The sequence below is a fragment of the Blautia sp. 210820-DFI.6.14 genome (assembly GCF_020558815.1).
Classification (GTDB): Bacteria; Bacillota; Clostridia; order Lachnospirales; family Lachnospiraceae; genus Blautia_A; species Blautia_A obeum.
The window spans coordinates 57,672-100,759 of the sequence record NZ_JAJCKS010000011.1 but is presented as its reverse complement, the minus strand read 5'-3'; the positions used below and the strand labels follow the sequence as shown (position 1 = coordinate 100,759).

Below are 43,088 nucleotides of genomic sequence, written 5' to 3'. Positions count from 1 at the left end.
AGAATTTTCGAGAATCGTATGTGTTTCACTGTTTAGTTATCAAGGTTCTTTGTTTGTCTGTCTCTCAGACAGCTCGTTTACTTTATCACATTCACCAGCGCCTGTCAAGTACTTTTTTTAAGTTTTTTTCGAGGTGTTTTGATGTTTGTGTGTCGCTCTCAAGCGACTTGTTTACTCTATCACATGTTCGTTTCTTTGTCAATAATTATTTTTGTTTTTTTCAAGACTTTTCAAATTGTTTGTTCAGAAGAAACAATTCCTTGTGACAGTTTAGTTAGAATACCACTATCCAACCGAGCTGTCAACACTTTTTGAAACTTTTTTCATTTTTTCAATTTCGTACACTCTGCGTCCTGCAGCCTCCCAAAACAGCAACTGTCACATTCAGTCCCCAAATTGCAATAAATACTTTTGCTCTGATCCGCGCTTTTTCTTCATATGTACCTCCTTTAACACAATCTTTAAATTCCTATCATTTCCCGATACTCTCTCGGCGTAACTCCATAGCGTTTTTTAAATTGACGATTAAAATTTGACAGATTCATAAATCCTGCATCCTGTGAGATTGTCAATATTTTATCATCAGTCTGGCGCAATGCCTCTGCGGCCTCCGCAAGTCTCCGGTCATTTACATAAGAAGTAAAGCTGTCTCCCGTCATCTTTTTGAACCAACGCATGAAGTGGCTGCTGCTCCAGCCACAAAATTTTGCCATGTCTGCTACTGAAAGATTCTCACTGCTTTTAACACTGATTTCCTGCAGTACTTCTTTCAACTGCTCCCTATCCGGAGAAGACACGATTTCTCTGGACGGATACATTCTTATAAGAAGAAATATGATCTGCAATACTGCAGCTTTCACTCCTAGCTCATAAGCATTTTCTTTTGTTTCACACAATTCTTCCATCTGAATAAGACATCTTTTTAATGAATCATAATGCGCTTCCTCTGGCTTTATCTGTACCGGAGGAAACAACTTACCTGCTGCAAGCGGGACGAGAAATTCTCCTGCACAGAGATCTGCTGCTCCTTCTCCCAGAAAATCCATTTCAAAGATAATATTTTCGTATTCCATAGAATATCCTTTTATCCTATGAATTGCATGAAGGGTTCCAGGTGTTACTACAAAAATATCCCCCGGTTCTCCCTCAAAGCTTTTTGTTTCGATCTGGATCAGCCCTTTTCCCTTTTTTATATAAATCAATTCCATCTCCTTATGCCAGTGCAAAGGAACCGCCGGAAAATCCAATGGAATCGTACATGGATAAATATTAAACGGAAACAACCGGCTGCCATGCTGTTTTGTTTCCTGATATTTTGTACCACTTTCTTTTTCTTTCATCTATTTCCGCCTCTATGATAGGATAGTATCATTTCTTGCTCGCTTTTGACAAGAAACGACGGACTATCTGTGATATAACTAAAGCAACTTAAGTTAACGAAACTACAACCATTTTATATATGAAAGGAGCAACTCCCATGAGTGAATCTATGAAAACAACACTAAATGAACTTTGCCAAAAGGATATTGCAACTGCTTCCGACGCAGAACTTTATACAGCCCTTCTGAAACTTGTGCAGGAACAGAGTCAGAAACAGATAAAACCAGTAACTGGCAGAAAACTGTATTATATTTCTGCTGAATTCCTGATTGGAAAATTGCTTTCCAACAACCTGATCAACTTTGGTCTGTATGATGAAGTTCGTGAAACACTTGCCAGTATCGGAAAATCTCTTGCAGATATCGAAGAGCAGGAACCGGAACCAAGTCTTGGAAATGGTGGTCTTGGACGACTTGCCGCATGCTTCCTTGACAGTCTTGCAACTTTGGATCTTCCTGGTGATGGTGTCGGTCTTCGTTATCACTGCGGACTTTTTCATCAGAATTTCAAAAACAACATCCAGAACGAAGCTCCTGATTTCTGGCTGACTGACCAGTGTGCTGCCAAAGCTACCGATACAGTATTTCCGGTTTCGCTTGCAGGAAACACCTATTCTGCAAGACTCTACAAACTTCCTGTTACCGGCTATGAAGGCAGAACCAATATGCTGAATCTGTTTGATCTGGATTCTGTAGATGAATCTGTGATCGGTGACGGAATTTCTTTTGACAAAAAAGATATTGCCAGAAACCTTACATTATTCCTCTATCCAGACGACTCCGATGAAGACGGCCGACTGCTTCGTATCTATCAGCAGTATTTCATGGTTTCTGCCGGTGCTCAGCTTATTCTCAACGAATGTGCTGCACGTGGATGTAACTATCATGACCTTGCCGACTATGCAGCTATCCAAATCAATGATACACACCCAAGTATGGTAATCCCGGAGCTGATCCGCCTCCTTGAGGAACACGGAATCAGCTTTGATGAGGCAGTTCAGATCGTAACAGATACTTGTGCATATACCAATCATACGATTCTTGCAGAAGCTCTGGAAAAATGGCCACGTCATTATCTCGATACCGTTGTTCCTCAGCTTATGCCAATTATTGAAAAGCTGGATGACATTGCAAAAACACGTACAACTGATTCTTCACTTGCTATCATTGATCAGAATCAGGTCGTTCATATGGCACATATGGATATTCATTTTTCTCACTCCACAAACGGTGTTGCCACACTGCATACGCAGATTCTGAAAGAAAGTGAACTGGCAGGATTCTATCAGCTGTATCCGAACAAATTTAATAATAAAACAAACGGTATCACCTTCCGCCGTTGGCTTCTGAAATGTAATCCGGCCCTGACCTCTGAAATTGAATCTCTGATCGGATCCGGTTTCAAAAAAGATGCTTCTGAACTGAAAAAGCTTCTGAATTATACAGACGATGCAGAAGTTCTGAAAAAACTCAGTTGTATTAAAAAAGCCAACAAAGAAGCACTTGCTTCCTGGTTAGAAGACAAACAGGGAATCAAATTGAACACCAATGCAATGTTTTCCATTCAGTCCAAACGACTTCATGAATACAAACGTCAGCAGCTGAACCTGCTTTTCCTGATTCATGAATACCTGGAGATCAAAGCAGGACATACTCCGGCAACTCCATTAGTAAGTATCTTTGGTGCAAAAGCAGCTCCGGCCTACATCATCGCCAAAGATATCATTCACTCTCTTCTTACCCTGTCACAGGTTATCAGTGAGGACCCTGAAGTTTCCAGATATCTGCAGCTTGCATTTGTAGAAAATTACAATGTTTCTGCAGCAGAAAAAATGATTCCGGCATGTGATCTTTCTGAACAGATCAGCCTTGCATCCAAAGAAGCATCCGGAACCGGAAACATGAAATTCATGCTGAACGGTGCACTGACTCTTGGAACCATGGACGGTGCAAATGTAGAAATTGCCGAAGCTGTCGGAAATGACAATATTTACATCTTTGGTCAGAGCAGCAAGCAGGTCATTCACCGCTATGCAGCCGGTGACTACTGTGCAAAAGACTGGTATGAAGCTGACCCAAACCTTCGTCGTGCCATTGATTTCCTTACCAGTGAGGAAATGCTGAAATATGGAGATGAAGAACATCTGAAACGACTGCAGAACGAACTTATAAATAAAGACTGGTTCCAGACTCTTCCGGATTTCAATGCATACGTTGTCCGCAAAGAACAGGCAATGAGTGATTATGCTGTAAATCCGGAAGCATGGAACCGCAGAACTCTGATCAATATTGCAGAAGCCGGATTCTTCTCCTCAGACAGAACCATCAAAGAGTACGATGACGACATCTGGCATCTCGGAAAATAATCATTCTCCTGGATTAGAGCGGCGAATCTGCTCAGTCAGCTCTTCGCCGCCCTGTTCATACCATTCCTGCACAAAGGTGTCAAAGTAAGTAATTGGTTTTACACCCATGATAATCTGAATGAAAGTGTCTTTTTCAAGCTGCTGAAGAGACTTCGGTATTTCACCGTCTGCATCATCCAGATATCTTTTGGCTGTTGACCGGTAATTTCCTTCTATCAACCTTCCAACTGCTACAAGTCTGGATTCATATGCAGCCCAGTCTTCTGGTGTTTCTGATCTTCCCTGAATAAATTTTTCTGCTGCATCGTAATAAGATTTTTCAATTGCACTTAGATCTTCTTCTTTTCGCATACCGCTCATTACACTCTGGATATCTTTTGTGATCTGAAATGTCGCCTCGTTATAATCGACATTGATAACCAGCGGCCTGGCTGTCGGTTCTACGTTAAGAGCAAAATAATCATTTACCTCATCCGCATCCTTGGCTTCATATCTGCTATAATCAAACAATACACTGATTATCTTCATTACAATTTCCGGATGTTCATATCCTTTGCGTACAACAACATATTTATTATCCTGAAAAGTATCATATACATTCTGCCAGTCTGTCGGCTGTAGATAAAATGGCTGCCAGTTTGCCTCTTTGTCTGTCTCATAAACATCCATCAGTGGATTGTTCGGTGTCCACCACAGGCCAAAAAAAGCTCCACATTTTCCATCTATCACCAGATCTCTGAGGTTATTCTGCGCACGCAATGCAAAGTTCTTATCCAACACGCCACGTTCATAGAGTTCATGAAGATAACTCAGTGCATTTTTTGTTTCTTCTGTTACAGAACCATACACGATCTTACCATTTTGATTTACCCACCTTTGTGGACTGGCTCCAAATTTATCAAAAACAGAATCTACTGAATAATTAGAGCTGGTAGTTCCCACCAGATCTGTATCACAGGCGAGTCCGATCGGGTCTTCTCCATCCTCCGTGCCCATTTTATTCTGGACAAATTTTTCTACTATGTCAAATGCATCTTCCAGTGTTTTCGGATCTTCAAGGCCAAGCTTATCCATCCAGTCCTTACGCAGCCACATCAGACGTGGACCATGATCTGTAACGGTCTCCGGAATTGCCATCAGTTTTCCATTAAATCGCACAGAATCCAGAAGACCGCTTCCATAACTCTCAAACATCTCTTTGATTCTCTCTGAAGTGCAATTCTCATATACTTCGCTCAGATCTTCCACAAGATCATTATCAACCAGTTCTTTGAGTGTTTCTCTGTCCGAAACCACCAGTACATCCGGCAGCGTCTGGTCTTTTACAAGAATGTTCACAAATTCATCATATCGATCTTCCCGTTCCATGTAGACACTTTTATTCTGAATATTCAGTATTTTTCTGAGATAACGAGTGTAAGCATTGTCGTCATAGGTATTTCCATCCGGAAGATTTGAATTATTCGCACCACTCATTTGTCCTAAAGTATACGTTACAAGTTCAGGATAAGCGCCATAAGGAGTCTGTGCAGCTGTTTCCCAGGTACCGGTACGGACTGTCTCTGTAGATTCCGTATTTTCTTTTGCTGCCGATGATCTTTTCTGATTCAGCTCCTGTAAATCATTGCTGCATCCGCAGACAGCTATAGCTATGATTCCTATCAGAACAACAGGCAGTTTTTTCCATTTACTCTTCATTCTCTCTGCCCTCCTTCGGAAATTTCATAATAACAGTCGTGCCTTCATCCGGTGAACTGAAAATATGAATTCCGTAATTCTCTCCATAAAGAAGCCGGATACGGTCATTTACATTCTTAAGGCCATATCCTTTTGCCTGATAAGTTACCAGTGTTTCTGCTTTTTCCTGCTCCATACCAAGTCCATTGTCACGGACAGTGATCTCTACATCATCCCCCTTGCCTTTAAATGACAGGAAAATTTTTTTATCACCATCCTCTTTTTCATCAAGACCGTGTTCGATCGCATTTTCGACAACCGGCTGAAGAAGAAGCTTCGGCATTTTTTCATTTTTTATTGTCGGATCAATATCCCAGTCTACCGAAAAATTATGATCATGCATCGTAAGCTGGATTTCCAGATATGCTTCCATATTCTGAATACAATTTTCTACCGTAACCACATCTTCACCTTTGCTTAATGCGGTTCTGTAAAAAGTAGAAAGTGCCAGGGTAACCTTACTGATCTCCATCTGGTTACTTCGAATCGCCATCCAGTTCATCATCGACAGTGTGTTATATAAGAAATGTGGATTGATCTGGGCCTGAAGGGCTTTCAGTTCATATTCTTTCAACGCGATCTTATTGACATATACTTCGTCGATCAGGCGGTTAATCTCATCCATCATATTACGGAAACTGTTAACAAGAATTCCTACTTCATCTCCCGAATCACTGTTGACTGTAACTTCACGGCTTCCATGATTTACCCTGTCCATATTTTTCGTCAGTTCTTCAATTTTTCTTGTAAAAATTCTTGAAAATGCCATAGCCAGAAACAGAATGATCAGACCACAGGCCGCAATCAGTGGAATCTCTTCCAGCAGCAGTCTTCGTACAGAACCTGATATCGCATCCTGACTCTTATAAAGATAAAATACCCAGTCATTTTCTTCACTCTTAGTCTTTGTATATGCACAGGACTGGCTGATTTTCTGAATCATGGAATCCATTTTTCCAGATTTATCAAATTCCAGATTTGTCAGACCAGTTTTGTTATAAAGAACTGTACCGTTTTTGTCTGCAACAATTCCACCATTTTCCTGCGTGAGAATATTGGTCAGTGGCTGGAAGATTTTATTATAATCCAGAGAAATGCACAGAACTGCATCCAGTTTCTGATCATTATAGATCATACGTACTGCTGCAACTTCTTTACGATCCTGATCAACTTTCCACTGAATACGCACATCATCTTTCAGCCCTTCACTCCACCACTCTTCTTTCATCTTATCAAGCGGAACAAGTGTATACTCATGCTCCACCTGGATACTGTCCGCAAAAAGCTGAATTCTGTTGATCGCATCATGATATGATTTTGGTACAGACAAAAGTGGATCCGCTATTTCTGTATATTTTTCATACGCCGTATAATTATCGATATTTTTTTCCTTAATAATTTCCTCAATATCTGGTGAATAGGTCAGATAATTGAGAAGGCTGGCATAAACCGCCGTCTGGCTGTCAATGCTTTCTCTGGTCTGTTCCATGATCGACTGCATATCTTCCAGTTCGCTGCTGCGGACCATAGTACTCAGCCTGCTGTGACTGTACCAGGCAAGTACTGTCATCGGTACCAGGCTTGTAACTACAAGAAAGATCGTCAGTTTATGACGATACTTCATATTTTTGAATATCTTACGAAGTCTGTTCATCCTCTCCGGTTCCTTTCCTGTATGATTCCGGACTGCTTCCGTAATATTCCCGGAAACTTCTGCAGAAATAAGAAACATTTGCAAAACCAACACGTTCACTGACCTGTGCCACCTTCATATTGGTGCTACAGAGAAGTTCTTTTGCCTTCTCCATCCGGAACACACGTATATATCGGTTCAAATTCATGCCGGTCTCTTTTTTGAAGATAAAACTGAGGTATCCGGAAGACAGATAGACTTTTTCTGCCAGCATTTCAAGATTCAGATCTTCCTCATAATGCTGATAGATATAATTTTTGACTGCTGCCACTTCATTTCTAGAACTACTCATAGAACGGTCAAGAAATGCCTCGTATTCCTTGATATTATCTTCAGTCACTTCAACGATTTCCATGATATTTCTACAGTTATACAATCGTTCTATCTCATGCTCAAGACGCCGCTCTCCAGAAAACTGATTTTCCTGAAACAGTTCCTGAATGACATTCGAGAAAACATGTTTTTCCGGATGATAAAATTTCTCTTCCATCTGCTGTTCCAGCTGCTCAAGGATTTCCGGCAGACACTCACAACCTTCAAATTTACGGCTGACTGCCAGATAAAAACTGTCTCTGTATTTTCGTTTCATAAAATTATAAAGATGATTTGCCACCAGCTGATAATCGCAATATACGTCCTGAAAAAGGAGAAGCGACTGTCTTGCATTCAAATTCAGATAAAAGCATACTCTTCTCAACTCTTTCTGAATTTCCTCTTCCAGAGTCTCTTCAGCCGTATCAAAAAAAGCGACATCGGATTCCAGCAAGATTCCACAATGCCAGCCATTCCATTTTTCCAGATTGATCATATCTTTTGCTTTTTCCAGTATTTCTAGCTTGCCGGAGTAAAGATAATTTTGCAGAAAATACTGTTGCAGAAAATTTTTCCCTTTGATCTCACGACTTTCTTTTTTCTTTCTTTGTTCAATCACTTTCTCTGCCTTCTGAATTACTTTATGAAAATCTTCCGGATTCACCGGTTTCAGGATATACTCTGTCACACCATAGCGAATCGCTTCCTGCGCAAAAGTAAAATCACTGTATCCACTGAAAATTATGATCTGCAATGCCGGATTTTCTTCCTTGGCACGTCTTGATAATTCCAACCCGTCCATATGAGGCATTTTTATATCAGTCAAAACAAGTTGTATGTCCTCTGACCGAATAATCTGCAGAGCCTGTTTTCCGTTCGAAGCTTCAAAAACATTTCTTTCGCCTTCTTCTCTCGAAAGCAGATATTTCAGACCTTCGCGCTCTATTTTTTCATCATCTACAATAAGAACGTTTGTCATAATTCCCCCCTGTTTTGTTTCCTATAATACTTATGATTATAGCACAAAAAGTCTCTGGAAAAAATATTCTTCCAGAGACTTCCATTCTACATAACCAGAATCAGCCTTTTACGGCACCTGCAACAACGCCTTCAATAATGTACTTCTGACAAACCAGATATACAATGATGATCGGAATGATATCGATCATAATACTTGCCATCATTGGTCCCATCTGTACATGTCCGAAGCTGCCACGGAAATACTGGACTGCCATCGGAATAGTCTTATATTTTTTAATATCAAGAACCAGTGTTGGAAGAAGGTAATCGTTCCATACCCACATCAGTTCCAGGATCGCTGTTGAAATAATTGTTGGTTTTAATATCGGAATCAAAACTTTAAAGAATACCTGCAAAGGACTACAGCCATCAATCAGAGCTGCTTCCTCAATCTCAAGCGGAATACCTTTTACAAATCCTGTAAACATAAATACCGCCAGTCCTGCACCAAATCCAAGATAAATAATGCAGATATTGTATGGATTATTCAATTTTAAAGTATCTGCAGTTTTTGCCAGTGTAAACATAACCATCTGGAAAGGAACTACCATACTGAATACACAGAGATAGTAGAAGATTTTGGACAGTTTACCATTTACACGAACGATATACCATGCTGCCATTGAACAGCATAACATGATAAGAACTACAGACATTACAGAAATTACAAGACTGTACCAGAAAGATTTCAGGAAATCCATCTGCGTAACACTCGCTACAAAGTTCGCAACACCATTCCATGTTTCACTGGTTGGAAGGCTAAATACTCCAGATGTAGTGATCGCTGCTTCTTTTTTCAGTGAGTTGATTAATATTAAGACGATTGGGTACATCCAAAGGACACAGACAATTGTCAGTAAGACCGTTGCAACGGAATTTCTTTTTTTATTTTCCATTACTGCTGCACCTCCTTAGATGATGTTGCACGAAGCTGGATCAATGCAATTACAACTACCAGAACAAAGAATACAACAGCTTTTGCCTGTCCAATACCCTTCCATTGAGGTCCGCTTCTTGCATAGAATGTATCATAAATATTTAACGCCAGTAACTGAGACTGTTTTCCAGGATCACCACCGGTCAGTGAGAGGTTCTGGTCGAACATCTTGAAACCATTAGTCAGAGTCAGGAATGTACAGATTGTTACAGATGGCATAATCATCGGAATTTTAATCTTAAACAGAATCTGTCTGCTTGTTGCACCGTCGATCTGAGCTGCCTCGATCAGGTCAGGTGATACATTGTTCAGACCTGCAATGTAAATGATCATCATATATCCAATCTGCTGCCACATAAGCAGAATGAGCATACCGATAAAACCATTTTTTGCTGAAAGTGAAAGCAGTGGCTGTCCCCACTTGGAAAGCAGACCATTCAGCAATGTCTGCCAGATATAACCAAGTACAATACCACCGATCAGGTTCGGCATAAAGAATACCGTACGGAATGCATTTGTTCCTCTGTATCCTTTGGTCAGTGCCAGTGCGATAAAAAATGCAAGCACGTTGATCAGAATACTGGATACGAATGCAAATACAACTGTCAGCCAGAAAGAATGACTGAATGTACTATCAAGTAAAATCTTAGAATAATTTGAAAATCCAACAAATGTTACATCCTGCACTGTTGTAAATTTGCAGAATGAAAGATAGATGCCCCAGATAAAAGGCCACAGGAAACCGATTACAAATGCCGCAAAGGTTGGTAATACAAAAACCGGCCACCACTTTTTGATCGTTCTTCCTACCATGATTTTTCTCCTCTTCCCTACTGTTAACAGAAGCTTAAGTTCCTCTGTCTTTTAACTTATGAAAGGAGGCAAAAACCTCTGCCTCCTCCCATAAACAACATGTTATTTTCTATCCTGATTATTCAGAAAGAGCTTTTTCTGTAGCCCATCCGTCAACGAATGCGCTAACTACTGCATCCCAGTCGCCTGTGCCTGCCGCATATGCTGTAAGAGCTGTACCAAGACCATTCTTCCACTCTTCAGATGGCATTGTTGTGAAGTTCCATGAAACAGGTGTAAGACCAGCTTCTGTATACTCAGCATCCTGTTTTACAAATACGTTTGTAGGAGCAACTGCTGTTTTGAAAGGAATTGTGAATCCCATGTCTTCAGACATAGATTTTGTTCCTGCTTCAGATGTTACACACCAGTTCATGAAATCCAGAGTTGCCTGAACATCTTCTTCAGATGCATTCTTATTTACACACCAGTAGTTTTCTGTACCAGTTGCAAGACCTTCGTTCTCATCGTCAACGCCGAAGTAGATCGGGATCATAGCAAGTTCATCATCGCTGTATGTCTTAGCGAGTTCTGCATATTCCCAGGAACCATTCTGATAGAATACTGCATCACCATTTACAAATTCATTTCTGGAGTCATCAGCTGTTTTTGCTGAAAGCTCACTTCCATCACATGTAGAATCTGTAATGTACAGATCAAATACATTCTTATACTGATCAAGATATGTTCCTTTGATTGCTTCTGTATCATCGATTCCATCTGCTTTGTATTCATAGTAGATTGGAAGGTTTGCAAGATGTGTTTTGAATCTCCAGTCAGAGGATCCGTCCATACCTGCTGAGGTGAAAGCACCTTTTACACCAATTTCATCTTTACGTGCCTGAATGTCGTCTGCTACTTTTTTGAGGTCATCAAAGCTCTTGATATCATCCAGAGTATATCCTGCTTTTTCAAGTAAAGTTTTGTTTGTGATAAGTCCGTAGGATTCGATAACATATGCGATACCATCTACAGCATCTCCATCTTTCAGTTCATACGCATCAGATGTAAGTTCTTTTGTAATATCTGCATCTTTCAGATCGTAGCAGTAATCTTTCCAGTTTTTAAGGCCAACCGGTCCATTTACCTGGAACAGTGTCGGTGCATCGCTCTTTGCCATTTCTGACTGAAGAGTTGTCTCATACTGTCCGGATGCTGCTGTAACTACTGTTACATCTGTTCCTGTTTCTTCTGTGTAAGCTTTTGCCAGATTCTGCCAGGCTTCATCCTGCTCTGGTTTGAAGTTGAGGTAGTAAACCTTTCCGCCTCCGTCTGCCATAACCGGTACTGACGGGATCATTGTAGCTGCCATTAAAGCTGCCATGCTCATTGCTGTAATTTTTTTCATTTTCATAGTGATTGTCTTCTCCTTTACTTGTAAGATTTGTTCTTTCTTAAGCTGTCTTTATTATAGTTTTTGTTGATTTTTTATACCATGATAAAAAATCAAGAAATGTGTTCTTTTTTTCAGAAGAGTTTTATATTTTTTTATAAAAATATTTATAAAGGGGATCTATGAAAAATTTATTTCATTTAGAAAATGAAGAAAGTTATACTTTGGAATGTATGGAAACCGCAGAAGGGACTTGCCAGTCCCCTCTGCACACCCCTGGGCGGGATGATATATGAAGTTTTGTTTAAGACGGGAGCTTAGAAAATAAACCAGGTTATTCAGATAAGAAGATTATGGTGAGGGTGTCTGGTTCTTCGTAATTGAAATGGGAAGGTTGTGCCGAAAAGAAAAAGTCAGTCTTCTTTTTTATTATGTTTACGTTTGCGGGAGAACCTTCCAAGAAGGCTCTCATCTTTTGTGTCGGAGAGATCATCATCTGTGATCGTTGGCTCGGATACAACATATGCGCCCCTGCCGGCTGGTGGTGTATCGTTCTCCTGTCCGGTTATTGTACCTGTCGGTGCTTCTACTGATGTCTCATTTTCGTTTTCCTGTTCAACATCAAGTGACTCTTCCATCTCGGAAACTTCTCTATCCGCTTCTTCTTTACAGAAACCTTCCTGGCTAGCATTTTCCATACCTGCGGATTCTTTTTCTTCAAGGCACTCTGAAAATACATCCTCTGTCACATCATCACTCTCTGACATTGTGCCTTCCATTTCTTCTGTACGCTCTTTTGGAGCTGTAGAATCCGTTTTCTTACGGGAACTCCATGGTGCATATTCCGGTTCCGGTGCAATCGGTTCTTCCGGCTGTACGGAAGCTTCTGTATCCAGATCATCTGTCTCACCGCTATCTTCACCAGAAATAATCTCGCCATCTGCATCCACTGCTTCCACATCCTGTTTGATTTCTTTCAGACCTTTTCTCAGAAGAATCAGATAGATCATATCAATCACACCATTACAGAGGAATATCCATCCGGCAAAGATTACCGTGTATTTCACCATTGTAAATGGGTTTACTACCAGCGAAATACCAAGTGCAATGAAAATAATGCTTCCCAGAAGAAGGAACTTCCAAGAGCCTGCACCACGTTTTTTGAGTTTCAGGCTTCCCTTCAGTGACCAGATGCTGTCCACCAGAATAAATGTGCCAAGCAAAATCGGGAGAAGCTTGACAACAATCTGCGGGTTCATAAACAGGAAGATTCCAAGTACCATCAGAACACCACCAGAAAACAGATCAAAAATCGTGGAATTCAGTTTTTCCGCCACATAGATCAGGATATGATACAAACCTACCAGAATCAGCAAAATTCCAAATACAAACTTACATATTACATTCACAGTACTGACCGGCATATATACCAGACATGCACCAAGGGCTATGTATATGATTGATGTTACAATCTGCCCTTTTAAAAAGTTATTGATTTTTTCCCACATTGGCATCTGCTCCTTTCGTCCCAATGGATTTCATAGAAACAGTATACCTTTTTTCGACCAGTCCGTCTATAGGACATTCTGTGCAGGATGTCCTTATTTCATGTACAATACCGGAATGTTTTATCAGTCAGTATCCTTGCAAAGATCAGTCCCAGGGGAAGGGCTGCTATGATCAGGATTGCTGCCGCAAACCAGGAAGCAGCAACAGAAAGTGACATAATCCCAAGATTATAAAATCCTCTATACAGATACAAACCCGGAACCATAATGACAATTGAAGGAACCGTCAGGGAGATTCTCGGGTATCCTACTTTGTTTTTAATCAGGGATGCAAGGATTCCTGCAGTTAATGCACCGATGAACGCTGCTGCAGCCGGCGGAATAGCTGACAGATCCACAAGTTCCAGTCTGAGTGTATTTGCAACAGCCCCGATCATCGCTGCCGTTGCTGCCAGCCTTACCGGACTGTTAAACATAACAGAAAAGCCAAATACCCCGCAGAAACTTGCTATCAGGTGAAGTACTATCCACATTCCTACTGGCATTGACATCTTAATAAAGTCTACCGGCTGCAGGTGAAGAAGCAATGCCATGATCCAGGCAGCCATTGTTGCCACCAGAACAACGATCAGTGCATACATCAAACGTTCTGTACCCGATCTCATATCCAGCTTGGCAAGGTCAATCCCACTGGTAATAAACGGAAATCCCGGAATGATAAACAACATGGCACATATATAACCAGCCTCATGCTGTACCGAAATGCCAAACAGCATTTCGCCAATCTTCAAAAATCCTGCATAAACAAGGCAGGCCAGAGAAACCGACGATACAATGCATAAAAACAGGGTAAAATGATGTTTTGTCAGTTTGCATCGGAGAAAATTGCCAAATCCGGCACCTACAAAAGCACAGAACATTTCAATAAAGCCACCGCCGAGCAAAAAAGTAAATCCACAGCATGCAAGCGCCGCAGCGAATCCAAGTGCAATCGGGGAGTAAAGTCCATGGATTCGTTCAATATCATCCAGCAGCGTATGCAGTTCTTCTCCTGACATGTCTTTTCCATCAATTTCAAATTCCCGGATAAAATGTTCCAGACGATTCAGTTTTGATGTGTTTACTCCTGTATTAGTGAGACAAAGGGACTGGGTAAAGCCCTCCTCACCATCAAAACAGGTATACTCAATCGACATCAAACCAATATCTGCGGTACAGGTAATTCCCATAATCTCAGCCAGGGTATTCATCGAACTTCTGACTCGCCATGCACCTGTTCCACAGGACAGAAACATAATCCCCACTCGTCCGATGATTGATGCTTTTTCTGTCAGACTCGCCTGCGTGACCGGAATATCAGCACCATTTTCATCCGTATATTCGTGCCAGGCAATGTCCATGTGATTTTTTCTGATCACCGGTTGCATCATATACACATCCCAACTGCTTTATTCTTTTTCAAAATCATTTTTCCAGCACCTTCATTTCTGACAGAATCGCTTCCCTGCATCCCAGTCCGATACCATTCGCAAGTTCAATATTCTTTTCCATTTCTCTTTCAAAATGACAGAATGGCAGGAAGATTCCCAGTTTGCTGGTGTGTTTTTCAATTCCATGCTCGTCACGTTTACCATAATACATCAATGCACGTGGCAGCTCCTCCTGTAATTTCATCAGATATTCCCAGACTATTGCATATATTTTTTCTTCATTGATTTCCAGATCTACAGACTGAGGGAATTCAAAGAGTAAAAGGATTCCTGTATGTTCCGCATTCCGTATTGTCTCAATCTCTCCGTTCTGAGTATATCCATGACTTTCACGAAATCCATCTGCCATATACATACGGTAGTCTGGAATCTCATCCTGCTCTTCAAAGAGTTTATGGAACATCTTATACTTCTTTTCATAGATATGATTTTTTGATTCATCCAGAAGGTTTCCGTTTTCATCTGTAAGGAATATTGGATTCTCCACCCCTTTGTCATTAAAACGGATTGGAATCAGAAAAGAATTCCGGAGAAGATCAAATACACTGTTATTGCAGACTGCCATCATAAATGCAGAAAGATCTTTATTTTCATAAGCGTTGAATAAAGCCGCAGCAAAGACCGTTCCCGGAATGTCCGTTCCTGCACCCTCACTCTCTTCTGCTGACGGAATCGCTGCAAAAAATGTATCTTTTAAACGTTCGCAGGCACGTGGATTCTTCAGGATCTCGTCAAAAATCTGTTCCGCTTTTTCTTCTCTTGGAAATATTGTGCTCATAATAAAGCCTCCTTTGTGCCTTATTATAGGAGCATCAATATGAAATGTAAATTTCATCTCTTCTATATTAAATATAACCAAATTGATTTGTTCTAAGTTTCTTCAAGTAACTTTATGAATTTTTAATTTTCTGTAGTAACCAAATCAGGCCAGAGTCACGGGGACTCCGGCCTGAACATTAAATCTCTTATTTTTTTAACAGATTCTTCAACTCTTCAACTTTATAGCCTGTATATTGGGCTATCTTTTCCAATGATTCTCCTGCATCAAACATTAAATGGATTATTTCACATTTTCCCTCCGTAAATCCATCCTGCTTTCCGCTATTATATCCATCCTGCTTCCCACTGTTATATCCATCCTGTTTTCCACTATTGTATCCGTCCTGCTTTCCACTATTATATCCGTCCTGCTTTCCACTATTGTATCCAGCTTCATACTCTGCTTCTCGCAGTTTTCGCTCTTCCTCTTCTTTGTCATACTCGAATATACTCATCGCTATTACCTCGGATTTGTGTTTTCGGAGGAATTCGGCAAGGACCCCATTCTGGATACAGTCATCAACTGCCTGTTCTACTGCTGTATCCAGATCGGATTCCCTTGCGTATTCCCGTACTTTCGCTACATATTGTGCATATTCTCTTAAACTCTGGCACTGCTCCATCAATTCGCGGTTATGACCTTCGTTGATGTTCAGAGTAAGTACTTTCAGCTCCAGATTCGGCTCGCCGCTCAGATTTTCGTATGATTCCGACAGATAATTGATCCAGTAGTCCTCTTCTCTTTCTGTTCCATTATAAAACACAATGAAATTTGGCGCAGGGATCTTCTGCAGTGCCGAGGAATACAGGGATTTGTGATTCACAAGTTTCTGGTATTCACCAGATATGTAAAACAGATCTCGCAGTGGCATATTTGGATTGTATGTTGACTGATGTTCGTACAGGAATAATCCCATATCCACGATAAATGCCAGATCATTCTTCATACCCATATAGACTGCATTCTCCAGTGTCACAATCTCCAGTGCATCCGAATTTTCGTAGTTACTTCCATTCACTGCGTTGTAAAGCGACAATAGATTTTCTCTGTCTGAAAACAGCATACGAAATACTGTATCCTTGTACTTTCGATTTGCCCTTATCTCTTTGCCTGCATAGCTCTTCAGATCTGCATTACGATCCATTTTTACATTGTTATTTCCTTTTGCAATTAGTTTTCTCTTCACAGCAGCATTGTGTTTTCTTCTCGCCATAGGCATACCTCCTGTCTGGCAGGAGTTTAAGAATACACCGTACTGTTATTGTCATCACCTCGAACCCCTGCTTTTTATTTTAATTGGATTTAAAAGCATGGATTTCTGAAATGAATTAAGAAAATCAGACGGCAAAAATGCCCAGAACTTTGAGAAATATGCTTTTATTTATAGTATCATTTGTTCTAAGCTTCTTCAAGTAGCTTTATGAAATTTTAATTTTTTTATTAATGCAAAAGCAGACCGGAATCACGAGGACTCCGGCCTGAAAAATCATATTGCAGATTTTATTTTACTTTTACTTTGATCACATAGGATTTCTTTCCTGATTTCACTGTAATCTTGACAGTACCTTTTTTCTTTGCTGTAATGACACCTTTTTTGCTTACTGTTGCTACCTTCTTATTGGAAGAAGTGTAAGTAACTTTTTCCTGAGAAGTAAGCGGGCTGATTACCGGTCTGAGTGCCAGTTTCCGGCCTTTCTTCAGAGTTACATTCTTCTTAAGACCACTGATCTTAGTAGTTCTTACTCTTGATGTCTGAACTTTTACTTTCAGGGTTGCTTTCTTACCGCTCATAAGCGTTACTGTGATCTTAGCTGTTCCGGTCTTCTTACCTGCTTTGATCACGCCCTTACTATTAACAGTTGCAATCTTCTTATTGCTGGATCTCCAGGATCTGACAGAGTCTCCATTTGCCATAGCCACTCTGATCTTCTTGGTTGTCTGTTTTTTCTGAAGCTTGATAGAAGTTGCATTCAGTTTGATCGTTGCAGTAAGTTTCTTTCCATTATCTCTGTTTACAACTGCGCCACAAACAGAGCATGTTCCCTGCTGTTTCTCAGGTGCAAATACAGTTGCTTTGGACACTACTTTCCATGTGTACTTATGATCAGTTGTTTTTGGAAGCACTTCTGTCTTTGTTGCTCCACAAACTGTACAGGTGTAAACTTTTTCGCCAGCTTCTTTACAGGTTGCTGCTTTTGTAACTTTGCCTTCATCGAAAGTATGTGTTCCATAACCATTTTTCTTAGCATTCTCTGTGATGTCACACTTGCTCCACTGATAGGTGCATTCATGCCAGTGTGCATCTGCATCAGATGTCCACTCACTGCTCCAGATATGGTCATGTTCTTTTGAATAGTCGTCTGTATAATGGAATACGACCACATCTCCATCTTCCAGATACTGCTCATTTACAGCCAGATCCGGATGAATTCCGTTCAGAGTGTACATCCAGCCGCTGTTAGCTCCGTTGTCTTTCTGTTCAAGCTTTGTTCCGTCTGCTTTTGTGATTGCAGAAATGTAATTTCCTGCTTCATTATCCCATGTGTATTCATTGTCTGTCAGAACTTTTGAAATCACATCCAGTACTGTTGCATTTCCGTCTACTTCGTATTCTGCATCTGCAATCCATGTTTCCAGATTATCTGCATGAAGTGTATGCCATGTATTGTCTTTGTCACTGTTGTGTTTCTTGTCACCAAGCAGTGCAAAATGAACTTTGATATCCTCTGCATTTCGCTTGAGAACTGTAACAGTAAATTCCTCAGATGCAGCTCCACAGATAACTCTTACTTTCTGCTCGCCACGTTTGTCTTTATTGTATCCTTCGATCTTTGCATCAGCCGGTGCTACTTCTTTATAAGTACCATCGCTCATTGCAACATGGATTTCCATACCCGTAAGATCAAGTTCTTCTCCCAGATCATAGTCTGTCTTGTAATCACCGGTGATATAAACTTTTTCTTCGTATACTTTAACTTCATCTGTTCCGGCCAGTTTTGCTGCGTCTGCTCCAAGCGGATCATCCGTACGGTTATGCTGCGCTTTCCAGCTGCATCCTGCTACTGCCGGGCATTCGCTTGTATCCTTCTCTGTGTTGAAGTAAACTTCACCGACTGTTGTTTCATGAGTTTCACAGTTTGTATCTACATATTTGACAGCACCGATGCCTCTGTCTGCTCCACAGTCTTTGGAATAATAGTTATTCGCAATATCATCAAACTTATTCAGACTGTCATAGAATCCAATGATAGCACCAATATTCTTTGTTCCTTCAGTTGTTGCCTGAACTTTGCCAGTGAAAGAATTGCCTTTCATTTTGTATGTATTCCATGCCTGTGCAACATAAAGGTCACCTCCAAGGATACCACCGACTTTATCTGCACCTGTAACACTGCCAGCTGCCTCACACGCATTAATACTGATCTTGACTCCATTCGGTGCAGAAGAGCCTTCGTATCCTCCACCAACAATACCACCAACAAGCTCGTCGCTTCCTTCTACGTTTCCATAGAATCTACAGCTTGTTACACTGCAGCCGCCCATAGCATTGTCACGCGTTCCAAGAATACCACCAACATACTTTTTACCATAAACAGTTGCATAACTTACACAATTTTCGATTGTGCCATGCATACGTCCTGCAATAGAACCAATCATATTCTGATCTTTGTCATAACCAATTACAACGTCTTTTTCAATTGTACAATTTTTGATTGTTGTTGTGAATGCAGCAGAGCATCCTGCAAATGGGTTACTGGAAATTTCTGTTCCAATAAGACCGGATTTCAGAGTACTTGATCCACTCTTTAATGTTACATTATCAATGATGATCGCATTACCAGAAAGTCCGACACCGGACAGTGTATTTACAAGGCCATATCCTGCAATCTTTTTACCATAGATATTTAAATTGTGTACTTCTGCATTTTTTACATATCCAAGAAGCGGAAGGCCACCTTCTGGAATAGCGATTGTTTTTCCGTTTCCATCCAGATAGCCGCTGAAGGCACGAAGGTTTCTTCCATTCTGAATATTTTTACTTCCATCTTTTGTGACACCAATCGGTTGCCATCCTTCTGGTAAAGTGATATCAGCTTCCTGACGAAGATATTTACCATCGAAAGAAACACCTTTGGATACCAGATCTGCAACAGTCTTATAATCATCAGCTGTACTGATCAGATACGGTTTCTCTTGCGTACCTTCTCCTTTCAGTTTATCACCGATAAGGTCCTCTGCTGTAATGATTTTAATCTCGGCAATATTAGAAACTGCTTTGGCTGTATATCCCTGAATCGTATTTGTTACAACACAATAATAATATTTTGTGCCTTTTTCAGATGCTGTACCTAAACTCAATAAACTGCTGGTGCCTTTTTCAACCGCTGTACTGCCATCTGTACTGTCCTTATCATTTACATACCACTGATAAGTCAGCTTGCCACCATCTTCTTTCTGAGTAGAAACACTCAGAGCAGTTATAGCATCACCCACCAGATAAGAAGCATCCTTCGGCTGTTTTGTAAATGCAGGGGTGGATGCAGAATCAACTTTAACAAAAACATAAACACCATTTACATCATAGGTTTTATCTTTCGCTGTATCTGTATAAGTATCGCCTGTAGTTGCCCATGCCTTATATGTTTTCCCTTTAAATGTATAAGTTACTTCACAGGCATAGTAATTGCCAGCATCATTCGCCATGGAAATATCTGTAGATGGGACATAACTGTCTGACTCATTATCTTTAATTGAAGAATATCCTCTAATATTATATGCTCTGGAAACTCTTTTCCATTCATAACTGAATTCTCCGCCTTCTGCCGCAGATGTTGCAGTTACTTTCAATGTTTCAGCCTGATCTCCTACATTATATGTATAACCTTTATTCCAGGCAGAACCTTCCGGCATAGTGTTTCCAACTGTAGTAATCACAGCTTTTGGTGTAGGATTTTCATCAACAGTTATTCGTGCTGTTTCAGTCGTTGTTGTATTATTTTCTGATTTCTCTGTATTTGTAACTACACAGTAATAATAAACAGTTCCTGATTTCTCTGATGATGGTGTATAAGAAGCCTCTGTTGCATCCTTGATTGCTGTGCCACCTTCATTGGAATCTGTTGTATTACTATACCACTGATAGGTCATTTTTCCATTGGCACTGGCTACAACGGAAAGTGCAGTTGTCTTGTTTCCTACGATATAATCTGCTCCTTTTGGCTGAGTCATAATATAAGGAGCATCACACACCGGCTGTTTTTCCAGATTGATCGTATATACGGAAGAAACAATTCCTTCTTTACTTACCTCTACACTTACTTTCATCTTACCATCTGCATCCCATTTATATGGCAGATTATAAGCTTCAGCGCTGGTAACTTCTGTTCCGTTAATCTTGATTGTATAGCCCTTTTTGAGTTCTGTAGCTGTAATCGCAACACTCTCAGCATTTCCATTTACATACGCATGATACTCATTCACATCACGGTCGAACGCTTTGTCTGTAATACCATCAATTGTAAGATTTTTCAGCGTTGCATATGTCTCAACGTTAAAACTATAAGTTTCCTTTCTGTTAGCATAAACATCAAGATAGCCCTTGGATGCAAAATATGCATCTCCAGTTGCTATTCCGGTTGCTGAGCCTCTAGCTCCTGACCATCCGCCCCAGTTATTACTCATCATAACCGAAAGGCCAGCTTCTTTTGCATTTGCAGACATTTGGGCAACTGCATAAAGACTACTTAAATAATCCGGTGCCTGAACACTATAGCCTGTCAGTTTATTTGGATCAAAGGCTGGTGTGATTTCAATCGCATTGCCCTTCTTATAATCACTCTCAGATTTGTACAGCTGAATACTGTCAAAATCTGCGGTCTTCTCCAAAACTGTTACTTTTGTAACTGCCGGTACTACGCTCTGTTCTTCTGTGCTTGCTGTTACAACATAAAAGACTCCGGAAATATCTTTATTGAATGTGATATTATAATGATACCAGATATCTGTCGAGGAAGAAGAATATCCTCTGTAAATACTGTAATTATCTTCGGAAATCAGTTTAAAATTACTGTCATAAACACGAAGATTTTCTTTATTTGATGTGTCAAAAACAACATTGTAATGTCTGTCATAGGAAGCTTTGTATTCCTGAATCGTTACAGAGCTTCCTGCCATTGTTTTGTATGCTTTCTTTGCAAATTTGGTGTATGCATCCGTACACTTTTCATCTTTGTAAACAAATGCGGTCAGATAATCATCTGCTTTTACTTCATCAGAAAGGTTAAAGCATAAACTATCATTTCTCCAATAACCAAAATTACCGCTCTCATCACCCCATAATTTAGTGATGAATTTGCCATACTTCTCATCATCTACGCTTGCATAACCTGCAACGGCACCGCCATTATAATACTCATCATGTGCTGCGATAAGTGCCTCATCATAAGTCAGGATACCATTCTTATCAATATCCTTTACTGTGACATCTCTGTCTGCCATCAATGTGCCATCTTTGGCAGTTGCAAGATTTCCAGCCACGCTGACAGTCATATGTACAACTGCATCTGCTGCCGGAGTACCCTCTCCTGCATCGAATGCATCTGTCTCTTCTGCACTGTCTCCACCATCAGAAAATGCATCCACACCTTCTGAATTGTCTTCCTCATCCTCTTCTACATTGACATCCGCTGTGTCATCTTCTGCTTCCACTTCAACATCCGCATCTGAAGTATCGTCTGCGTCACTAACCTCTACATCTGCTGAATCTTCATCCCCTGCATCTGCTGTAGTCTCTACATCAACATCTGAGAAAATCTCGTCTGCTGCATATGCATTGGAAGGGATCATTGTCACGGTCATCATCATTGCCATGGAAATAGCTGATAATCGTTTCATTAATTCTTTTTTCTTCAACTCTGCTCCTCCTTTTTCACAAGTTGTTTTTAACAACAAAAAACAGAGCCTCATTTATAGATGAGTCTCTGTCCTATACAACGCGTTAGTTAGCTGACTTGAAACAATTATCCGCGTATAACATTTCATACAGCAAAAAAGCAGTTCCGGAATTGCACCGGATTTCCTTAAACTGGTCATCTCCCGACCAGACCACGCCTGGTTATTTTGTTGTCTTTTTATTATAGCATTTATGCATTCTCCCGTCAAACAGAATCGCTAAATATCCACAAAATATTTAGCGATTCTCCAAATTTTTTATTTTACTTTCACAGTAACCGTATAAGATTTCTTTCCTGACTTCACGGTAATCTTTGCGCTGCCTTTTTTCTTTGCTGTGATGACACCTTTATTGCTCACTGTCGCTACCTTCTTATTGGAAGTTTTGTAAGTCACTTTCTCCACAGAAGTAAGCGGGCTGATCACTGGCTTCAGTGTCAGTTTCTGTCTTCTCTTAAGTACTACGCTCTTCTTGAGACCGCTGATCTTTGTGGTTTTAACAGCTGTCTTCTGTACTGTTACATTTACAACTGCCTTCTTTCCACTGACAAGGGTAATTATGATCCTTGCTTTGCCAGTTTTCTTCGCTGTGATTTTTCCACGGGATGTTACGGTTGCAACCTTTTTATTGGATGTCGTCCAGGACTGTACCCTGTCTCCTGCTGCCAGACCACTTATCTGTACTTTAGTCGTAGACTGTTTTACCTTTAACCTGATGCTTCTGGCATTCAGTTTAATAGTCGGTGTCAGCTTACTTCCAACTGTACGGGTTTCCTGACGCCCTTTATTACTGGTCCTTCTCTGCTGCTCGGGTGCAAAAACAGTCGCTGTTGATATCGTCTGCCACGGTCCGAACACTTCCGGGATCTCTGTAGGTGTTGGTGTCGGAGTCTTTACTTTTCTCTGTATGGTAAGCAGATATTCTGTCTTACTTCCAGCCTTCGCAGTCACAACAAATTTTACCTGTGCTTCATCCACGCCATCTTCCCAGTAAACATTAAAGCGTGTTGCATTTCCACTGGTAGTAGTAGTTACTCTCTTGACTCCCTTTACCATTTCCGTCTTCACCGTTGCATCCGACTCAGCCTTCTCTACATAAACGCGAAGAAATCTCTGTGTATTCTCTGCCTTACTGTCCAGATATTCCACTATATAGCTGGTCTTTGCACTGTTAAACGCCGGAGTCATTGACAGATAATGAGATACCTCTCCATAAGTATTGCTGGTGCTGACGATCATACTGGTCAGGGATGAATTTCCATGATCTTTCGTCAGGTGGAATGTATATTCTCTGCTCTTGGTACCCTGAACTATCGCAATTTTTATTTCAGCTTTTCCGGAACTTACATCAGCCACATATGTTCCATCAATTATATCATTTCCTATTTTCATCGTGCATCCTGCAGGAGCCTTAAAGCTAAGCGTTACATTCTTTGCATTCTCTGCAACTCTGAGTGTATATTCCGTCTCGGAAGCCTGAAATCTCTTGTCCCAGTTTACACTTCCGGTATCCGGCATAGCTGTCACACTGTCCAGATAAGCACCGTTTGTTTCAAGTGCCATCAGATAGCAGGAATCATTCTTGTAATAAATTGTTCCGTCTTTATCCACACAAAGCGGGCTAATACAGTATTCCTGCTGTTTACTTACCGGACGGAACAGTTCTTCCGCTTTTCCTGATGTCTGTCCCGGGGTATCGGTCAGCATGTAGATACCTCCTGGATATGCATTGTATGTAAAATACAGATAAACCCGTCCATCTGCTTTTCCATCACCGTCAAAATCCTGATTTTCACAGGCCGTAGAAAGGATCGGAGCTGCCTGTGGATATCCTGGGATAGATACTTTATAAGCGAGGGTAAGTCCGGACGCAGATTCATTGATCACATCAAAATGATGTCCTCCATCTGCATTATACTGGCCTCCGGTTCCGCAGACACCAACATAGATTCTGTTCTTATAGACAACCGGTGTTGACGTTGCCGCGCCGCCCAGATTATAACCTGCCACTGCGCCAAATGTTCCGTCTGCATTCATCGCAACACGATACAGATAACCGCCTTTTGTCGTAAAATATACGTATCCATTGTTATAAGTGATCGTTGAACGGATATCGCCGATCACATCCGTACGCTTGTCAATCAGCTGTCCGGTATGTGTATTTACAGAGTATAAGATAGATTTGTACTCATCACCGCCTGCGCCATCATCAGAACCAAATACCAGATAGTTTTCTGATACATAAGCACCGGCCCAGTAGAAGCCGCCTTTGTGATCATATTTCCATGTACAGTATTTTGTCTCATTCCCTTTGGATGGATCTTCATCTGTAACAGAAAGGCAGAAATAAGAACCAGGAGTTGTATCCGAATTCCATGTTCCCGTATAAATATATCCGTCTTTATAAGTGATCGGTGAAAGCGTCTGTCCACCTAATTTCTCACTGATCCAGAGAGATTTCAGTGTCGTGGCACTGAGTGCCTGTATCTGACCACCACCAATCTGTGCAAAAAGCATTCCCTCTGCATAGGCAAGCGGGATCATGGCATACTGCATATTTCCGGACATCCGTTCACTTGTCTGGATAATGTCTCCTGTATTTTTGTCCATTTTGTAAATAAACTGCCCGGATGCTACATAAACATACCCACCAAGGATCAACGGTGGTGTAAGTGCTGCATCCCAGCCTTTTGCATCCAGTCTCGTTGCCCATTTCTGTGTAATTGTATTCTTGCTGGTCGGCATAGCTCTGTCTGTGATTCCGTTATTGGTCTCACTATTCTGGTAGCTGCTCCAGTCATTGTCTGTAATTTCTTCCTGTCTGGCTGTCTGCTGTTCAAGTGTTACCTTGATTTCAGATTCCTCACCTACTGTAAATTCCTGTCTTTTGGAAATATATCCATATTTTGATACATTCCATGTATACTTATCCCCATAATAAAGAGAATCATAGATGTCTGCATCCTTAGACGGCTCTACACGCTCCCCCCTGGAATCATATACACTGACCACTGCATCCGACGGTTCTGTTTTAAATGTAACTGCCACTTTCGATTTCTTATGGACCGTAACTTTATAAGTACCCGTGGAAGTATAAGACAATGTCTGATATGCCGGATCCTGATAAGTTCCATCCTCTTTCATCTGAAAAAGAATCTCTGTATCTGAATCTGTAAGTGGAATTTCCAACGCCTTACTGTCAGATACGGCCTGTCCGTTTACCGTAAGTCCATACCACTTATCATTAAAGGCACTTGCAGTAACTTTTACAGACTTCGTATCCTGTCCTACAGCAACCTCATAATCTCTTGTAATACCGGCGCTGTCAAATTCTGAGATCAGATTTTTTGCCATATCATTATCAGATGGAAGATAACAGCCAATCATGGAAAGATCAAGTCTTCTGAGAACTACAATCTTATAAGTCTGGCTGTCTGCTTCTGTACCGGCTGTTACTGTATAAACAGCGCTCTTTCCATTGTCTTTGGTAAAGATATTTGAGAAATTGTAGCGTTTTCCATCTGTATATCCGGTTGTAATGATCTCACTCTCTACGATTTTTCCATCAAGATCACACGCGGACAGCTGAATCGTTGAGCCCTGCGGTGCATCAGCCCCGATATCCGCCGTCACATAAAATCCGGTAGAATTATAGCTGGATCCGATCTCAACCGTATAAGTCTTTCCACCATAGGTTGCGTCCAGATCTTCTCTGCGGGTCATTTCAAGAGGATCTTTTACCCCGTAACCGGAATACACGCTGAGGTCTTTGAGATATTCCTTTGTTTCTCCCGCTCCGACTTCCTGCTGATCTTCAAAAGATACCTCTGCCGTATCCTCATCTGTATCTTCCGTACTCCATTCTTCCTGATCATCTGCGAAGTCTTCCACAGAAATCTCAGCTTCATCCTCATCTGTATCTGCTTCTTCTGTGATCTCTGTATTCTCATCTGCCGGTTCTTCTGTTATTTCGGTTTCCCCCAAATCATCCGACAGGCTATCTTCGCCGGATATCTCTGATGAAAGATCACTTTCTACGGATATGTCCGCGCCATAAACCGGTGCTGTTCCCGCCAGCATAGTCACTGACAGAAGGACTGCAAGCCATTTTCCCATTCTTCTCATCTGATGATTACCTCCCTTTCTCTTTCTCATCGCTGCAGTGATGGATTCCTGTTTTTCATTTTTCTGAAACTTCGTCTTGCTCCTGTCCAAAAGATCAGATAAATGAGGCCTGCCAGTGCAAACACAGATAATACCTTTGTAAGGAATCTCATATGTGTCCACGTATTCGTAACTTTACTTCCCACCAGTTCCGGAATGCTCTTCTCTTTCTTTTCCGAGGAACCCGAAATAACTCCGGATGTTTTATCCTTCTCTTTATTTTCTGTCAGATCATCCGTTGATGCCTCTTCTGTCTTTTTATCTGTTTTGTTGTCGTTCTTCTTTTTTGTGGAATCCTTTTCGTTTTTATCAGACTTTCCGTTTTTTCCGGAATCTTTTTTATTTATTCCGGCATAGGCGGTGAGTTTTTTTTCTTTATTCTCTTCTTCCGATTCATTTTTTCCGTTTTTTCCGGAAGAAGTACCTTTTCCACCAACCGTTTTCAGGTTTGCCAGAGAACCTTCTCCGTTATTTCCTTTACCCGGAAGTGTCGCTTCACTTTTATTTCCACCATACCCCGGTCTCTGTACAACCGAGCCGGAGTTTCCACTGCCTGTCGGATTTTTCTTTTTTATATCCGGAATTCGGATCACCAGAGGATTGCTGACATTTCCGGCATCGTCCTTTACTACGATTATGATATCTTTTGCACCTTCTGGCAGTCCATTAAGCGTCAGTGTATCTGTTCCTGCCAGGACCTCCCGTCCTTCTTTTGAGGTATCCGGATTCTGATGTTTCTTTCCCGCATCTACGATACGGTAATAACACTGTCCTCTTTCACTTGTCTTATATACCACAGATGCCTCACTTGAAGATACCCTGCTTGCACTGACTTTTTTGAGTACAGGAGCTGTTTTATCTGTGATTTCAAGTGTGAGATAATAATCTTTTCTGGTTCCGTCCTCAGCAGTTACCTCCAATCTTACTCTGGCTTCTTTTTCCTGAGCACCAAAACAGATTTTCCAGTAAGTATGCCCTTCTTCATCCTGCGTTTCCCTGATTGTCTCATCCTGTTCGACAGTAGAATATTTCACACCACTTAATGCATAGACTTTGATCTGGGCATGTTCCTCTTCTGCTACGGGCCAGATATTCAGGCTCTGGCGTTCGCCGTCATAAACAGCTTTGTATCTGTCCCAGTCTTTATTTAATGCAGGATCCAGTTTCAGGATTCCCTTCCCCCAGGTATCAGAGCTGGAGATATACAATTCTTTCAGATCTGTATTATTACTTTTGACCTCCGGTGTCACGGAAGGTTCCGGTGTTACCGATGGCTCCGGTGATTCTGAAGGCTCCGGTGATTCTGAAGGCTCCGGTGTAATTGCTGGCTCTGGTGTTTCTGAGGGCTCCGGTGTCACAGATGGCTCCGGCGAGGGTGCTTCCGTCGGTTCCGGCGTTTTGGTCGGTTCTGGTTCTGCCGGTGGAGCTACTGGTTCCGGTTCCGGTGCTTCCGTCGGTGCTGCCGGTTCCGGTGTCTCTGCCTCTGTCGGTGCTGCTCCTTCCCCCTCGGTCTCCTGCGTGGTATCTGCGGCATAAACCTCCATGGAAAGAGCAGCATTCAATTCCATAGCTCCTCCTCCAACCAGAAGTCCTGCAGAAAGGGATCCAATTATGAACTTTTTAATGATCGGTCTTTTTATTGTGTGTTTTTTCATTACCAGTCCCCCCATACTTCACCGTCTGATCCTACTCCCAGGTCCGCTCCTGAATAAAGCGTAAAGCGAAGTCTTACTTCATCACCGTCTCCCGGGAAACAGGAAGACATTCCTACATTCATATATTCACCATTTACAAAATACATCCAGCCGGAATTCATGGTAAAATCAAATTCACCGATCCAGTTGGCATCATGGCTGGACAACTGACAGTTTACTTTTTTCAGATGTTCCATAAGATCATCCGGGATCGCTGCTCCTGATGCAATGCCGCCTCGCCCGATGGCTTTCAGGTAAAAGCCACCTGTCGCACTTCCATTATTTCTCCAGTCAAATCCTGTATTCTGTAACAGTCTGAGAACGACCGAGGAAAGCTGTTCTCCCCGATAATAGTCAATCGATGTTGCCGGAAGGATCGTACCAAGTCCAATCGTTCCCGCCTCAATACTGACCGTAATGCTGCCGGCCGGTTCGTCCTGTCCATCCTCCCCTTTATAAATAGTAAAGGTCGGAAGTGTCGTACTCCATCCTTCCTCATCGGTCGCTTTAATATTGACCGTGTTGCTTCCTTCATTCAGGTCCAGTCGGTATGCAAAAACTCCCGTCGACGGTTCACCCTTTGAAGAAAGCCGTTCTCCGTTTCCATATATCTCCAGTGAAGTGGACGGCAGGCTGTTTCCATACCAGTCTGTGGCCTGTACATAAAACGTACGATAGTCACCATTTACTGTCTCACCATCCGTCAGATCTGTTGCGATCTCCGGATAATGGTCTTCTTCCGGCTCCTGTGTTGGTTCCGGGGATGGCATTGGCGTTGGACTTAACGGGAGCTGTGCTCCCTCCTGATTCCTGTCATCATTCTGATCCGGAGCTGCCTCCTGACTGCTATCGTCCTGTTCTCCTGCATTATCATATTGAATGGTATTCTCTTTAGAATCATCATTCCATTCACCATCCGAGTCATCTGCCGATTTCTGCTCCTGGTCTGCCTTCTGTTCATCCTCATTCTGACTTTCCGGCTCCGGTGTCGGTGTTGCTTCCGGCGTGGCAGTCACTTCTGCCTGCTTCTGCTCTTGCGGTTCAGCCTCTTCGTCCTTCGTATCTTCCAGTAACTGCGCCTGTTCTCCAAAGGATTCCTCTCCTGCGGATATGTTATCCTGTGCACCGGCATAGGCATAACCTTTTCCAAGATATCCCTTCAAAGAACTTTCACTGCTGACTCCCTGAACGGGATTTTCTTTTTTTTCTGTTTTATAGTTCCGGATTCCTGTAAACAATACTCCTGCAAAAAGCACAAAACAGGCCAGAACGATCAGAACAGATATGATTTTTCTGTTGTTTTTCTTTTTATTCAATTAATACAACCTCTCAATATATTTCATGATCCAGTTTTCATACCAGTTTTTTGCTTTTTTCAGTTCTGCTTTCATCCGGCCGATACATATCGCCGTATTTTTTCGTTCTTCCTCTGATACCGCATGTGGACTGAATGCTGCACGCTGCCCGATCCTGCTGATTTCTCTGTACTGACGCTGTACTTCTTCCGAATACAGATCTGATCCGTGCGCATAGAGAACTCTTGCATAGCCTGCCATGGCACGTACAGCCAGTCGCTCATCTGCTCCCGTAAAAAGCTTTTTACGGCGATAATTTGCCCGGATCCGAAGGCCACAGACAGTCAGGATAAATACAAGACAGAATGTGTCAAACAGTGCCAGCAATAAAATCAGAAGTTTCTCTATTCCAAATAAAGCCAGTTTCAGACTCCAGTGTGTCTGGAGATTTTCTTCTGCCGGAGGTTCCGATTCTGCTTCCGGAATTGATGCGGCTTTCGCACCTTTTGCCTCCAGTCCTGCGGTAAGATCCGCTTCCTTCATGACTGAATAATATTCCGGTGTCATTTCTACAGGCACCCAGCCCAGACCGTCGATATAGATCTCAGTCCATGCGTGTCCGTTCTTTCCGGAAATCTCTACAGTGTCTCCTGCTTTTTTATCTTTGATATCCTCCGGTGTGATCAGATATCCTTCTACATACCTGGATGGAATTCCATAATACCGGAACATCAGTGCTGCCGCTGTTGCATAGTGAACACTGTGGCCGATCTTTGATCTGGAAATAAAATTTTCTGTAAAATCACCTTTTTTTGTATATACATCTGTTGCCGTACTGTAGGTCATATTTTTTTCCAGATATGCACGGATTCGGGAGATTGCAGTATAATAATCGGTATGTCCCTGCTCCCTGTTTCCACCGTCTCCCAGTTCTTTTCGGAATAATGTCTCCAGTGAAGCCGGAAGCTCTGTGTCCTGACTGTACACAAATGTATTATAATAACTTTCATCTTCACGATAAGCAGTGTCATCGCCCTGTGCCAGCGCCTGATAGATTCTTGCCCCAAGCACCGTAAAATCTTTTACAAGGTTTTTATTTGTCTGAAAGCTGTAATTTTTCTGTCCAAAAAAACCTTTTGCTTCCAGCATGCTGTCGGTAAGCGATGTCTCCCCTTCATAACCGGACGGAAGTTCTGCCATTTCATATGGAGTATAGAGATATTCACTGTCTGCCTTTACATTTTCAATCGAAATCCCCGAAATCTTATCGGAAAGTGTATCATCTTCCACAAGACTTCTTGCCTGATTCAGCTGTGTTTCTCCGTAGAATCCATCCTGATGCAGCCAGTAAAACAGATTTTTCTGTTTATAGGCATCTTCTGTATCAATGCTCTTCCAGGAAGAACCATCATACACACTGCCCGTAAATCCACGAAGATAAAGTGACTCCGGATCTTCCATGGTCACTTTCAATGCCGTCTCATCCGATGCTGTCCACGCTCCACATTTTTTCAGCTGTCCATCCGGCAGGGAATTAATTTTTCCTTTTCTGTACCGGAGATCATTCACCGCATTCAGGGCTTCCTGCTTTGCTTCTGCAACAAGTTCCGAAGACGCATAATCTGCCGCCGGCATGATCTGTCCCAGAAAGACTCCTGCTGCCATGAGTACCAGACCCGTAAGGATGCCTCCAAACCAGAAGGCCCTGCTGCTCTGTTCACTGTATCGCTTTCTGCCGGAACGGGCCAGAAGATAATTGATCTCCAGAAAAACTCCCATATAGAAAGCCACGCCGACTCCACTTTCCGGTTCCTTCCCTGTCAGCACCATCATAAATGGAAGTACAAAAATTTCTAAAAATACCAGTACATAGATGCGAAATCTCAGGATGAGAAATCCGATGACCGCTGCTGCCATTCCCAGGTAAATAAGAAAAACCAGTCGGGCTGTATCTTCCGCCATAATGTCTGCAGTATCAAAACGGGTAAAATAAATTCCGGCTCTGCTTCCAAATGTATCTGCCACGGTATTCCAGTAAAGTGCAAATCCATCCAGAATCTGTCTGTACAGAAGAAACAGGCCTCCTGCAGTCGCCGCTGCCACGCCGCCTCTTATGTAAATGCCGCATTTCTCCATTCGTTCTGTCACAGAACAGATCAGTGCGGTCAGAAGTACGCTGCCAAGAAGCGGCATCATCTGTCCGGATTCCGTCAACAGCTCAAGCACAAGCCAGAGTCCTGCTCCGGCAGTCAGTCCGATCAGCGCAGTTTCCAGCAGGATATCTGACAGCTGTTTTCTGTATTTTGTTTTTGACTGTCTTCTGGATTCTGTGATCCGTATTTCCATGTGATCTGCTCTCCTTTATTGTCCCCACTGCTCACTCCGCAGCCGATTACAGTAACTTCTCCTTTTTGTTTCAGAAGCTCTGCCTCTTTATCTTCCGGATCTCCGGTTATATAAATATAATTGGCAAAATTCTGTGCTCCCGGATTCTTAAGATATTCCTGTACGGTAACCGGCGTCTTTTCGTCACTTCCGTATCGCAGGAAACCATACAGGACATGTTCATGGTCTTCTTCCTTCCGGACTTTTTCCTGCCGAAATTTACCGGTGCTTCTGTCATAAATTCCAACCTGACACGGGATTTTCTTTTCCATAAAATCTCTTAAAACAGCAGACAGGACTTCTGCCACTGTCTCAGCCCTTTTGGAATCACGTTCCGTCTGAAACGCTTCTGCCAGGATCAGTACGGTATCATCTACCGGAAAACTTTTTTCCCGGATCATGATATCATCCAGCTTACCGGAAAGCTTCCAGTGAATCTGCCGGATACTGTCTCCCGGCTGATATTCCCTGATGTCATAGGTTTCTCCCGGGTCATCTCCCGGACGGTTTCCTGAATAACGGAAGCTTTCCATATCAAAGCCCTCTCTTGTGAGGAAGGAAAAATCTCTGTTCTGTTTTTCCGGCATGATAACAGTAGCACCTTCTGCCACAGCCTTCCGCTTCACGTAAAACACATGAAAAAAGTCGCTGCATCTCCAGTCGGAAAATGTCACTTTTATACATCCGCACCAACCGCTGCAGGCCTCAAACTCTATTGTCCGTTTTTCCCTGCTGCCAAGAGAAAAGGCGATCGGAATCTCACCATGTTCACCAGTAAAAAGATTCTCCCATAAAATCTCTCCTCTGCCCCCGAATACAGGCCATGCTGACTGATTCTTAAGGGTCATTCTGCCCCGGAAATTTTCATTTCGCTCCGCTGCTCTTGGCACGGATAATTTTATTTCTGTTTTTCTGCCGCCCAGACTGGTGACTGCTGCCGATAAGAGCAGCAGTAATGCAGAAAGCAGAAGCACTGCCGCCATCAGCCATGAGCCTGTCACTACTGTGGCTCCGGCCATGCCGATCAGCCACAGTAGCCACATGATCCTGTTCTTCATCATCCTTCTACCTTTGGTTCCGGAACACTGTCCAGAATTTCATCCAGAATTTCGCGTGCTGTTTTTTCCTGATATCTTGCTTTTGAATCCAGGATCATTCGATGTGCCGCTACATCTTTAAACACATCCTTTACATCCTGTGGAACAACATAGTCCCGTTCTTTCATATAAGCAGCCGCCTTTGTCATCCTGCATAATGCAAGAGTTCCACGTGGGCTTAAGCCAAGTGTGATCAGTTCATGGTCTCTGGTAGCCTCGGCAAGCTTTGCTATATAATCCAGCACAACATCTGCCACGTAAACTTCCTGGACTTTTTTCTGTAAATTCAGCACTTCTTCTCTGGTCAGCACTGTCTTTGCATGTTCAAGTGGATTGACCTTCTGCCGGTCTCTTAAGAGTTCTACCAGACTCTGATGATCCGGATAGCCCATACTCACACTGATCATAAAACGGTCCAGCTGGGATTCCGGAAGAAGCTGTGTGCCGGATGATCCCACCGGGTTTTCTGTTGCAATAACCACAAACGGAGCCGGAACGGTATGTGTCTCACCGTCTACAGTCACACGTCCCTCCTCCATTACTTCCAGAAGTGCTGACTGCGTCTTACTGGAGGTACGGTTGATCTCATCTGCAAGAAGAAGATTGCACATGACAGCACCCGGACGGTAAAGGAACTGTCCGCTCTGTTTGTCATACATCGTAAAACCCGTTACATCCGAAGGAACAACATCCGGTGTAAACTGGATACGGTTAAAATCCATTCCCATAAGACGGCTCAGTGCCAGCGCGGTTGTTGTTTTACCAACTCCCGGAACATCTTCCAGAAGAACATGTCCCTTTGCCAGAACTGCCATAAGTATTTTGTCTGTGATTTCTTTTTTTCCCTTAATGATCGTCTCCAGCTGTTCCTGGAGTTCTGTTATTTTCTGCGGCACTGTTTTTTCCTCCGTTTATCTGTGGTCTGTCATATCAAAAAAACTATTTTTCTTATTCTGGTAACGCTGATAGGCTACCATCGCGCAAAATGCCTGGTCTGTTGCCATCGGGTCACTTTCTCCGTCCAGAATGTGCTTGAAGCTTCCGTCTTTCTGGCAAAAAGTCATCAGTGTATCGTAAAGTCCTTTTCCATCCTTCTGGAATCGTTCATCCTCATTACAGTCTACACCAACTGCACTGAGTGCGATCACAGTCTGTGAAATGGATTCTGAGCTTTTTGCTCCGTAAGCAGTATAACCGCCATCATCATCCTGCGTATCTGCCAGAAACTCCACACCTTTATCAATCACTTCTTTTACATCGTTTTCATCCTGATACGGTTTCAGACACTGCAGCGTCATGGCTGTCAGGTCCACATCACCGTTCGTGGCATTGTCATCCAGTGAAAATCCGCCATCGTCTTTTTCCTTCTCTACAATATAATCCAGATATTTCTGCTCCAGTTCTCCGTCTTTATTCGCATCCGGATTATCTGCGTTTAAAGCCATCAATGCATAAATCGCACCATTGAGTCCCTGTGAGACTACAGTGTCAAAATCTTCCAGCGGCTTCTCAATATCATATCCGCCGATATCTGTCGGATCTTTTCCGATAGATTTTAAAGCCAGAACTGCCCTGGAGTACTCTGTATATCGATTTTCGCTGAGTACGCCTTCCTGTTCTTTAACTCTTTTTTCAACATTCGCGCGGTATTTTTCAAAATAGTTTTCATCTACCTCTTCCCCTGAACGGGCCAGCGCCATGACGGTCCATTCTCCGCCAAGTGCATCCGAAGCCGGATCTTCGACTGTCTTCATTTCATAAGAAGCAGTTTTTTTCAGGGCATCCTCTAATTTCGGAGTTCCATCGCCACAGCCCGTCAGCATTCCCGCTGTCATAAACAGTACAAGGATCTGACATCCTCTCTTTTTCATTGTATTCATAACAATCCCTCTGTCTTTATTTTCTGTATGCAAAGAAGTACATCTTCTTTATGTGAACATTCGATCGTCCATGTCCGCTCTTTCGAAACAGGAAGCAGCTTTAACACCTCATGATACGGAAGTGTTCCTTTTCCGAGTCCCAGATGCGAATCTCTGTCACCTGCGTTATCATGTACGTGTACATGACCGATATACGGAGAGAGCCCCTCTGCCCATTCCATTACCGGAATCTCCGAATAACAGTGTGCATGTCCCATATCCAGACATAATTTAAATTTCGGATGATCCACCTTCTTATATACATCCAGAAGAAGACACCAGTCCTCATCCAGAACGTTTTCCATTACAATCTCCAGATCATCTTTATCTTCCAGAAATTCTGTAAAAAAGCGGCTCACCTGATCTGCCCAGCCTTCCCGGTAATACACACAGGGAATCATTCCGGAATGATATACGATCTTTTTTGCCCCCAGTTCCAGTCCTGCCTGATAACATTGTGTAAACCTTGTCATCGTCACCTCACGGATCAGACTGTCAAAAGCAGCCGGATTCAGATCCAGAAACGGTCCATGAAGTATCAGCGGAGGATTTCCCATCTTTTCCAGTTTTTTCTGATATAATTCTATTCTCTTTCCCAGATGATCCAGATTATCCGAAATGGAAAAATCAATACTTTCCACTCCTGTTCCGGTCTCTGTGACCAGTCCTTTCATCTCTTCATCTGGAAGCAAATGACTGATATAGATCAAATGATTTCCTCTTTCTGTGACTCTATGAGTCCATATTTTTTCTTGATACGTTCCAGTTTCTCCAATAGTGGTCTGCTCAGGAACCACAGAAAAATAACCGTAGATAAAGCATGTACCAGGTCCACCGGAGCACCCGAGATATAAAAAGCCAGAAGACTCTGCCATGTTATCGTTCCATAAGCCATCAGCGCACTTGCCGGATTCATGATTCCTCCATAAATAAGGAATACACTCAAAAATCCGAATATACAGAGATCTGCTTTGCGGGCTTTCAGAATTCCTTTCTGATACAGGATTCCTGCCAGAAAGCCGATCATCCCAAACGCAAACATCTGCCACGGAGTCCATGGTCCCTGTCCCATAAACATATTGGACAGCATCATGATCAGGCATCCTACAAGGAAACCTGCCTCGCCGCCAAACGAAATACCGGTCAGGATCACGATCGCAGCAACCGGCTTAAAGCTCGGCACCATAAAGAATGCAGCTCGTCCGGCTACACCGATGGCTGCCAGTACAGAGATCACCATGATTTCTCTTGCCTTCGGCTTCCGTCCTTCAAACATCATAAAGAACGGTATCATTGCCGCTATGATCACGATCAGGCTGCATATGAGATACTTTCTTCCATGAAAATATCTCACTGAAAGATACAGAAGAAGCGGTACGACCAGAAGCATCAGTACAAGTGCAAACCAGGTTCTTCTGCTTACCTTGCCTTTCCGTTCCATCTGCCGGATGATCATCCCATCAGCCGGAAGTGCATATTCTTCCAGATTTTCCTCTGATATTTCCTGCTCTGCCTCTGTCTGTGCACTCTGACTGTCCTCCCAGAATTCATCCAGGAACTGATCTAATTGCTTTTCTGTAAGCATGTGATCACATCCTTTCCGGTAACAGCATCCGGGAACAGCTGTCGTGCCATTCGGTTTGCGGCCGTCGTATAGAAGTTATTTCCGGAAAAAAATTCTCTTGTGTTCTGGCTGGTCACAACATTTCCCTCAAAGAAAAGTCCGACTCTGTCAGCATACTCTGCAACAAATTCCACATCATGTGAGATCATAAAGATCGTCAGGCCATGCTGCTTCAGTTTACAGAGTATTTTCCCTATCTCTTCTTTATATTCCGCATCCATTCCCTTCGTCGGCTCATCCATCAGAAGGATTCTTGGTCTGAGCAGAAGGACCTTCGCAAGAGCAAGTCTCTGCTGTTCACCACCGCTTAAGTCATATGGATGCCGGTCCAGCAATCCTTCCAGTCTGGTCAGACTGACGATACCCTCGATTGCTTTTTCCTTCTTCATATGGATCTGGTATTCCGCAGACTGCTTTTCTTTCTTTCCTCCGATCACGGAGTACAGATCTTCGAGCACTGTCTTCTTAAGAAAAATGCTTTGTGGATTCTGCGGCATGACTCCCAGGCATCCGCAATACAGTTCCCGGTCTTTAAAAGAACGGATATCACGGCCTTCCAGTCGGATCTTACCCCTGTAGGGCTGTCTCACGCGACTGAGCAACGACAGCGTCGTACTCTTACCGGTCCCATTACCGCCTACCAGTGCATAAAACTCACCTTTTCGAACTTCCAGTGACAGATCCCGCACCACATCCGGGCTGTCCTTCTCATAACGGAACCAGACATCTTTCAACTGGATCGCCGGATTTTTCCTGTTGTCTGGGTCTTGTTGTTCTCCCTCCCTTACAACAGTCAGAAAATCCACATTGATCTTTTCTCTTTTTTCCTCTGTAATGTTCTTTTCTCTACAATAACGTTCCAGCCACTGACGCCCTTCGCTTACAGTTAACGGACAGGTATCTCTGCTATCTGTCGCACCATAGATCTGCATAGGAACAGGCATCGAAAGAAACATTCCATGCTTCTGTTCCCGAAGTGCAGCTCCGATCTCGCGCGGACTGCCTTCAAGAAATACATTGCCTTTATCCATCACAAAAGCTTTATCAGCATAAGGAACGATGTCCTGCAGACGATGTTCTGTAATGATCACTGTCGTTCCAATGTCACGATTGATTTTTTTTACCGTTTCCAGGAAATCCGATGCCGCGATCGGATCAAGCTGGGAAGTCGGTTCATCCAGAATCAGAAGCGACGGATGCATTGCCATGATCGCTGCCAGATTGAGGAGCTGTTTCTGACCCCCGGACAGTTCTTCCACTCCTTTGTAAAACCACTGGTGAATTCCAAAATAACTCGCCATTTCTGCTACCCGAAGACGGATCGTAGCATTATCATATCCAAGGCTCTCCAGACCAAAGCTGAGTTCATGCCAGACTTTGTCCGTCACAATCTGGTTGTCCGGATTCTGCATAACAAAGCCGATTTCCTGACTCTGCGTCCTATGATCGATTTCTCTGAGTCTTTTTCCTTTGTACAGGATTTCTCCAGATGCTGTGCCATGCGGCATAAGTACACTTTTGAGATGACGAAGAAGTGTGCTTTTTCCGCATCCGCTTCGCCCACAGATGACATTTAAAGTTCCTTCCTGTATGCTCAAATTTACCTGATCAAGTACTTTGCTGGAACAATCCGGATATGCAAAACAAAAATCACGTATTTCTACAATATTCATAAACTTTTTCCTTCCTGTTCCAGTCCTTTATATTCCTGATTATTGTATATAAAATCCACTTCGTCCAGTTCTTCGTAGATCTGGCGGTAAGTCATGCCGATCTCTGTACCGATCTGTTTCCTGCTCTGACTGAGCTTCCAGTTTTCATAAAGCTCCAGAAATACCGGAATGAAGCAGAAAATTCCGAAACAGATATATGTGATGATTGCAAACTGCGGAGATACTTTTACCGGAGCCGTATAACCCTGAAAAGAAAATCCTGCCATTACGATCCGCGGATCATACACCGCGTAAGCCGCTCCACCGGCACATCCAACTGTAAATACCGCAAAAAGTCCGCCCATCACAGCCCCAAGGAAACAGTCTCTTCGGGTAAGTCGATAAATTGAAAAAGCCGTTCGTCCATGCAGCCCATATCCTCTGCTTCTCATGGAATCAGACGTCTCAATTGCATTTTCCAAAGCCCATGTCACAAGGATCGACACCATCTGCAAACCATATTTGATCCGGTTCAGGACGGTTCCTTCTGAAACATCACGTCCCATCGCCTTTTGACCATTTCGTATCACTTTCAGCTGACGCAGAAAACGCGGGACAAATCGAAGTGCCATAGACAATACCAGTGAAAGTGCCGGTATTATTCTGCCAAACAAGTAAATAAATTTATCACTTGTCATCACTGTATTGTAGCAGGAAAACCACTGTATCACGATAAACATGACTGCACCAAGTACAAGGCCATAGACAAGCGCCTCCAGAGTGATCCAGTTACCGCTGCTTTCTATATAATAAAGCATCGTCACACCATAATGATTAAACATAGGATTCAGCAATGCTATGATCAGAAGTCCCGGAAGTGTCAGCAGCAATCCCTGCTTCAGGGTCTTTCTCCATCCATTCAGCAATCCTCCGTATACAAATGCACCCGCATAAGAAATCCCAAGAAATACCGGATGCTGGTTAAACATTGTAAATAAAAGTGCCACCGCAAAATAAAAGAAGTTTAATAGCGGGTGGCACATGGAAAAGGAATCATTTTCCTTCATATTTATCTCCTACATCAGATCCAAGATTGCAGGTATATCTCCATTCAACCTTATCTCCATCTTTTAAATTGTAACTGGATGCTCCATAATTTGGATATTCACCATTCACACTGTACATCCATCCCGAATTCTTACCGCAATCGAATTCGTAAAGCTGATTGATTCCCTCCACATAATAACTTTTATACAAAGGGGTATATCTGGAAGCCATATGGATTCCTTTTTTTCCGCAGATCTGCTTCAGAACATCAAATGCAGTCTCTCCGCCTTTAAAAGAGACTTCTGTTTCTTTAAGGATCCATCCATCCGAAGGAACAAATTCTTTTTTTGTTTCTTTCAGATCTTCCATATTATCCAGAATGCTGGAACATTCAATGGAAATGGTACATTTTCCGTCTTTCCATTTCTTTCCGGCACCACACCCTGTCAGGCAGACAACATTTAATACCAACAGCATGCAAATCAATACCGAAATTATTCTTTTCCTTTTTACTGAGGCTGCCCTCTGTCCGATCTTATCCATCTAATTCCTCTGAAAGCTCTACATACTCTGTCTGAAAGCCATATTCCTGTGCATATGCATCGATTCTGCTGCCCTTCTGACATACAATCGTACAGCTTTTGTTAATGATCCACGGTCCGATTTCGTCAGGATCATGAAAAATCTCTATGCGCTCCAGTCTGCTGCATCCGTGAAATGCCCAGCGGCCAATCGTCCGCACACTTGTCGGTATATAAACAGTTCTGAGGTTTTTGCATCTGAAAAATGCACTGTCACCAATGATTTTCAGATTTGTCGGAAGCTCAAGTTCTTCTATTCCGCAAAAATAAAAAGCCTCTTCCCCAATCTCTGTCACCGAATTCGGTAAGTTGATTTCCTTCAGTTCTTTACAACGGTAGAATGCTCTCTTTTCTATGCTTTTGACTGCCTCTGGGAGACAGACTCTCTCCAGTTTCGTACAGGAGTCAAATATTCCCTCTGAAATCACTTTACATTTACTATTTTTTTCAAACTCAGCAACTTTCAGATTACTGCATTCCCGATAACACTGTGCTCCAATCCGTTCCAGATTATGTGGAAAAACTACTTTTCGGAGTCGTCGGTTCCCCGCAAACCCTCTTCTTTTGATTTCTACAAGGCTTTCCGGGAACTCTACGGCTTTCTGGAACTGACATCCTTCAAATGCCTGTTTTCCAACTACACGACAGCCTGCCGGAAGAGTCACTCCGTGCACTTTCCCATTATTCAGGAAACACTTATCTCCTATATAAATATATTCATCCGGTATCTCCCCCGCTGTACCGATTCTTCTGCTCCGCTCATTCTGCGCTGTATATGTACGGATATCATACCTTTTCTGATTCCATCCTGTTTCATCTACAACTCTTTCCATTTTGTATTTTCCCCTCTAAAGCAACAAAAACAGAGCCCCATCTCTACCCATGGGTCTCTGTCCTCTATACACCGTGTTTTCTCTGACTTGTACATTTATGCATACTCACAGAAGTCTGTCTTAAACTGTTCCGGCTTCACACCGGATTTTATTAAACTGATTTTTCCAAATCAGACCACGCCTGGTTATTCTTTTTGAAAAGTATACCATCCTGATAAATTTATGTCAATAAATGTATATTTTTAGTTTTCCTTTTTCTTCAGATTCTTTGTATTCTTCTCTACCATCTTACGCGGCACCATGATCATATGCCCGCATCCCATACATTTCAAACGAAAATCTGCTCCCACACGCAGGATTTCCCATTCCTTGCTCCCACACGGATGCCCTTTTTTCAGGGTAACGATATCTCCTACTTCATAGATAAATCCCATGTTTTTCTATTCACCTCATGATATTATTTGTTCACTTTTATCTGTGAGAAAACCTGCCCGATCGGCTCTTTGATGAGTAAATCCGCATTACGGTCTCTCGGCGTGGAAGATTTGTTGATCACAACAAGTGCCTCACCACGGAAGTAATCGATTAGTCCAGCCGCCGGATAGACTGCCAGAGAAGTTCCACCGATGATAAGTACCTGTGCCTGCGAAATTGCTCTCACAGATTCTTCGATCGTATCGTTATCCAGTCCTTCCTCATAAAGTACCACATCTGGTTTGATCATTCCGCCACACTCGCAACGTGGTACTCCTGTACTGTGTTTCATATATACAAAATCGAAAGATTTTCCACAGCGCATGCAATGATTGCGGTAAACACTTCCATGAAGTTCCAGAACTTTCTTACTTCCTGCCATCTGGTGAAGATTATCAATATTCTGTGTGATGACCGCTTTTAGTTTGCCAGCCTCTTCCAGCTCTGCCAGTTTCAGATGAGCCGCATTCGGCTTCGCAGTATCACAGAGCATTTTATCCCTGTAAAATTTGTAAAATTCCTCCGGATGATTCAGAAAGAATGTATGACTCAGGATCGTCTCCGGTGGAAAATCATATTTCTGATGATACAGTCCGTCCTGGGAACGGAAATCCGGGATCCCACTCTCCGTCGATACACCTGCTCCTCCAAAAAACACAATGTTGTCATGCTGATCGATCAGTTCCTGCAGTTTCACGATTTTTTCATCCATGATCATCCCTCCTGTACAGTCACACTGTCTACCGATGCAGCATCACTGTTAGCACTTCCCGCATTCTCACCACTTCCGTCATCCTCGGCATTGACTCTTTTTCCCTGTACAACAAATCGTGTAGATTCATTTCCTGTACAGGTAGACAGTGTTACAATCTTATCTTTGATCGTCAGTTCAGTATCTTCTGTTTTAATATCCGAATAACTCTTGATCTTTTTCAGATATTCTTCAAATTCCTCTCCAGGGCCTTTGAACAATGTATATGTGTCACTGTTCACTCCGGTCGTATATGCAGATATGATCTCATACCGATAATTCTTATCCGGAGTCAGAATCCAGAAGTATCTGTCATTGTTATACAGTTTTTCATCTTCCGTAAATTTCTTCAGATGTCCGAACATTGACCCGTTTTTCATGTTGTGTCCATAAACCAGGGTATTGCAGTCATTGAAATCACTGCCATTTTCGTAATCCACAAAGATTGTTCCTGCGAAATTATAATTCTTCTCGTAGGTCTGATGAAGATATGTCTGATTGTCCTTTCCCTGCACGATCGGATAACTGATATCCGGCAGTGCATCTACGTAGATCCAGCCAATCACATCATCATTTATACTCTTCAGTTTTTCAAAATCAACATCTATTGGCGGTTTCGGCTGTGCGTCCGGTCCTGCTACTTCCGTACTGTCCGGATCACGTTCTGTAACCGCCATTTCTTCAATTGAATTATACTCATTCGTTCCTTTTCTGTATTCTGTATAGATATGATACAGATTGTAGGCTGCATAACAGAACACTGCGATCGCCACAACCAGTGCTATCGTAAGAATCACATCACTTTTCTTTTTTTTCTTCTGTTCAGGCTGTTCCTGTGTACCGTTCTTGTTTTCTTCCATAATCATACTCCTCGTAAAATGGCTTATTCTTATGCTGGAAACACATCCCCTCCAGTATGTACCTGCATGTTTTATATTATACCATATTCTTCTGCACTGTACGTAATCAAATCATTTCTTTTATTTTTTTATCATCTTATCACTTTTGCGAAAAAATGGCTATGAGATTTTCAACAGATATGATAAAATGAACTCATTGTCGTTACTGTACACAGTAACCTATTATCAGTCCAATCGGAGGTATATAATCAATGGCAAAAAAAAATCTTATCGTCGGACAGTCCGGTGGACCGACTGCCGTCATCAATAGCAGT

At 42.4% G+C, this 43,088-nt stretch carries 30 protein-coding genes (1 of these 30 only partly in view); 2 read left to right on the top strand and 28 right to left on the bottom strand.

Features of this window, described 5'->3' with window-relative positions:
* Positions 1–461 precede the first annotated feature (461 nt).
* A complete protein-coding gene (locus tag LI112_RS10075; RefSeq protein WP_055056332.1) occupies positions 462–1,340 on the bottom strand; it encodes an AraC family transcriptional regulator in 879 nt (292 codons plus the stop codon).
* A gap of 137 nt (positions 1,341–1,477) precedes the next feature.
* On the opposite strand from LI112_RS10075, the gene LI112_RS10070 reads away from it, so the two are divergent.
* Positions 1,478–3,745 (top strand): glycogen/starch/alpha-glucan phosphorylase, encoded by a 2,268-nt coding sequence (locus LI112_RS10070; RefSeq protein WP_227190661.1) that lies wholly within the window; start codon positions 1,478–1,480, stop codon positions 3,743–3,745.
* On the opposite strand, the gene LI112_RS10065 is transcribed toward LI112_RS10070, so the two are convergent.
* The 27 genes from LI112_RS10065 to srtB all read right to left on the bottom strand — a co-directional run bounded on the left by LI112_RS10065 (position 3,746) and on the right by srtB (position 42,774).
* Positions 3,746–5,443, bottom strand: coding sequence for an extracellular solute-binding protein (locus tag LI112_RS10065; protein WP_227190660.1), 1,698 nt, complete (start codon positions 5,441–5,443; stop codon positions 3,746–3,748). It abuts the gene before it with no gap.
* The gene (locus LI112_RS10060) at positions 5,433–7,136 is read right to left on the bottom strand and encodes a sensor histidine kinase (protein ID WP_055056340.1); all 1,704 of its coding nucleotides are present in this window, start codon (positions 7,134–7,136) and stop codon (positions 5,433–5,435) included. Before LI112_RS10060 ends, LI112_RS10065 begins: the two co-directional genes overlap by 11 nt.
* Entirely contained in the window at positions 7,120–8,466 is a 1,347-nt protein-coding gene (locus LI112_RS10055) for a response regulator (RefSeq protein WP_227190659.1), read from the bottom strand. Before LI112_RS10055 ends, LI112_RS10060 begins: the two co-directional genes overlap by 17 nt.
* A gap of 100 nt (positions 8,467–8,566) precedes the next feature.
* The gene (locus LI112_RS10050; protein ID WP_227190658.1) at positions 8,567–9,403 is read right to left on the bottom strand and encodes a carbohydrate ABC transporter permease; all 837 of its coding nucleotides are present in this window, start codon (positions 9,401–9,403) and stop codon (positions 8,567–8,569) included.
* Complete coding sequence (locus LI112_RS10045) at positions 9,403–10,257, bottom strand: carbohydrate ABC transporter permease (protein WP_005424829.1); 855 nt, start codon at positions 10,255–10,257, stop codon at positions 9,403–9,405. Before LI112_RS10045 ends, LI112_RS10050 begins: the two co-directional genes overlap by 1 nt.
* A 118-nt stretch (positions 10,258–10,375) precedes the next feature.
* Positions 10,376–11,650 (bottom strand): ABC transporter substrate-binding protein, encoded by a 1,275-nt coding sequence (locus tag LI112_RS10040; protein ID WP_173904328.1) that lies wholly within the window; start codon positions 11,648–11,650, stop codon positions 10,376–10,378.
* A 392-nt stretch (positions 11,651–12,042) separates the two neighbouring features.
* A complete protein-coding gene (locus LI112_RS10035; protein ID WP_227190657.1) occupies positions 12,043–13,137 on the bottom strand; it encodes an HdeD family acid-resistance protein in 1,095 nt (364 codons plus the stop codon).
* Positions 13,138–13,235: 98 nt separating this feature from the next.
* On the bottom strand, positions 13,236–14,567 hold the full coding sequence (locus LI112_RS10030; RefSeq protein WP_005424823.1) for a threonine/serine exporter ThrE family protein: 1,332 nt from the start codon (positions 14,565–14,567) through the stop codon (positions 13,236–13,238).
* Between the two features lie 34 nt (positions 14,568–14,601).
* On the bottom strand, positions 14,602–15,405 hold the full coding sequence (locus LI112_RS10025) for a DUF4866 domain-containing protein (protein WP_005424821.1): 804 nt from the start codon (positions 15,403–15,405) through the stop codon (positions 14,602–14,604).
* A 187-nt stretch (positions 15,406–15,592) separates the two neighbouring features.
* Positions 15,593–16,591, bottom strand: a complete 999-nt coding sequence (locus LI112_RS10020; protein ID WP_055056339.1) for a hypothetical protein — start codon at positions 16,589–16,591, stop codon at positions 15,593–15,595.
* Between the two features lie 356 nt (positions 16,592–16,947).
* Complete coding sequence (locus LI112_RS10015; protein ID WP_227190656.1) at positions 16,948–22,359, bottom strand: Ig-like domain-containing protein; 5,412 nt, start codon at positions 22,357–22,359, stop codon at positions 16,948–16,950.
* A gap of 297 nt (positions 22,360–22,656) precedes the next feature.
* Positions 22,657–26,523: an Ig-like domain-containing protein gene (locus LI112_RS10010; protein ID WP_195967286.1), complete on the bottom strand. Its 3,867-nt coding sequence runs from the start codon at positions 26,521–26,523 to the stop codon at positions 22,657–22,659.
* A gap of 26 nt (positions 26,524–26,549) precedes the next feature.
* Positions 26,550–28,217 carry a procyclic acidic repetitive family protein gene (locus LI112_RS10005; RefSeq protein ID WP_227190655.1) on the bottom strand — a complete coding sequence of 556 codons (1,668 nt, stop codon included), beginning with the start codon at positions 28,215–28,217 and terminating at the stop codon, positions 26,550–26,552.
* A complete protein-coding gene (locus tag LI112_RS10000; protein WP_227190654.1) occupies positions 28,217–29,572 on the bottom strand; it encodes a DUF4430 domain-containing protein in 1,356 nt (451 codons plus the stop codon). The genes LI112_RS10005 and LI112_RS10000 overlap by 1 nt, the downstream gene beginning before the upstream one ends.
* Positions 29,573–31,897 (bottom strand): transglutaminase domain-containing protein, encoded by a 2,325-nt coding sequence (locus LI112_RS09995; RefSeq protein ID WP_055056322.1) that lies wholly within the window; start codon positions 31,895–31,897, stop codon positions 29,573–29,575.
* The gene (locus LI112_RS09990; protein ID WP_118197918.1) at positions 31,810–32,997 is read right to left on the bottom strand and encodes a DUF58 domain-containing protein; all 1,188 of its coding nucleotides are present in this window, start codon (positions 32,995–32,997) and stop codon (positions 31,810–31,812) included. Before LI112_RS09990 ends, LI112_RS09995 begins: the two co-directional genes overlap by 88 nt.
* The gene (locus tag LI112_RS09985) at positions 32,994–33,929 is read right to left on the bottom strand and encodes a MoxR family ATPase (protein ID WP_117627909.1); all 936 of its coding nucleotides are present in this window, start codon (positions 33,927–33,929) and stop codon (positions 32,994–32,996) included. Before LI112_RS09985 ends, LI112_RS09990 begins: the two co-directional genes overlap by 4 nt.
* 15 nt (positions 33,930–33,944) lie before the next feature.
* Positions 33,945–34,913 (bottom strand): prenyltransferase/squalene oxidase repeat-containing protein, encoded by a 969-nt coding sequence (locus tag LI112_RS09980; RefSeq protein ID WP_227190653.1) that lies wholly within the window; start codon positions 34,911–34,913, stop codon positions 33,945–33,947.
* Positions 34,910–35,662 (bottom strand): sugar phosphate isomerase/epimerase family protein, encoded by a 753-nt coding sequence (locus LI112_RS09975; protein ID WP_117627907.1) that lies wholly within the window; start codon positions 35,660–35,662, stop codon positions 34,910–34,912. Before LI112_RS09975 ends, LI112_RS09980 begins: the two co-directional genes overlap by 4 nt.
* Complete coding sequence (locus LI112_RS09970; protein WP_055056317.1) at positions 35,659–36,537, bottom strand: ECF transporter S component; 879 nt, start codon at positions 36,535–36,537, stop codon at positions 35,659–35,661. Before LI112_RS09970 ends, LI112_RS09975 begins: the two co-directional genes overlap by 4 nt.
* Positions 36,516–38,249 carry an ABC transporter ATP-binding protein gene (locus LI112_RS09965; RefSeq protein ID WP_055056316.1) on the bottom strand — a complete coding sequence of 578 codons (1,734 nt, stop codon included), beginning with the start codon at positions 38,247–38,249 and terminating at the stop codon, positions 36,516–36,518. The genes LI112_RS09970 and LI112_RS09965 overlap by 22 nt, the downstream gene beginning before the upstream one ends.
* Entirely contained in the window at positions 38,246–39,295 is a 1,050-nt protein-coding gene (locus LI112_RS09960) for an energy-coupling factor transporter transmembrane component T (RefSeq protein WP_171030246.1), read from the bottom strand. The genes LI112_RS09965 and LI112_RS09960 overlap by 4 nt, the downstream gene beginning before the upstream one ends.
* On the bottom strand, positions 39,282–39,818 hold the full coding sequence (locus tag LI112_RS09955) for a DUF4430 domain-containing protein (RefSeq protein WP_055056315.1): 537 nt from the start codon (positions 39,816–39,818) through the stop codon (positions 39,282–39,284). Before LI112_RS09955 ends, LI112_RS09960 begins: the two co-directional genes overlap by 14 nt.
* The gene (locus tag LI112_RS09950; RefSeq protein ID WP_055056314.1) at positions 39,811–40,689 is read right to left on the bottom strand and encodes a leucine-rich repeat domain-containing protein; all 879 of its coding nucleotides are present in this window, start codon (positions 40,687–40,689) and stop codon (positions 39,811–39,813) included. The genes LI112_RS09955 and LI112_RS09950 overlap by 8 nt, the downstream gene beginning before the upstream one ends.
* Before the next feature lie 242 nt (positions 40,690–40,931).
* Positions 40,932–41,123 carry a DUF951 domain-containing protein gene (locus tag LI112_RS09945; protein ID WP_117753661.1) on the bottom strand — a complete coding sequence of 64 codons (192 nt, stop codon included), beginning with the start codon at positions 41,121–41,123 and terminating at the stop codon, positions 40,932–40,934.
* Positions 41,124–41,146: 23 nt separating this feature from the next.
* Entirely contained in the window at positions 41,147–41,875 is a 729-nt protein-coding gene (locus LI112_RS09940; RefSeq protein ID WP_227190652.1) for an NAD-dependent protein deacylase, read from the bottom strand.
* A 2-nt stretch (positions 41,876–41,877) separates the two neighbouring features.
* Positions 41,878–42,774 carry a class B sortase gene (gene srtB / locus LI112_RS09935; RefSeq protein WP_319638638.1) on the bottom strand — a complete coding sequence of 299 codons (897 nt, stop codon included), beginning with the start codon at positions 42,772–42,774 and terminating at the stop codon, positions 41,878–41,880.
* A 251-nt stretch (positions 42,775–43,025) separates the two neighbouring features.
* On the opposite strand from srtB, the gene LI112_RS09930 reads away from it, so the two are divergent.
* On the top strand, positions 43,026–43,088 hold the start of the coding sequence (locus tag LI112_RS09930) for a 6-phosphofructokinase (protein WP_227190650.1). The gene runs 1,170 nt beyond the window's last position; 63 of the gene's 1,233 nt are visible here — the first part of the coding sequence; it begins with the start codon at positions 43,026–43,028; the stop codon falls past the right edge of the window.

Coding starts and splice junctions, on each gene's coding strand:
- LI112_RS10045 (WP_005424829.1), bottom strand. CDS start 10,257: ATGGTAGGAAGAACGATCAAAAAGTGGTGGCCGGTTTTTGTATTACCA.
- LI112_RS09955 (WP_055056315.1), bottom strand. CDS start 39,818: ATGGATAAGATCGGACAGAGGGCAGCCTCAGTAAAAAGGAAAAGAATA.
- LI112_RS09940 (WP_227190652.1), bottom strand. CDS start 41,875: ATGGATGAAAAAATCGTGAAACTGCAGGAACTGATCGATCAGCATGAC.
- LI112_RS10005 (WP_227190655.1), bottom strand. CDS start 28,217: ATGAAAAAACACACAATAAAAAGACCGATCATTAAAAAGTTCATAATT.
- LI112_RS10020 (WP_055056339.1), bottom strand. CDS start 16,591: ATGGATCGTAATGCAGATCTGAAGAGCTATGCAGGCAAAGAGATAAGG.
- LI112_RS10075 (WP_055056332.1), bottom strand. CDS start 1,340: ATGAAAGAAAAAGAAAGTGGTACAAAATATCAGGAAACAAAACAGCAT.
- LI112_RS10040 (WP_173904328.1), bottom strand. CDS start 11,650: ATGAAAATGAAAAAAATTACAGCAATGAGCATGGCAGCTTTAATGGCA.
- LI112_RS09995 (WP_055056322.1), bottom strand. CDS start 31,897: ATGGAAATACGGATCACAGAATCCAGAAGACAGTCAAAAACAAAATAC.
- LI112_RS10060 (WP_055056340.1), bottom strand. CDS start 7,136: ATGAACAGACTTCGTAAGATATTCAAAAATATGAAGTATCGTCATAAA.
- LI112_RS09990 (WP_118197918.1), bottom strand. CDS start 32,997: ATGATGAAGAACAGGATCATGTGGCTACTGTGGCTGATCGGCATGGCC.
- srtB (WP_319638638.1), bottom strand. CDS start 42,774: ATGGAAGAAAACAAGAACGGTACACAGGAACAGCCTGAACAGAAGAAA.
- LI112_RS09970 (WP_055056317.1), bottom strand. CDS start 36,537: ATGCTTACAGAAAAGCAATTAGATCAGTTCCTGGATGAATTCTGGGAG.
- LI112_RS10025 (WP_005424821.1), bottom strand. CDS start 15,405: ATGAGCACAATATTTCCAAGAGAAGAAAAAGCGGAACAGATTTTTGAC.
- LI112_RS10035 (WP_227190657.1), bottom strand. CDS start 13,137: ATGTGGGAAAAAATCAATAACTTTTTAAAAGGGCAGATTGTAACATCA.
- LI112_RS10070 (WP_227190661.1), top strand. CDS start 1,478: ATGAGTGAATCTATGAAAACAACACTAAATGAACTTTGCCAAAAGGAT.
- LI112_RS10055 (WP_227190659.1), bottom strand. CDS start 8,466: ATGACAAACGTTCTTATTGTAGATGATGAAAAAATAGAGCGCGAAGGT.
- LI112_RS10065 (WP_227190660.1), bottom strand. CDS start 5,443: ATGAAGAGTAAATGGAAAAAACTGCCTGTTGTTCTGATAGGAATCATA.
- LI112_RS09965 (WP_055056316.1), bottom strand. CDS start 38,249: ATGAATATTGTAGAAATACGTGATTTTTGTTTTGCATATCCGGATTGT.
- LI112_RS09945 (WP_117753661.1), bottom strand. CDS start 41,123: ATGGGATTTATCTATGAAGTAGGAGATATCGTTACCCTGAAAAAAGGG.
- LI112_RS09960 (WP_171030246.1), bottom strand. CDS start 39,295: ATGAAGGAAAATGATTCCTTTTCCATGTGCCACCCGCTATTAAACTTC.
- LI112_RS10010 (WP_195967286.1), bottom strand. CDS start 26,523: ATGAGAAGAATGGGAAAATGGCTTGCAGTCCTTCTGTCAGTGACTATG.
- LI112_RS10030 (WP_005424823.1), bottom strand. CDS start 14,567: ATGATGCAACCGGTGATCAGAAAAAATCACATGGACATTGCCTGGCAC.
- LI112_RS09950 (WP_055056314.1), bottom strand. CDS start 40,689: ATGGAAAGAGTTGTAGATGAAACAGGATGGAATCAGAAAAGGTATGAT.
- LI112_RS10050 (WP_227190658.1), bottom strand. CDS start 9,403: ATGGAAAATAAAAAAAGAAATTCCGTTGCAACGGTCTTACTGACAATT.
- LI112_RS09980 (WP_227190653.1), bottom strand. CDS start 34,913: ATGAATACAATGAAAAAGAGAGGATGTCAGATCCTTGTACTGTTTATG.